The organism is Burkholderia sp. E168m22 (genome assembly GCF_001319805.1).
Lineage (GTDB): Bacteria > Pseudomonadota > Gammaproteobacteria > Burkholderiales > Burkholderiaceae > Burkholderia > Burkholderia orbicola.
Genome location: NZ_BBSK01000123.1, coordinates 1 through 56,271 on the forward strand (window position 1 = coordinate 1; position 56,271 = coordinate 56,271).

The 56,271-nt window shown below is 67.4% G+C and carries 53 protein-coding genes (1 of these 53 only partly in view); 34 read left to right on the forward strand and 19 right to left on the reverse strand.

What is annotated here, in order from left to right; translation table 11 throughout:
- A partial coding sequence (locus tag AP428_RS28780) for an aminotransferase class I/II-fold pyridoxal phosphate-dependent enzyme (protein ID WP_156349357.1) occupies positions 1-540 on the forward strand: 540 nt, incomplete at its 5' end.
- Between the two features lie 274 nt (positions 541-814).
- Here AP428_RS28780 and AP428_RS28785 read toward each other — a convergent pair.
- A complete protein-coding gene (locus AP428_RS28785; RefSeq protein WP_054928439.1) occupies positions 815-1,651 on the reverse strand; it encodes a DMT family transporter in 837 nt (278 codons plus the stop codon).
- Between the two features lie 112 nt (positions 1,652-1,763).
- Between AP428_RS28785 and selD the strand changes: the two genes are divergently transcribed.
- From selD to AP428_RS28805, 3 genes are all read left to right on the forward strand, one after another.
- The gene (gene selD / locus AP428_RS28790) at positions 1,764-2,828 is read left to right on the forward strand and encodes a selenide, water dikinase SelD (protein ID WP_082409442.1); all 1,065 of its coding nucleotides are present in this window, start codon (positions 1,764-1,766) and stop codon (positions 2,826-2,828) included.
- Positions 2,829-2,900: 72 nt separating this feature from the next.
- Complete coding sequence (locus AP428_RS28795) at positions 2,901-3,494, forward strand: LysE family translocator (RefSeq protein WP_011546847.1); 594 nt, start codon at positions 2,901-2,903, stop codon at positions 3,492-3,494.
- A gap of 227 nt (positions 3,495-3,721) precedes the next feature.
- Positions 3,722-4,801 (forward strand): purine nucleoside permease, encoded by a 1,080-nt coding sequence (locus AP428_RS28805; protein WP_011546848.1) that lies wholly within the window; start codon positions 3,722-3,724, stop codon positions 4,799-4,801.
- Between the two features lie 227 nt (positions 4,802-5,028).
- Here the strand turns inward: AP428_RS28805 and AP428_RS28810 are convergent, their stop codons facing one another.
- Together AP428_RS28810 and ceoR are read right to left on the reverse strand one after the other, a co-directional pair.
- On the reverse strand, positions 5,029-5,322 hold the full coding sequence (locus AP428_RS28810) for a DUF4148 domain-containing protein (protein WP_006480444.1): 294 nt from the start codon (positions 5,320-5,322) through the stop codon (positions 5,029-5,031).
- Positions 5,323-5,730: 408 nt separating this feature from the next.
- Positions 5,731-6,735, reverse strand: a complete 1,005-nt coding sequence (gene ceoR / locus AP428_RS28815) for a putative multidrug efflux transcriptional regulator CeoR (protein WP_011694866.1) — start codon at positions 6,733-6,735, stop codon at positions 5,731-5,733.
- A gap of 174 nt (positions 6,736-6,909) precedes the next feature.
- Between ceoR and AP428_RS28820 the strand changes: the two genes are divergently transcribed.
- The 5 genes from AP428_RS28820 (at position 6,910) to AP428_RS28840 (ending at position 14,609) form a co-directional block, all read left to right on the forward strand.
- The gene (locus AP428_RS28820; RefSeq protein ID WP_012339341.1) at positions 6,910-7,770 is read left to right on the forward strand and encodes an alpha/beta hydrolase; all 861 of its coding nucleotides are present in this window, start codon (positions 6,910-6,912) and stop codon (positions 7,768-7,770) included.
- A 38-nt stretch (positions 7,771-7,808) separates the two neighbouring features.
- Positions 7,809-9,026, forward strand: a complete 1,218-nt coding sequence (gene ceoA, locus AP428_RS28825) for a multidrug efflux RND transporter periplasmic adaptor subunit CeoA (RefSeq protein WP_006480447.1) — start codon at positions 7,809-7,811, stop codon at positions 9,024-9,026.
- A gap of 45 nt (positions 9,027-9,071) precedes the next feature.
- Complete coding sequence (gene ceoB, locus AP428_RS28830; RefSeq protein ID WP_011546851.1) at positions 9,072-12,257, forward strand: multidrug efflux RND transporter permease subunit CeoB; 3,186 nt, start codon at positions 9,072-9,074, stop codon at positions 12,255-12,257.
- Positions 12,258-12,267: 10 nt separating this feature from the next.
- Entirely contained in the window at positions 12,268-13,809 is a 1,542-nt protein-coding gene (gene opcM, locus AP428_RS28835; RefSeq protein ID WP_011546852.1) for a multidrug efflux transporter outer membrane subunit OpcM, read from the forward strand.
- A gap of 386 nt (positions 13,810-14,195) precedes the next feature.
- A complete protein-coding gene (locus AP428_RS28840) occupies positions 14,196-14,609 on the forward strand; it encodes a hypothetical protein (RefSeq protein WP_011546853.1) in 414 nt (137 codons plus the stop codon).
- A 192-nt stretch (positions 14,610-14,801) separates the two neighbouring features.
- Here the strand turns inward: AP428_RS28840 and AP428_RS28845 are convergent, their stop codons facing one another.
- Positions 14,802-15,692 (reverse strand): LysR family transcriptional regulator, encoded by an 891-nt coding sequence (locus tag AP428_RS28845; protein WP_011546854.1) that lies wholly within the window; start codon positions 15,690-15,692, stop codon positions 14,802-14,804.
- Between the two features lie 101 nt (positions 15,693-15,793).
- On the opposite strand from AP428_RS28845, the gene AP428_RS28850 reads away from it, so the two are divergent.
- Positions 15,794-16,234, forward strand: coding sequence for a PACE efflux transporter (locus AP428_RS28850; protein ID WP_006480451.1), 441 nt, complete (start codon positions 15,794-15,796; stop codon positions 16,232-16,234).
- A 102-nt stretch (positions 16,235-16,336) separates the two neighbouring features.
- Here the strand turns inward: AP428_RS28850 and AP428_RS28855 are convergent, their stop codons facing one another.
- Complete coding sequence (locus AP428_RS28855) at positions 16,337-17,188, reverse strand: alpha/beta fold hydrolase (RefSeq protein WP_011546855.1); 852 nt, start codon at positions 17,186-17,188, stop codon at positions 16,337-16,339.
- Positions 17,189-17,517: 329 nt separating this feature from the next.
- Here AP428_RS28855 and AP428_RS28860 point away from each other — a divergent pair, with 329 nt between their 5' ends.
- Together AP428_RS28860 and AP428_RS28865 are read left to right on the forward strand one after the other, a co-directional pair.
- Positions 17,518-18,654: an RpiR family transcriptional regulator gene (locus tag AP428_RS28860; RefSeq protein WP_011546856.1), complete on the forward strand. Its 1,137-nt coding sequence runs from the start codon at positions 17,518-17,520 to the stop codon at positions 18,652-18,654.
- The gene (locus AP428_RS28865) at positions 18,651-19,496 is read left to right on the forward strand and encodes a GSU2403 family nucleotidyltransferase fold protein (RefSeq protein ID WP_011694865.1); all 846 of its coding nucleotides are present in this window, start codon (positions 18,651-18,653) and stop codon (positions 19,494-19,496) included. The genes AP428_RS28860 and AP428_RS28865 overlap by 4 nt, the downstream gene beginning before the upstream one ends.
- Positions 19,497-19,518: 22 nt before the next feature.
- Here the strand turns inward: AP428_RS28865 and AP428_RS28870 are convergent, their stop codons facing one another.
- The 4 genes from AP428_RS28870 to AP428_RS28885 form a co-directional block, all read right to left on the reverse strand.
- Positions 19,519-19,848, reverse strand: a complete 330-nt coding sequence (locus AP428_RS28870) for a DUF3579 domain-containing protein (RefSeq protein WP_011546858.1) — start codon at positions 19,846-19,848, stop codon at positions 19,519-19,521.
- 25 nt (positions 19,849-19,873) lie between these two features.
- A complete protein-coding gene (locus tag AP428_RS28875; protein ID WP_011546859.1) occupies positions 19,874-21,235 on the reverse strand; it encodes a sigma-54 dependent transcriptional regulator in 1,362 nt (453 codons plus the stop codon).
- Positions 21,225-23,129, reverse strand: coding sequence for an ATP-binding protein (locus tag AP428_RS28880; RefSeq protein WP_011546860.1), 1,905 nt, complete (start codon positions 23,127-23,129; stop codon positions 21,225-21,227). The genes AP428_RS28875 and AP428_RS28880 overlap by 11 nt, the downstream gene beginning before the upstream one ends.
- 149 nt (positions 23,130-23,278) lie before the next feature.
- The gene (locus AP428_RS28885) at positions 23,279-24,643 is read right to left on the reverse strand and encodes a 2-hydroxycarboxylate transporter family protein (RefSeq protein ID WP_012339349.1); all 1,365 of its coding nucleotides are present in this window, start codon (positions 24,641-24,643) and stop codon (positions 23,279-23,281) included.
- 435 nt (positions 24,644-25,078) lie between these two features.
- Here AP428_RS28885 and AP428_RS28890 point away from each other — a divergent pair, with 435 nt between their 5' ends.
- The 6 genes from AP428_RS28890 to AP428_RS28915 are packed head-to-tail and all read left to right on the forward strand — an operon-like array spanning position 25,079 to position 31,295.
- Entirely contained in the window at positions 25,079-25,918 is an 840-nt protein-coding gene (locus AP428_RS28890; RefSeq protein WP_011694864.1) for a MetQ/NlpA family ABC transporter substrate-binding protein, read from the forward strand.
- A gap of 10 nt (positions 25,919-25,928) precedes the next feature.
- On the forward strand, positions 25,929-27,341 hold the full coding sequence (locus tag AP428_RS28895) for an LLM class flavin-dependent oxidoreductase (protein ID WP_011546863.1): 1,413 nt from the start codon (positions 25,929-25,931) through the stop codon (positions 27,339-27,341).
- An 18-nt stretch (positions 27,342-27,359) separates the two neighbouring features.
- On the forward strand, positions 27,360-28,544 hold the full coding sequence (locus tag AP428_RS28900; RefSeq protein WP_011546864.1) for a methionine ABC transporter ATP-binding protein: 1,185 nt from the start codon (positions 27,360-27,362) through the stop codon (positions 28,542-28,544).
- Positions 28,537-29,193, forward strand: a complete 657-nt coding sequence (locus tag AP428_RS28905; protein WP_006491339.1) for a methionine ABC transporter permease — start codon at positions 28,537-28,539, stop codon at positions 29,191-29,193. Before AP428_RS28900 ends, AP428_RS28905 begins: the two co-directional genes overlap by 8 nt.
- Positions 29,194-29,244: 51 nt before the next feature.
- On the forward strand, positions 29,245-30,087 hold the full coding sequence (locus AP428_RS28910; RefSeq protein ID WP_011546865.1) for a hypothetical protein: 843 nt from the start codon (positions 29,245-29,247) through the stop codon (positions 30,085-30,087).
- The gene (locus AP428_RS28915) at positions 30,084-31,295 is read left to right on the forward strand and encodes an acyl-CoA dehydrogenase family protein (RefSeq protein WP_011546866.1); all 1,212 of its coding nucleotides are present in this window, start codon (positions 30,084-30,086) and stop codon (positions 31,293-31,295) included. Before AP428_RS28910 ends, AP428_RS28915 begins: the two co-directional genes overlap by 4 nt.
- 16 nt (positions 31,296-31,311) lie before the next feature.
- Here AP428_RS28915 and AP428_RS28920 read toward each other — a convergent pair whose 3' ends face one another.
- Positions 31,312-32,121 (reverse strand): hypothetical protein, encoded by an 810-nt coding sequence (locus tag AP428_RS28920; protein ID WP_011546867.1) that lies wholly within the window; start codon positions 32,119-32,121, stop codon positions 31,312-31,314.
- A 169-nt stretch (positions 32,122-32,290) separates the two neighbouring features.
- Between AP428_RS28920 and zigA the strand changes: the two genes are divergently transcribed.
- The 5 genes from zigA to AP428_RS28945 are packed head-to-tail and all read left to right on the forward strand — an operon-like array spanning position 32,291 to position 36,984.
- Entirely contained in the window at positions 32,291-33,499 is a 1,209-nt protein-coding gene (zigA, locus tag AP428_RS28925) for a zinc metallochaperone GTPase ZigA (protein WP_172593248.1), read from the forward strand.
- Positions 33,500-33,557: 58 nt separating this feature from the next.
- The gene (gene folE2 / locus AP428_RS28930) at positions 33,558-34,478 is read left to right on the forward strand and encodes a GTP cyclohydrolase FolE2 (protein ID WP_041489458.1); all 921 of its coding nucleotides are present in this window, start codon (positions 33,558-33,560) and stop codon (positions 34,476-34,478) included.
- Positions 34,472-35,050: a 6-carboxytetrahydropterin synthase gene (locus tag AP428_RS28935; protein WP_011546870.1), complete on the forward strand. Its 579-nt coding sequence runs from the start codon at positions 34,472-34,474 to the stop codon at positions 35,048-35,050. Before folE2 ends, AP428_RS28935 begins: the two co-directional genes overlap by 7 nt.
- Positions 35,050-35,610, forward strand: coding sequence for a carbonate dehydratase (locus tag AP428_RS28940; protein ID WP_011546871.1), 561 nt, complete (start codon positions 35,050-35,052; stop codon positions 35,608-35,610). Before AP428_RS28935 ends, AP428_RS28940 begins: the two co-directional genes overlap by 1 nt.
- Before the next feature lie 3 nt (positions 35,611-35,613).
- Positions 35,614-36,984, forward strand: coding sequence for a dihydroorotase (locus AP428_RS28945; protein ID WP_011546872.1), 1,371 nt, complete (start codon positions 35,614-35,616; stop codon positions 36,982-36,984).
- On the opposite strand, the gene AP428_RS28950 is transcribed toward AP428_RS28945, so the two are convergent.
- Positions 36,981-37,445: an Lrp/AsnC family transcriptional regulator gene (locus AP428_RS28950; protein ID WP_011546873.1), complete on the reverse strand. Its 465-nt coding sequence runs from the start codon at positions 37,443-37,445 to the stop codon at positions 36,981-36,983. The genes AP428_RS28945 and AP428_RS28950 overlap by 4 nt on opposite strands.
- Positions 37,446-37,613: 168 nt before the next feature.
- Here AP428_RS28950 and AP428_RS28955 point away from each other — a divergent pair, with 168 nt between their 5' ends.
- On the forward strand, positions 37,614-38,240 hold the full coding sequence (locus AP428_RS28955; protein ID WP_011546874.1) for a LysE family translocator: 627 nt from the start codon (positions 37,614-37,616) through the stop codon (positions 38,238-38,240).
- 32 nt (positions 38,241-38,272) lie between these two features.
- Here the strand turns inward: AP428_RS28955 and AP428_RS28960 are convergent, their stop codons facing one another.
- Positions 38,273-39,121, reverse strand: a complete 849-nt coding sequence (locus AP428_RS28960) for a helix-turn-helix domain-containing protein (protein WP_011546875.1) — start codon at positions 39,119-39,121, stop codon at positions 38,273-38,275.
- A 194-nt stretch (positions 39,122-39,315) separates the two neighbouring features.
- Here AP428_RS28960 and AP428_RS28965 point away from each other — a divergent pair, with 194 nt between their 5' ends.
- On the forward strand, positions 39,316-40,278 hold the full coding sequence (locus tag AP428_RS28965) for a DUF2167 domain-containing protein (protein ID WP_041489345.1): 963 nt from the start codon (positions 39,316-39,318) through the stop codon (positions 40,276-40,278).
- Positions 40,275-41,000 (forward strand): site-2 protease family protein, encoded by a 726-nt coding sequence (locus AP428_RS28970; protein WP_011546877.1) that lies wholly within the window; start codon positions 40,275-40,277, stop codon positions 40,998-41,000. The genes AP428_RS28965 and AP428_RS28970 overlap by 4 nt, the downstream gene beginning before the upstream one ends.
- A gap of 66 nt (positions 41,001-41,066) precedes the next feature.
- Here the strand turns inward: AP428_RS28970 and AP428_RS28975 are convergent, their stop codons facing one another.
- A complete protein-coding gene (locus AP428_RS28975) occupies positions 41,067-42,461 on the reverse strand; it encodes an MFS transporter (protein WP_011546878.1) in 1,395 nt (464 codons plus the stop codon).
- Positions 42,462-42,708: 247 nt separating this feature from the next.
- Here AP428_RS28975 and AP428_RS28980 point away from each other — a divergent pair, with 247 nt between their 5' ends.
- The gene (locus tag AP428_RS28980; RefSeq protein WP_011546879.1) at positions 42,709-44,286 is read left to right on the forward strand and encodes an aldehyde dehydrogenase (NADP(+)); all 1,578 of its coding nucleotides are present in this window, start codon (positions 42,709-42,711) and stop codon (positions 44,284-44,286) included.
- A 127-nt stretch (positions 44,287-44,413) separates the two neighbouring features.
- Here AP428_RS28980 and AP428_RS28985 read toward each other — a convergent pair whose 3' ends face one another.
- Together AP428_RS28985 and AP428_RS28990 are read right to left on the reverse strand one after the other, a co-directional pair.
- Positions 44,414-44,785 (reverse strand): type II toxin-antitoxin system VapC family toxin, encoded by a 372-nt coding sequence (locus AP428_RS28985; RefSeq protein ID WP_011546880.1) that lies wholly within the window; start codon positions 44,783-44,785, stop codon positions 44,414-44,416.
- On the reverse strand, positions 44,782-44,979 hold the full coding sequence (locus AP428_RS28990) for a type II toxin-antitoxin system VapB family antitoxin (protein ID WP_006752328.1): 198 nt from the start codon (positions 44,977-44,979) through the stop codon (positions 44,782-44,784). Before AP428_RS28990 ends, AP428_RS28985 begins: the two co-directional genes overlap by 4 nt.
- A 185-nt stretch (positions 44,980-45,164) precedes the next feature.
- Between AP428_RS28990 and AP428_RS28995 the strand changes: the two genes are divergently transcribed.
- The gene (locus AP428_RS28995) at positions 45,165-45,719 is read left to right on the forward strand and encodes a hypothetical protein (protein ID WP_006480480.1); all 555 of its coding nucleotides are present in this window, start codon (positions 45,165-45,167) and stop codon (positions 45,717-45,719) included.
- A 114-nt stretch (positions 45,720-45,833) separates the two neighbouring features.
- On the opposite strand, the gene kdgD is transcribed toward AP428_RS28995, so the two are convergent.
- Positions 45,834-46,748, reverse strand: coding sequence for a 5-dehydro-4-deoxyglucarate dehydratase (kdgD, locus tag AP428_RS29000; protein WP_011546881.1), 915 nt, complete (start codon positions 46,746-46,748; stop codon positions 45,834-45,836).
- A 229-nt stretch (positions 46,749-46,977) separates the two neighbouring features.
- Between kdgD and garD the strand changes: the two genes are divergently transcribed.
- Positions 46,978-48,531 carry a galactarate dehydratase gene (garD, locus tag AP428_RS29005; RefSeq protein ID WP_011546882.1) on the forward strand — a complete coding sequence of 518 codons (1,554 nt, stop codon included), beginning with the start codon at positions 46,978-46,980 and terminating at the stop codon, positions 48,529-48,531.
- 85 nt (positions 48,532-48,616) lie between these two features.
- On the opposite strand, the gene AP428_RS29010 is transcribed toward garD, so the two are convergent.
- A complete protein-coding gene (locus tag AP428_RS29010; RefSeq protein WP_011546883.1) occupies positions 48,617-49,099 on the reverse strand; it encodes an Lrp/AsnC family transcriptional regulator in 483 nt (160 codons plus the stop codon).
- Between the two features lie 9 nt (positions 49,100-49,108).
- Between AP428_RS29010 and AP428_RS29015 the strand changes: the two genes are divergently transcribed.
- The 5 genes from AP428_RS29015 (at position 49,109) to AP428_RS29035 (ending at position 53,529) form a co-directional block, all read left to right on the forward strand.
- A complete protein-coding gene (locus AP428_RS29015; RefSeq protein WP_231691713.1) occupies positions 49,109-50,356 on the forward strand; it encodes a branched-chain amino acid ABC transporter substrate-binding protein in 1,248 nt (415 codons plus the stop codon).
- Positions 50,353-51,843 (forward strand): aminotransferase class IV, encoded by a 1,491-nt coding sequence (locus AP428_RS36150; RefSeq protein WP_011546885.1) that lies wholly within the window; start codon positions 50,353-50,355, stop codon positions 51,841-51,843. Before AP428_RS29015 ends, AP428_RS36150 begins: the two co-directional genes overlap by 4 nt.
- A 134-nt stretch (positions 51,844-51,977) precedes the next feature.
- Positions 51,978-52,370: a nuclear transport factor 2 family protein gene (locus AP428_RS29025; protein ID WP_011546886.1), complete on the forward strand. Its 393-nt coding sequence runs from the start codon at positions 51,978-51,980 to the stop codon at positions 52,368-52,370.
- Between the two features lie 78 nt (positions 52,371-52,448).
- Positions 52,449-52,904, forward strand: coding sequence for an RbsD/FucU family protein (locus AP428_RS29030; protein WP_041489346.1), 456 nt, complete (start codon positions 52,449-52,451; stop codon positions 52,902-52,904).
- 187 nt (positions 52,905-53,091) lie between these two features.
- Positions 53,092-53,529 carry a DoxX family protein gene (locus tag AP428_RS29035; RefSeq protein ID WP_011546888.1) on the forward strand — a complete coding sequence of 146 codons (438 nt, stop codon included), beginning with the start codon at positions 53,092-53,094 and terminating at the stop codon, positions 53,527-53,529.
- A 103-nt stretch (positions 53,530-53,632) separates the two neighbouring features.
- On the opposite strand, the gene AP428_RS29040 is transcribed toward AP428_RS29035, so the two are convergent.
- Positions 53,633-54,943: an MFS transporter gene (locus tag AP428_RS29040; protein ID WP_041489347.1), complete on the reverse strand. Its 1,311-nt coding sequence runs from the start codon at positions 54,941-54,943 to the stop codon at positions 53,633-53,635.
- A 321-nt stretch (positions 54,944-55,264) separates the two neighbouring features.
- Positions 55,265-56,271, reverse strand: partial view of a branched-chain amino acid ABC transporter substrate-binding protein gene (locus tag AP428_RS29045; RefSeq protein ID WP_011546890.1) — the 3' portion only. Its footprint extends 172 nt past the window's final position; the window shows 1,007 of its 1,179 coding nt (coding positions 173-1,179); the start codon falls outside the window, past its right edge; the stop codon is at positions 55,265-55,267.

Sequence of the window (56,271 nt, forward strand, 5' to 3'; positions counted from 1 at the left end):
ACGGCCGGGCAGGTGATCTACGTCGGCAGTTTCGGCAAGACGCTGTTCCCGGGGCTGCGGGTCGGCTATCTGGTCGCGCCGGAGCCGCTCGCGGAAAGCTTCGCGACCGCGAGCGCCGAGCTGTATCGCGAAGGGCAGTTGCTGCAGCAGGCCGTGCTCGCCGAATTCATCGCGGAAGGGCATTTCGTGTCGCATATCCGCAAGATGCGCACGCTGTACGGGCAACGCCGCGAGGTGCTGCTCGAGGCGGTCGCGCGGCGCTACGGCGATACGCTGCACGCGCTCGGCAGCGACGCCGGGCTGCATCTCGTCACGCAATTGCCGGCGGGCGTCGACGATCGCGCGGTCGCGCAGGCCGCGCTGGCGCGCAACATCGTCGTGCGGCCGCTGTCCGGGTATTACGCGGACCGCTCGCGGGCTGCCTCGGGGTTGCTGCTCGGCTATGCGTGCGTGCCGGAAGACGAGATCGCGACCGCGTTCGCGACGCTTGCCGAGGCGATCGACGAGCGGGCGTTCGGCGGGGTTGTTGCGGCGGCTTGACGTGCGAGCACGGCAATATCGGCTCGTCGTGATGCCGTCAAAGGCCGATCGAGGCTCGATACGCTTCGCGACGGCTTCGCGACGACGAGAGAATTTTTTGTGCGCGACTGGCCAGCCCATTTTCGCGTCGTCGAACGGGAATCGCCAACTGATTCATGCCTCTTCCTGATACGGCAAGAGTGGCGGGCGGTATTGCAAAACTCAGCGGTGCGGACGGAGCCCTCCGCCGAATCAGTCGTGAACACCGGCACTGACCAGGCGCCCGGTTCGGGCATTACAGCCGGATCAACGCCGCGCCCGCGACCACCAGCGCACACGCCGCAAGCCGCTGCGCGCCGGGCCGCTCGCGCATCACGAACCAGCCGATCGCGACCGCGAAGATCGAGCTCGTTTCGCGCAGCGCCGACACGGTCGCGACCGGCAGGTGCCGGTACGCGAGGATCACGATCCCGTAAGCGGCGAGCGAGATCGTGCCGGCGATCGCGCCTTGCGTGAGGGCGGAGCGCGAGCCGAGCACCGCGCGCGGGCCGCCGCGTACCGCGCAGACGAGCACGAGCTGCGGCACGCTCCACAGCAGGTACACCCATGCGATATAGCCGAGCGCGCTGCCGGACACGCGCGAGCCGATCCCGTCGCAGATCGAATACGCGGCGATGAACACGCCCGTGAGCAATGCATACGGCACGCCTTCGCCGGAAAACCGGAAGCCGCGCCGCAGCGCGAGCGACATGATCCCGAACGACACGAGCGCGATGCCCGCGAAGCCGAACGGCGTCGGCCGCTCGTGCAGCATCGCGAGCGCCAGCACCGATACGAGCAGCGGCGAGATCCCGCGCGCGATCGGATAGATCTGCCCGAACTCGCCGTTGCGGTACGCGCGCGCCAGCGTGAAGCAGTACGCGACCTCGAGCACGGCGGACGCGGCGACGTACGGCCACGCGGCGGGCGCCGGCGCGGGCAGCAGCACGGCGCCGGCGATGCCGAACGCGAGATACGGCAGCGACATCGTGCCGAGCTGGACCAGCCGGTCTTCGCTGACGTGGAGAAACGCGTTCCAGATGGCGTGCAGCAGCGCGGAGCACAGCACGAGGCCGATGAACAGGTGATCCATGAACGAAGGGCGGACGGGAGGGGCGGAAGTGGGGCCGTCAATTATGTGGGTATCGGGCGCGTTCGCGCGGAATTGTCGATAATGGAACGTTGTTATTCACCGGATGCCGACGATGACCGAAGCCACCCAAGCCCAGCCTGCCGTTCCGCGCCTCACGAGCCTGTCGCACGGGGGCGGCTGCGGCTGCAAGATCGCGCCGGGCGTGCTGTCCGAGCTGCTCAAGCGCGCGACGCCGCCCGCGCTGTTCCCGGATCTGCTGGTCGGCACCGAGACGTCCGACGACGCGGCCGTCTACCGGCTCAACGACGAGCAGGCGATCGTCGCGACCACCGATTTCTTCATGCCGATCGTCGACGATCCGTTCGACTTCGGCCGCATCGCGGCCACCAACGCGCTGTCCGACGTCTATGCGATGGGCGGCAAGCCGATCCTCGCGCTCGCGCTGGTCGGCATGCCGATCAACGTGCTGCCGCACGAGACGATCGCGGCCGTGCTGCGCGGCGGCGAATCGGTGTGCGCGGAGGCCGGCATTCCGGTCGCGGGCGGCCATTCGATCGATTCGGTCGAGCCGATCTACGGGCTCGCGGCGATCGGCGTCGTGCATCCGTCGCGCGTGAAGCGCAACGCGGCCGCGCGCGCGGGCGACGTGCTCGTGCTCGGCAAGCCGCTCGGCGTCGGCGTACTGTCGGCCGCGCTGAAGAAGAACCAGCTCGATGCCGACGGTTACGCGCAGATGGTCGCGATGACCACCAAGCTGAACCGGCCGGGCGCCGAGCTTGCCGCGCTGCCGGGCGTGCATGCGCTGACCGACGTCACGGGCTTCGGGCTGCTCGGCCATACGCTCGAACTGGCGCGCGGTGCGCAACTCACCGCGCGCGTGCACTATGCGTCGCTGCCGTGGCTGGCGGGCGTCGAGACGTTCGTGGCCGACGGCGTGTTCACCGGTGCGTCGGGCCGCAACTGGGCCGCGTACGGCACCGATGTCCGGCTCGCCGATGGCCTGCCGCCCGTCGCGCAGGCGCTGCTGACCGATCCGCAGACGTCGGGCGGGCTGCTGGTCGCGTGTGCGCCCGAGACCGTCGATGACGTGCTCGCGTGCTTCCGCGCCGACGGTTTCGACCGCGCGGCCGTGATCGGCGAGATGGTGGACGGGCCCGCACGCGTCGACGTCGCCTGACGTATTTTTTCTCAAGCTGGAGCGCCGTCGGTCGATAGAATCGATGCCTTCCGTTGAAGGCATCGACGACCGATGAACGACTTCCTGTTCGGGCTGATGATCGCGCTGTCGGTCGGGCCCGTCGCGCTGATGATCGCGAACTACGGCATGCGCGCCGGCACGGCGACCGGCGTGCGCGCGGCGATCGGCGTGGCCGCGGCCGACGGCTGTCATGCGGTCGTCGCGTTCACGATCGGCGCGATGCTCGCGGGCACGTTGGCGTCGCATCTGTCGCTGTTCCGCATGGTCGGTGCGCTCGTGCTGCTCGCGATGGGCGCGCGGATGCTGTGGCAGGCGCTGCGCGACCGGCGCCGCACGCTCGATGGCGACGTAGTGCCGCCGCCGGGCAATCGCCCGTTCATGGCGATGTTCTTCGTCACGCTCGCGAATCCGCTGACCATCCTGCTGTTCTACGGCTATGCGACGGCTGCCGCCGGTGCGCATCGACACTGGCTGCTCGGTGCCGCATGCGTGTTTGCCGGCAGCCTCATCGGGCAACTCGTGTTCGCGTTCGGCGGCGGCGCAATCGGGCGCTTCGTGAAATCGCCGGGGTGGCTGGCCGCGAGCCATGTGGTCGCCGCACTCGTCGTGCTCGGTTACGGCGTCGCGGGGCTGATGCGCGTGTAGCGCGGCGCAAAGCGGCCGATATCGCGCACGGCGACGAACCCGATAGCATTCCTGATGTTTGCAAGGCCGTGGCGAATACGCGATTTCCGTTGCGCACCACGCAGCCGTTCGCACGCAACACCGCCGGCCGTTTCGTAGTCGGGTTCCGCATCGCGCACGCTCGTTCTATACTCGTCGCGCAGTCTCCGACAGCCGTTCTCACCCAATCACCGAAACAAGGAACGCCGATGCTGACTCGCTCCATCCTTTCCGCCGCTGCATTCTCGCTTGCCGCCTGTGCGACCGCGCCGTCGATCGCGCAGGACAACCAGGGCAACGATGCCGGCAACGCAGCATTCGCCGAGACCGGCTCGCATGGCCGCCCGGTCAAGGTCATGATCATCACGATGTTCGGGCCGGAAGGCCAGGCGTGGCTCGACCGGCTCGGCCCGTGGCGTGACGTCACCGTGCCCGGCCTGTCGCCCGACTATCCGGCGGTCCACTGCAACAAGCAGGACGTGTGCGTGGTCACGACCGGCATGGGTTATGCGAACGCATCGGCGACGATCATGGCGCTCACGTTCTCGCAACGCTTCGATCTGCGCCGCACGTATTTCCTGGTCTCGGGCATCGCGGGCGTCGACCCGGCACAGGGCACGGTCGGATCGGCCGCGTGGTCGAAATACCTCGTCGATTTCAGCTTGCAGTGGGAGCTCGATGCGCGCGAGATTCCGGCCGGCTGGAACACCGGCTATCTCGGCATCAACACGAAGAGCCCGAACGACAAGCCGCCGCTCGACTATCGCACCGAAGTGTTCCAGCTCAACCCGCAGTTGACCGATGCCGCGTATGCGCTGTCGCGCAACGTCGTGCTCGCCGACAGCGCACAGGCGCAGGCCGCGCGCGCGAAGTTCACGTATGCGCCGGCGAACCGGCCGCCGACGGTGATCCAGTGCGATACGTCATCGGGCAACACGTGGTTCTCGGGCACGCTGATCGGCGAGCGCGCGCGCCAGTGGACCAAGATCCTGACGGACGGCAAGGGCACCTACTGCATGACCGCTCAGGAAGACAACGCGACGTATGAAGCGCTCAAGCGCGCGGCGAGCGTGAAGCGGGTCGACCTGTCGCGCGTGGCCGTGCTGCGCACGGGGTCCGATTTCGATCGGCCGTACGCCGGGCAGACGAGCGCCGACAACCTGCTGAACTACGCCGATCAAGGCGGCTTCGCGCCGGCGACCGAGAACCTGTACCGCGCGGGCAATCCGCTCGTGCAGGACATCGTCACGCACTGGGGCGAATGGCGCGACGGGGTGCCGCGGCGTTGAAGGCCGGACGGCGACTCAGTCGGCGGTCAAGGCAGTGAATGCGGTCAATGCGATTGCTGGGTCGAACGGAACGGCGTCCATACCGGCGTGGTGTCGTCCCAGTGATCGAGCGGCGAAGGAAGTTGGTCGTTCATCATGTGCTCCTGCAACTAATTGACTCAGCGAGTCGTCGACAAGATAGTTCGAGACGCCGCGCATCGGGCAATCCGCTGCGCGGCGTCGCGCGTTTACCGGCCCCCGCCGGCGAGCTGGTTGCCTTCCGGCAGCGGACGATACGGGCCCTGGGCTAGCTCGAGCCCCTGCGGATACGAAGTCGCCTTGCGCAGGTACGCGAGCGTGCCGTCCTTGCGTGCCTGCTCGACTTCCGCACGCACTTCGGCGCGCGTACGCGGGCCGTTGTGCTGCGAGTACCACGACGTGTTGGCGTAGTCGCCGGCGTGCGGCGTACCCGAATCGGCGAAGGCCGGTGCGGACACGGCGAGGGTGAGAGCAAGGGCCGAGAGAAGATGGCGGCGGTTCATGGCGTCACTCCTAGAGATGTCGGAGCTGGCGCCTGGGCGCTGACTCCGGTCCCGCCAGGCGGGATCTGTTCGATGCGCAACGAGGTTGCGCGACAGGGTTTACTCTAGGTATCTGTTCCGGTGCGATAAATGCGGCAGACGCGAATTGAATTGTCGTGTCAGTGGAACAATCGTCATCCGCACCGCCGGCAGGGTTATGCGGAAATGGCCGGGAGCCCCGCGGCGCGGGCTTCGCCGGGACGCGCGGCGGCACCGCGCAACGACACGGTGGCCGATTGCCGCGGGTCGTGCAAAGGTTTACTGCGGATTCGGGAAGGATCGGGGGCGCCGCGCTTGAAAGGCGTGCCCAGGCGGCGCTGAGGCGGGACGACGCGCGGGCGGCGAGGCCCGCGCGTGGAGGTCAGACGATTACGCGACCCACTCGTTGATGACCGGCGTATCGAGCACCGGCGCGCGCTCGGCCTCCTCGAACGTGCGCTTGCTGCACGTCGCGTCGAGGCTGCCCTTGCCGCTCAGCAGCGGGCAGCGGTCGAACACCTCGGCGATCCAGTCGACGAACACGCGCACCTTCGGCGACAGATGGCGGCTATGCGGATACACGACCGAGATCGGCATCGGCAGCGGCTTGACCCCGGGCAGCACTTCCTTGAGCCGGCCTTCGCGCAGGTGCGGCAGCACCATGAACAGCGGCGGCTGGATCAGGCCGAAGCCCTCGATCCCGCACGTCACGTACGCATCCGCATCGTTCACCGACACGATGCCCTCCATCTTCATCTCGACTTCCTTGCCGTCGATCAGGAAGGTCCAGTCGATCGTGCGGCCCGTGCGGCTGGAGAAGTAGTTGACGGCCTTGTGCTGGCCGAGGTCGTCGATCGTCTGCGGCTCGCCGTGGCGCTCGAGATAGTCGGGCGACGCGACCGTCACGCATTCGAACAGGCCGACGCGGCGGGCGACGAGCGACGAGTCCTGCAGCGCACCGACGCGGATCACGCAGTCGACGCCTTCCTGCAGCAGGTCGACGGGCCGGTCGGACAGGCCGAGCTGCAGGTCGATGTCCGGATAGCGCGTGTGGAATTCGCACAGCGACGGAATCACGAGCAGCCGCCCGATCGAGCCCGGCATGTCGATACGCAACTTTCCGTGCGGCTTCCGGTTGTTGGCCTGGAAGCTCGCTTCGGTTTCCTCGACGTCCGCGAGGATGCGCACGCATCGTTCGTAGTACGCGGCGCCGTCCGGCGTGAGCGACAGCCGGCGCGTGGTCCGGTGCATTAGCCGCACGCCGAGGAAGGCTTCGAGATTCTGGATGATCGTCGTGACGGACGCGCGCGGCAAACCGAGCGTTTCTGCTGCCTTGGTGAAGCTGCTTGTATCGACGACGCGAGTAAATACCTGCATGGCCTGAAGCCGGTCCATCACAACCTCCGCAATTTAATTTGCCGCCGGAACAAGAAGGCTGCGCTACCTCGTGGGTAAACGCAGCCTCGGATTGTTCGGGGGCGTTGAATTGTGTTGCCGGATTATAGGCATTTATCCCAATGTCTGCCGGACCCAGAATTCGTTCCATCTCGAAATGGATGCTGCATCGTCATGGACGCCTCTGAATTCAGCAAATTCCTGAAAGCCGCGCTGCCCGCTCAAGCCTTGACGGGCGCGGCGCTGACGGTTGCCGAAGTGGAAATTCCCGGCTACGCACAGGACATCGTGCTGCGCCTCTACCGCCGCCCGGACAAGACCGGGCTGCCAGTAGTGCTTTATTTCCACGGCGGCGGCTTCGTCCGCGGGTCGCTCGAGGACGCCGATTTCGCCGCGCGTTTTTTAGCAGAACGCTTACCAGCGCTCGTAGTGTCGGTCGATTATTCGCTCGCGCCGGCCTTTCCTTTTCCCGCCGCGCCGGAGGATGCGTATCGCGCCGCCGTGTGGGCGGCGACGCGTGCCCGCGCGTTCGGCGGCAACCCGAAGAAGATCGGGGTCGCCGGGCACGACGCGGGCGGCCAGCTCGCGAACTGCCTCGCCTTCATCGCCCGCGACCGCGGCGAAGTGTCGATCGCCGCGCAGGCGCTGTTCGGACCGATGCTCGACCCGAGCATGACGCGCATCGGCGACGCCGAGCGTCTCGCGTCCGACATCACCGCGCGCGAATGCGCGGCCTGTTATCGCGCGTATCTGCCGCAGGCGGCGCAGCGCATGCACCCGTACGCGGCGCCGATCGAATCGGTGCGCCTCGCGGGGCTGCCGCCGACGCTCGTCGTCACCGCGCAGAACGACGTGCTGCACGTCGAAGCGGAGAAATATGCGGGCTGCCTGATCTCGTCCGGCGTGCTCACGCAGGTGATCCGCTATCCGGACATCACGCACGCCGCGCTCGCCACGCACGAAGCCGCATTCGAGGAAGCCGTGCGCTTCTTCCAGTGCCGCTTCCAGGCGCGCCAGCCGAACCGTCCCGAATAACCCATAACCAGACCAATCCACGTTTCCTGGAGATCCACATGGCCATCCTACGCACCTCCCGTTCACGAATCGCGACCGCGGCGATCGTCACGCTCGCCGTCGTCGGCCTCGGCACGTTCGGCGCGATGCGCGTCAACGCGAACGCCCCCGAGAAAGCGGCGGCGCCGCTGCCCGAAGTCGACGTCGCGACCGTCGTGCCGCAGACCGTGACCGACTGGCAAAGCTATTCGGGCCGCCTCGAGGCGGTCGAGAAAGTCGACGTGCGCCCGCAGGTGTCGGGCACGATCGTCGCGGTGAATTTCAAGGACGGCGCGCTCGTGAAGAAGGGCGACGTGCTGTTCGTGATCGACCCGCGCCCGTACCAGGCGGAAGTCGACCGCGCCGCCGCGCAGCTCGCGGCCGCGCAGGCGCGCAACGGCTATGCGCAGACCGACTGGCAGCGCGCGCAGCGGCTGATCGGCGACAACGCGATCGCGAAGCGCGACTACGACGAGAAGCAGAACGCGGCGCGCGAAGCGAACGCAAACCTGAAGGCCGCCGAAGCCGCGCTGGAAACGGCCCGCATCAACCTCGGCTATACGCGCATCACCGCACCGGTATCGGGCCGCGTGTCGCGCGCGGAAATCACGCTCGGCAACGTCGTGTCGGCCGGCGCATCGGCCGCGCCGCTGACGACGCTGGTGTCGGTGTCGCCGATCTACGCATCGTTCGACGCGGACGAGCAGACCTACCTGCAATACATCAACGGCGCGCGCAGCGGCCGCAAGGTGCCGGTCGAGCTCGGCCTCGCGAACGAAACCGGCTACTCGCGCAGCGGCGAGATCGATTCGGTCGACAACCGGCTCGACACGTCGTCCGGCACGATCCGCGTGCGCGCGCGCTTCGACAACGCGGACGGCACGCTCGTCCCGGGCCTGTACGCACGGGTGAAGGTGGGCGGCAGCGCGCCGCACGAGGCGCTGCTCGTCGACGACGCGGCGATCAACACCGACCAGGACAAGAAGTTCGTGTTCGTCGTCGATCAGCAGGGCCGCGTGTCGTATCGCGAAGTGCAGCCGGGGATGCAGCACGGCAACCGGCGCGTGATCGTGAGCGGCCTTGCCGCCGGCGACCGCGTGGTCGTGAACGGCACGCAGCGCGTGCGTCCCGGCGCGCAGGTGAAGCCGCACATGGTCCCGATGACGGGCGGCGACGAGCCGTCCGCGCCGCTCGCGAGCACCGCGAAGCCGGCCGCACCGGCGAAGGCGGATTCGTAAGCGGCGCGCCGCTTCGCATCCGCGTTCAACCAGACAGAGCCACACATGAACATTTCCAAATTCTTTATCGACCGGCCGATCTTTGCAGGAGTCCTATCGGTGATCATCCTGCTCGGCGGGGTGATCGCGATGTTCCTGCTGCCGATTTCGGAATATCCGGAAGTCGTGCCGCCTTCCGTGATCGTGAAGGCGCAGTACCCGGGCGCGAACCCGAAAGTGATCGCCGAGACGGTCGCGTCGCCGCTTGAAGAGCAGATCAACGGCGTTGAGGACATGCTCTACATGCAGTCGCAGGCGAACAGCGACGGCAACATGACGATCACCGTCACGTTCAAGCTCGGCACCGATCCGGACAAGGCCACGCAGCTCGTGCAGAACCGCGTGAACCAGGCGCTGCCTCGCTTGCCGGAAGACGTGCAGCGGCTCGGCATCACCACGGTGAAGAGCTCGCCGACGCTGACGATGGTGGTCCACCTGATCTCGCCGGACAACCGCTACGACATGACCTACCTGCGCAACTACGCGCTGATCAACGTGAAGGATCGCCTGTCGCGAATCCAGGGCGTCGGTCAGGTGCAGCTGTGGGGTTCGGGCGACTACGCGATGCGCGTGTGGCTCGATCCGCAGAAGGTCGCGCAGCGCGGGCTGTCGGCCGAGGACGTCGTGCAGTCGATCCGCGAGCAGAACGTACAGGTCGCGGCCGGCGTGATCGGCGCATCGCCGTCGCTGCCCGGCACGCCGCTGCAGCTGTCGGTGAACGCGCGCGGCCGCCTGCAGACGGAAGACGAATTCGGCGACATCGTCGTGAAGACGACGCCGGACGGCGGCGTCACGCACCTGCGCGACATCGCGCGGATCGAGCTCGACGCATCCGAATACGGGTTGCGCTCGCTGCTCGACAACAAGCCGGCCGTCGCGATGGCGATCAACCAGTCGCCCGGCGCGAACTCGCTGCAGATCTCGGACGAAGTGCGCAAGACGATGGCCGAGCTGAAGCAGGACATGCCGGCGGGCGTCGACTACAAGATCGTCTATGACCCGACGCAGTTCGTGCGCTCGTCGATCAAGGCCGTCGTGCACACGCTGCTCGAAGCGATCGCGCTGGTCGTGATCGTCGTGATCGTGTTCCTGCAGACCTGGCGCGCGTCGCTGATTCCGCTGATCGCGGTGCCGGTGTCGATCATCGGCACGTTCTCGCTGCTGCTGGCGTTCGGGTATTCGATCAACGCGTTGTCGCTGTTCGGGATGGTGCTCGCGATCGGGATCGTGGTCGACGATGCGATCGTCGTCGTCGAGAACGTCGAGCGCAACATCGAGGGCGGGATGAACGCGCGGCAGGCGACCTACAAGGCGATGCAGGAAGTGAGCGGGCCGATCATCGCGATCGCGCTGACGCTCGTCGCCGTGTTCGTGCCGCTCGCGTTCATGTCGGGCCTGACCGGCCAGTTCTACAAGCAGTTCGCGATGACCATCGCGATCTCGACGGTGATCTCGGCGTTCAACTCGCTGACGCTGTCGCCGGCGCTGTCGGCGATCCTGCTGAAGGGTCACGGCGACAAGGAGGACTGGCTCACGCGCGTGATGAACCGCGTGCTCGGCGGCTTCTTCCGCGGCTTCAACAAGGTGTTCCATCGCGGCGCGGAGAACTACGGCCGCGGCGTGCGCGGCGTGCTGTCGCGCAAGACGCTGATGCTGGGCGTGTACCTCGTGCTGGTGGGCGCGACCGTGCTCGTGTCGAAGGTCGTGCCGGGCGGCTTCGTGCCCGCGCAGGACAAGGAATACCTGATCGCGTTCGCGCAGCTGCCGAACGGCGCCTCGCTCGACCGCACCGAGAAGGTGATCCGCGACATGGGTTCGATCGCGCTGAAGCAGCCGGGCGTCGAGAGCGCGGTCGCGTTCCCGGGGCTGTCGGTGAACGGCTTCACCAACAGCTCGAGCGCGGGCATCGTGTTCGTCACGCTCAAGCCGTTCTCGGAACGGCACGGCAAGGCGCTGTCGGCCGGCGCGATCGCGGGTGCGCTGAACCAGAAGTACAGCGCGATGAAGGATTCGTTCGTCGCGGTGTTCCCGCCGCCGCCGGTGCTCGGCCTCGGTACGCTCGGCGGGTTCAAGATGCAGATCGAGGATCGCGGCGCGGTCGGCTACGCGAAGCTGTCGGATGCGACCAACGACTTCATCAAGCGCGCGCAGCAGGCGCCTGAACTCGGCCCGCTGTTCACGAGCTACCAGATCAACGTGCCGCAGCTCAACGTCGATCTCGACCGCGTGAAGGCGAAGCAGCTCGGCGTGCCGGTGACCGACGTGTTCAACACGATGCAGGTGTATCTCGGTTCGCTGTACGTGAACGATTTCAACCGCTTCGGGCGCGTGTACCAGGTGCGCGTGCAGGCCGATGCGCCGTTCCGTCAGCGCGCGGACGACATCCTGCAGTTGAAGACCCGCAACGACAAGGGCGAGATGGTGCCGCTGTCGTCGCTGGTGACGGTGACGCCGACGTTCGGCCCGGAAATGGTCGTGCGCTACAACGGCTACACGGCGGCCGACATCAACGGCGGCCCGGCGCCCGGCTTCTCGTCGGGGCAGGCGCAGGCCGCGGTCGAGCGCATCGCGCACGAGACGCTGCCGCGCGGCGTGCGGTTCGAATGGACCGACCTCACGTACCAGCAGATCCTCGCGGGCGATTCGGCGATGTATGTGTTCCCGATCAGCGTGCTGCTCGTGTTCCTCGTGCTCGCCGCGCTGTATGAAAGCCTGACGCTGCCGCTCGCGGTGATCCTGATCGTGCCGATGAGCATTCTGTCGGCGCTGACGGGCGTGTGGCTCACACAGGGCGACAACAACATCTTCACGCAGATCGGCCTGATGGTGCTGGTGGGGCTGTCGGCGAAGAACGCGATCCTGATCGTCGAATTCGCGCGCGAGCTCGAACACGACGGCAGGACGCCGCTCGAGGCCGCGATCGAGGCGAGCCGGCTGCGGCTGCGCCCGATCCTGATGACGTCGATCGCCTTCATCATGGGCGTGGTGCCGCTCGTCACGTCGACCGGCGCCGGATCGGAAATGCGCCATGCGATGGGTGTCGCGGTGTTCTTCGGGATGCTCGGCGTGACGCTGTTCGGGCTGATGCTGACGCCGGTGTTCTACGTCGTGCTGCGTACGCTCGCGGGCGGCAAGATCCACGTCGCCGGCAAGGATTCGACGGGGTACGGCGTGCCGGCGCCCGATGCTTGAGGACCAGAAAATGAATAACTTGCACAACACGAACGGCCTGATGCGCTTCGCGAAGGTGGCGGCCGCGAGCACCCTGCTCGCGACGCTGCTCGCCGCGTGCGCGGTCGGCCCCGATTACAAGCGTCCGGACGCGGCGGCGCCCGCCGCGTTCAAGGAAGCGCCGACCCTCGCCGCCGGCGAGCAGGCCGGCACGTGGAAGACGGCCGAGCCGGCGGACGGCGAACATCGCGGCGAATGGTGGAAGGTGTTCGGCGACCCGGTGCTCGATTCGCTCGAGACGCAGGCGCTCGCCGCGAACCAGAACCTGAAGGCCGCGGCCGCGCGGGTCGAGGAAGCGCGTGCGGCGACCCGGTCGGCACGCTCGCAATGGTTCCCGCAGGTCGGCGCTGGTTTCGGGCCGACGCGCGAGGGGCTGTCGTCGGCGTCGCAGTTCCAGCCGCAGGGCACCGGCCCGACCAACGCGACGCTGTGGCGCGCGCAGGGCACGGTGTCGTACGAAGCCGACCTGTTCGGCCGCGTCGGCCGCAACGTCGAGGCGTCGCGCGCCGACCAGGCGCAGAGCGAAGCGCTGTTCCGCTCGGTGCAGCTCGCGTTGCAGGCCGACGTCGCGCAGAACTACTTCGAATTGCGTCAGCTCGATTCGGATCAGGACCTGTACCGCCGCACGGTGGAGTTGCGCGAGCAGGCGCTGAAGCTCGTGCAGCGCCGCTTCAACGAAGGCGACATCAGCGAGCTCGACGTGTCGCGCGCGAAGAACGAACTGGCGAGCGCGCAGGCCGATGCGGTCGGCGTCGCGCGCCGGCGCGCGGCGTCCGAGCATGCGCTGGCCATTCTGCTCGGCAAGGCGCCTGCGGATTTCGCGTTCAAGGAAACGCCGATCGTGCCGGTCGCGGTGAAGATTCCGCCGGGCCTGCCGTCCGCGCTGCTCGAACGCCGCCCGGACGTGTCGGCGGCCGAGCGCGCGATGGCGGCCGCGAACGCGCGGATCGGGCTCGCGAAGTCGGCGTACTTCCCGAAGCTCGATATCACCGGGTCGTTCGGGTATGAAGCGTCGACGCTCGGCAACCTGTTCCTGTGGTCGAGCCGCACGTTCCTGCTCGGGCCGTTCGCCGGCACCGCGCTGACGCTGCCGCTGTTCGACGGCGGGCGGCGGGCTGCTGGTGTGCAGCAGGCGCGCGCGCAGTACGACGAGCAGGTCGCGAACTACCGGCAGCAGGTGCTCGTCGCGTTCCGCGAGGTCGAGGACAATCTTGCTGATCTGCGTTTGCTCGATGATCAGATCCGCGCGCAGGATGCGGCCGTCAACGCGTCGCGTCGGGCGGCGACGTTGTCGCGCACGCAATATCAGGAAGGTGAGGTCGCGTATCTCGACGTGATCGACAGTGAGCGGTCGGTGTTGCAGTCGCAGTTGCAGGCGAACCAGTTGACGGGGGCGCAGGCGGTGTCGACCGTCAACCTGATCCGCGCGCTGGGCGGCGGGTGGGGGAATGCGCCGGCGCCGACGGCGGTGGGTGATGCGGCGTCTGGCAAGGCTGACGTAGCTGCGCGGTAAGCGCGAACGGCGGGCGATTCGTCGCTTGCCGACCGTGAAGCGAAGAACCCCGGCATGCAGGCTCAGGTCTGCATGCCGGGGTTCTTTTATGGGTCGTCGCGCTTCAGGGCGCCCGTCGTCGACTTCGCGTGCAAGGGCATCGTTCGATGCGCGTCGCGGACGGGGCCGTGCCGATAGAAGCAAGTGTCGAATTCCGGTCTCGGTCGACACAGCGGCCATTTGATCGTGGAGTAGTATTTCCCCATGTCCAGGTGATTGCCGGGTCTCTTCGGCGGACGGCCGACCATCCCGTGACGACGGCGGCAGGCTCGTCAAGCGTTGGGAAACTGCTTCAACGATACGTGTGGCGGCGCCGGCCGTGGCGACGGCATTGATGGGAACGCATCATGTCAACCGAGTGGAAGCACCGCGTCAGGCTGTTCGTCCAGCGTTTCTGGCAGCCAACCACTGCGTGCATGACCTGCATGCCGGGGAGCTGGGGAAACATCACGAGCCTCCCCCACTGGACCATCGCATTTCATACGGGTCTGCTGACCGGACTCCTGGCGGTACTTCTGACTTTCACGCCGGTGGGGAAACTCTACGCGCATCGATACGGCAATGCGCTGGTCGTTGGCGTCCTGACGACGCTGGGCGACGCCTACTCGCACACGAGTCATTACCGTATTCCCTATGTCGAGCACATCGTGACCGGGGTAATTTCAGGTCTCTTGGCGCTGGCGGCTTCCTATCTCCTCGAAGACCGCGCGCGACGCCTTCGGGCAGCGTGGGCGCGGGTTTTCGGACAGCTTATCCGCTGACTTTCCGGGCAACGTGCCGATAAGCGACCACGCCGGAACGGAAGGCGACGTCCACGGAAATCGATGAAGCACCTTCTTCATTGCACCGTGTTTCGCAACTAACGGTCGGTTTCACCCAGCGCCTTCCGGCGGTGCGGCGGCGTCCCGCCGCGCGCCCCGCTAGTTGACGCATGCTGTCATCAGTGGCGGCGCTCAGGTGTCGGCGCGTTCAGCCCGCAGAGCCCGTACCAGCTCGCTCGCCGCCTTGCCGAGCCCCGTATGCTTCGGCCGCCGCAAATACACCGGCAGCGGCAACCCGTTGCGAATGTTCGCGAACACGAGCGGCGCGAGTTCGCCGTCGGCCACATACCGGCCGATGACCGATTCCGGCAAATTCGCCCAGCCATGACCGGCCTTCACGAGCGCGATCGCGGTGCCCATGTCGGTGACCTTCCACGTGCGATTGCCGATCAGCGGCCGCACGTCGGTCAACGGCCGCTCCGGATCGGCGATCACGATCTGCCGAAACCCCGACAATCGCTCGATCGCTTCCGGATGTGCGGCTTCGGCAATCGCCGGATGGCCGGGCGCGGCGACCGCGATCAATGTCTCGGTCCACAGCGCGTGAATCTGTTCCTGCGGATGAAGATCGAGCCCGCCGTACGCGACGCAAAGATCGACGGTGCCGCGATGCAGCGCGTCGACGATCGCATCCTGCGGCGCCGTGACGACGCTGACCGCGAGCGCCGGATATTTCGTGGCCACGGCGGTCAGTGCGCGCGCAATCGGCACGCCGTCGATTTCGGCCGCGAGCCCGAGCCGCAGCGTGTCCTCGACGCCTTCCGACAAGTGCTGCGCATGCGCACGCAGCGCATGCAGCCGTTCGGCGATCGCGCGCGCATCGGGCAGCAGCGCGGCCATCGCGGCGGTCGGCGTGGGCTCGCGCGTGCCGCGGTCGAACAGCACGAGGTCGAGCTCGGCCTCGAGGTTCGCGATCGCCATGCTGACCGCCGACGGCGTACGGCCGAGCGCACGCGCGGCGGCCGAGAACGAGCCTTTGTCGATGACGGTCAGCAGCATGTCGATGTGATCGCTGGTCAGCATGGTCGGCCGCCTCCTGTCAGAAAAATTGAAAGGACCTGACTTTGGCGGATGCAGTGCCCGCTGTAGTCTCGCCACATTGTTCGATATGAGGGTGGTCGGTCATGCAAGGATGGAAGAGACGCATAGTCTACGTCGTGATGTTCGAGGTGCTCGGCATCCTCGTCGCGTCGTCGGTGCTCGGGATGCTGAGCGGCGCGAGCGCGGCGACGAGCGGGCTGCTCGGCGTGATGATCTCGACGACGGGCGTCACCGTCAATTTTCTGTACAACCTCGGGTTCGAGGCGTGGGAGCGGCGACGGGCGGAAACGACGCGCACCGTCGGGCGGCGTGTCGTGCATGCGATCGGGTTCCAGGTCGCGCTCGTGACGTTCCTGATTCCGCTGATCGCGTGGTGGCTCGACGTGTCGCTATGGCAGGCGTTCCTGTACGACGCGGTGCTGATCGTGTTCTTCCCGATCTTCACGTTCACGTACAACTGGGCGTTCGACAGCGTGTTCGGGTTGCCGGATGCGGTGACGCGCAAGGCGGCGCCGGTGGCGTAATGTAGACGGATGCAGAGGGATGCGAAACGATGCGGGCACCCGCGACGTTTCGCTTCTGCAAGAAAGAGGAAGGCCGGGCGGCGCGCATGCCGCCCGCTCGCGTTACGCGGCGACGAACTCGTGCACGTAACGGTTGAACACCGCCGGACTCGCCGCATTCATCCCGTGCGACGCACCGGCGACGGTCTGCCGTTGCGCATGGCCGATCCACTGCGACAACGTGTCGACGTTGTGGCGGAACATCTTCGGGCTGCGCTGGCCGTCGATCAGCAGCGTGCGGCATGCGATGTCGCCAGCCGTGTGCTGCGAATACGCGGGCAGCGGGTCGCGCAGTTGCTTCGGCAGCGTGCTCGCGTTGTCGATCGCCATCGTGCGAAAGCGCGCCGTGCTCTTCTTCCATGCGCCGGGCAGGCTCACGGAATCGACGAACATCTCGAGGCCGGCTTCGACGTCGCCTTGATCGATCAGGTTCACGGCCTTCGTGCGCAGCGCGAGGGCGGCGGCCGGCAGCGCGGCTTCGCGCACGCCCGGCTGCTGGAGCGGGCCGCCCGGATCGGCGAGCGTCAGCGACTCGACGAGGTGCGGATGCTGGCGCGCGACGTTGAACGCGACGCTGCCGCCGCGCGAATGGCCGACCAGGTGCACGGGGCCGAGATCGAGCGCGTCGATGAATTCGGCGAGCTCGTCGACGTGGTTCTGCCAGCTGAACTCGTCCTGGATGCCCGCTTCGACGGCCGGCCAGTAGTGGCTGAGGCTCGGCGCGATGCAGCGGTAGTGGGCCGACAGCGCCGCCAGTTGCGGATCCCAGTAGCGGTAGTCGCACAGCGAGCCGTGCACGAACACCATCGGCGCACCGCTGCCCCGCTCGACATACGGCAGGCTGATGCCTGACGAAAGCGTCGCAAATTGCAGGTCGGGGTTCGCGAGCACGGACGGCTCGATTCGCATGTTCATGACTGAAAGACTCAAAGGTGCGTCAACACGACGCAACTATGCATCACGGCGACCTGCAAGGAAAACGCATAATTTTCATCGTCACGATCAATTTTATTGATGGCTCGGCTGGAAACACTTGTCGGGCTGAGGGGACTGACGATTCGCATACGACTCGGCTGCATCCGTGTGGGGTTCCTACATAGAGGATCTCGGTGGCCGAGCATCAACAATGACGGTGTGAAAGCGATGTCGGAGCGAGGGACACTTGCGGCGTGGTCGAGATGGTCATAACATGGCCATGTCATTTAACGCGCCCAAGTGATATCACTTGGCCAAGTGAGTGTGATATGAGATCGCTGCCGAACCCTATGCCGGCGCGCGTTGCGCTTGACGCTTTCCGGACGTTGTTCGAGAAAGCAGAGGGGTGGCGCGTGGTCGAGGAGATTGCTCAGGATCATGTCGGAGACCTCATCCTGAGCAATGACAAGGGCCAAACGTACGTCGCGAACCTCAAGACGTTCAACGAGGGGCGTGCTGATCGCGTTACCGCGCTCTTTGCTCAGGCGCTCCTCGAGGCACGTGCATACGCGAAACGGCAGAAGATGCGGCCCGCGATTCTGATTTGGGTCGGCAGTGCTCCGCCGTCGCTCATCCAGCGATTGGCCGATTTTCACGCTGAGTTCGCCGACCGTGAGCCCTTCGCCGTACTCTCGGCCGACGGAACGCGATATGTCCGGTTTCCGGGGCTGGATATTTCCGAGCATCCGGGGCAGTCGACTCGCTCCTACAGCCGTAGTCGCAGTGTCCAGCCGGGGCTGGCATTCTCGGATCTGAACCAGTGGATGCTCAAGCTCCTGCTCGCGATCGATATCAAGAGAGAGAACCTTATCGGTGCGGAGGGCCGGCGATACACCACGGCCACCGACCTCGCGCGTGCCGCCGATGTCTCGGTAATGACGGCGACGCGACTGATCCATGCGCTCAAACAGGAGGGTTTCATCGAGACGAAGCCGTTCCTGAAGGTCGTGCAACGGCGAAAACTCGCTCAACGCTGGAAGGCTGAATACCTGAGGCAGGCAGCGGCGGTGCCGATGAAGTTTCTTGTGCCGGCCGCGCCGGACGTCCAGTTGCGCAAGGTGCTCAAGAATGAGGGCGGCACGCTCGGCCTTTTTGCCGCGGCCGATGCACTCGGTGTCGGCCATGTCAGCGGCGTCCCGCCAACGGTCTGGGTCCCTAGCCTGATGGAAGCCGAAAACTGGCGACCACTGCGTCGGGCCAAAGAGGGCGAGCGCCCCGATCTCGTCTTGCAACAGCCTGGCTTTCCCCAATCACTGGGGCGGGGTGTTGTCTACCGCGATGGTTTGCCGGTCACGGACATCATCCAGACCTGGCTCGACGTTTCCGCTCACCCGGCGCGCGGGGCGGAGCAGGCGGCTGAACTGGAGCACGGCGTGCTCGTGAACGTGACTGGAGAAGGTGCGTGAGCGAATTGGCCGATTTCAGCAATCTCGCGATGACGTTGGCGCCGTGGCGAGCCAGGATCGTTTTCATCGGAGGCTGGGCTTTTCGGCTCTATTCGTATGAGCCGCGTGCCTGGAAGCCCGACCACAAGCCGATCTTCACGCAGGATGCCGACGTCGCGTACGCAGAACGCGAGGTACTCGAAGGAGATATCAAGAAGGCGCTCGAAAGCGCGGGTTTCAAGGAGGAACCGAATTTCGCCGGCGGGTTCAAACCGCCGGCGATGCGTTACACCCTCGGCAAGCAAGCCAACGGGTTTTACGCAGAATTTCTTACGCCGCTGACAGGTAGCCTCTTGCGGCGCAACAAGGTCACGAGGCGGATGGAGCAAGACGCAACGGAGGCGAATGCCGGCGTTGTTTCACAGAAGCTGCGCCATCTGGAGATACTGCTGCACGAACCTTGGCTCGTGACGATTCCCGCCGAGGAGTCAGGGTGTGGCGATGCACTGGTCGACCTACGTATCCCCAATCCGGTGAGCTTCATGGTCCAGAAGCTGCTGATTCGTGACGACAGGATTCCGGAAAAGCGCGCTCAGGATGTGCTTTACATCCACGATGCGATGCTCCTTTTTGGCGGCGCGATCGAGGACGAGCTTGTCCCGGTCTGGAAGCGCCTCGAACCCACGTTGTCGGATGCTCAGCGCAGGTCCCTCGATGCGGGCGTCGGCGCATTTTTCGCTGAAGTGAACGACACCATTCGTGCAGCGGCGGACATTCCGCGGCCCGACCGGCAGATCGAGCCCGAGGATTTACTCAGGCTGTGCAAGAACGGTTTCGAAGCGCTGTTCGGCGAAGTGCCCTAGGGCGCCGGCCGCAGCCCACGCGTCAGCGCACCGTCAACGCGGGCACGCCCTGGAGCTCGACCGGCAGATCATTGTCGGCCGCGAACTGCATCGCGAACTCGAACGCATCGGCGCACACGGCGCGCAATTCGTCGGACACGAACAGGCATTTGACGCCGCCGTCGACGACCGGCATCGCGAGCCGCGACAGCGCGCACGGATAGCCGGGCCGCCGCTCGCCGACGAACAGCGTGATGACGCCCGCGAGGCGCTCGGGCCAGTCGCTCGGGCGGAAGGTTTTCTGCGCGCGCGTGACGCCGCGGATCAAATGGCCGGCGATGCGGCCGTGGTCGGTGATGTCGATGCGATCCATGCTGGGGTGCGTGTCCTCGTGCGCGTCATTCGCCGCCGTCGGCCGCCGCGTCGCCGCGCGCGGGAATCCGCAGGTTGCGCAGCTTGTGATAGAGCGTTTTCTTCGGCATGCCGAGCGCCTCGCTCGCGTCCGCGACGTTGCCGTTGTGACGCCGCAGCATGTCCTCGATCAGCATCCGCTCGAAATACGCGAGCTGTTCCGCGAGCGTGCTGCCGGCCGTCGGTGCGCCGCCGGACGACAGCAGGCTGTCGCCGGTCAGCCCGAGCACGAAGCGGTCGGCCACGTTCTGCAGTTCGCGCACGTTGCCGGGCCACGCGTGCATCATCAGTTCGGACACCTGCGCGGCGGTGACGACCGGCGCCGGCTGCCCGAAGCGCCGCGCGGCCGCGAGCACGAAATGCTCGAACAGCAGCGGCACGTCCTCGCGCCGTTCGCGCAGCGGCGGCAACTCGATCTGCGCGACGTTGAGGCGATACAGCAGATCCGCGCGAAAGCGCCCGTCGGCGGCGAGTTCGGCGAGATCGGCCTTCGATGCGGCCACCACGCGGCAGTCGACCGGAATCAGGTCGTTCGCGCCGAGCCGCTCGACCACGCGCTCCTGCAGCACGCGCAGCATCTTGATCTGCAGCGCGATCGGCATCGTCTCGATCTCGTCGAGGAACAGCGTGCCGCCGTCCGCCCATTCGATCTTGCCGATGCGCTTCTTGATCGCACCGGTGAACGCGCCGGCCTCATGGCCGAACAGCTCGCTCTCGAACACCTGCTCGGGCAGGCCGCCGCAGTTCAGCGCGACGAAATGCGCGTCGCGCCGACCGCCGAAGTCGTGCAGGCTGCGCGCGATCAGTTCCTTGCCGGTGCCCGTCTCGCCGGTGATCAGCACCGACACCGACGTATCGGCGAGGCGCAGGATCTTCTTGCGCACGTCGGCCATCGCGGGCGACTTGCCGAGCACGAACGCCTCGATGCCCTGCCAGTTGTTCAGCGCCGCGCGCAGCCCCTGCACCTCGAGCGTCAGGCGACGCTTCTCGACCGCGCGCGCGACGCGGCCGGCGATCAGGTCCGACGAGAACGGTTTCTCGATGAAGTCGTACGCGCCGACCTGCATCGCGCCGACGGCCGTCGAGATGTCCGCGTGGCCGCTGATTAGTACGACCGGGATCTGCGCATCGATGGCCATCACGCGGTCGAGCAACTGCAGCCCGTCGATGCCCGGCATCCGCACGTCCGACACGATCACCACCGGCGCGCCGGGCGCGACGTGCGCGAGCGCGTCGGCGGCCGACGCGAACGCGTCGACCGGGAACCCGGCGAGCGCGACGGCCTGCTCGACGCCGATCCGGACGTTTTCATCATCCTCGACGACCAGCACCCGAATCTCATCTTCCATGCTCTGTCCTCTGTTGCGGCGTTGCCGCCGCGAATTCGATGGTGAACTGCGCGCCGCCTTCGTCGCGGTTCGTCGCGGTGATCCTCGCGCCGAACGCCTCGACGATGCGCGACGTGATCGCGAGCCCGAGCCCGAGGCCCTGGCCGCGCGGCTTGGTGGTCACGAACGGCTCGAACAGGTGCGGCAGCACGTCGGGCGCGATGCCGGCGCCGCTGTCGGCCACCGCCAGGCGCACGCGGCCGGCGTTGGTCGCATCGTCCGCATCGCCGGTTTCGGCCGCCTCGATGACGATACGGCGCACCGGTGCGTCGTGCACCGCGTCGAGCGCGTTGCCGAGCAGGTTCACGATCACCTGCTGCAACTGGCTCGATTCGGCCGAGACCGTCGTGCCGGGTGCGATGTTCACGTCGAGCCGCACGCCTTCGTCGCGAATCCGCGCATCGTAGATCAGCCGCGCATGCGCGACGGCCTCGTTCAGCGACACCGCGACGCGCTCGACGTCGGGCTTGCGCGCGAAGGTCTTCAACTCGCCGGTGAGCACGGCCATGCCGTCGACCAGCTTGCCGACTCGTTCGAGGTTCGCGAGCGCCGGCGCCGGCTGGCCGCGCTCGAAGAAGGTGCGCGCGTTGTCGCACAGCGTGCGGATCGCGACGAGCGGCTGGTTCAGTTCGTGCGTGAGGCCGGCGGCCATCTGCCCGAGCACCGCGAGCTTGCCTGCGTGCACGACTTCCTGCTGCGACGCGCGCAGCCGCTGCTCGGTGCGTTCGCGTTCGTCGATCTCGCGCTGCATCCGCTCGTTCGCGGCCGTCAGCGCGGCCGTGCGCTGCGCGACGGTCAGTTCGAGCCGGTCGTTCGCGCGGCGCAGCGCGTCCTGCGCGCTCAGCCGCGCGAGGATCGCCCGGCGGCGCTGGATCGCATAGCCGGCCAGCAGCGCGGCGATCAGGAACGCGCCGGTGACGAACACGAACGCCGTCTGCTGCTGGCGCCGCGCGCCCGCAATGTCGAGCAGCACCATCAGCGAATCGCCGGCTTGCGGCGCGGGGCGCGACATCACGAGATAGCGCGTGGTGCGGCCGGCGTGGCGCGGATCGGGGAAGGTGCCGAACCACGCGGCCGAGCTGCGGTCGCCGATGTGGCGGTAGGGCAGCGCGTCGACGGTGCGGCCCGCGTACTGGCGCGACGCCTGGATGTCGCGCTGTTGCTGCGCGGTGATCGGGCGCAGCGCGGTGAATTTCCATGCGGGTTCGGTCGAGATCACGACCACGCCGTTGCTGTCGACGACCAGCGCGGCGACGCCCGGCGCGCGCCATGCCGATTCGAGCGGGTCGACGCTGATCTTCACGGCGGCCACGCCGATCGGCACGCCGTCGCTGCGCACCGCGCTCGCGAAGTAGACGCCGGGCACGCCGGTGTTGGTGCCGATGCCGAAGAAGCGGCCGCTGCCGCGCGCGAGCGCGTCCTTGAAGTACGGCCGGTACGACACGTTGGTGCCGACGAAGCTGATCGTCTCGTTCCAGTTGCTCGCGGCGATCACGTCGCCTTGCAGATCGATCACGTCGACCGCGCCGCTGCCCGCGTCGCGGTTCACGGCTTCGAGGTAGGTGTTCACCGCATGCACGAGCTCGGGCGCATCGTTCGGCGCGGCTTTCAGCATCGCGCGCACGCCGTCCTGCCGCGCGACGAGGCCGGGCAGGATCTCGAAGCGGCCGAGCTCGCTTTTCAGGCTCGACGCATACAGGTCGAGCCGGTGCGCGCCGGCCTCCTCGAGCGCGTCGATCGCGCGTTCCCACGCGAAATCGACGGCCGCGCCGGCCACGCCGACATACAGCACCGCGGCCGAGGCCCAGCCCCACCACGGGATTCCCTTGAAGCTCTTCTGCACGTTCGCCCTCATCGAAGCCCGCAACGTCGGCCGTTCGCAACCGTCGGCCGCCGCCGGCCGGTTGCCCCCGCCGGTCGCCCGCAACGACGCGCGCCGCGCACCGGCAGAGCCGGCGGCGGCGCGTCTGAAGCGGCCGGCGCGACGGTGCGCGCGGCCGCGCGTTATCCGAAGTGCGCGACCAGGATCAGCGTCACCGTGACGACGATCGCGCCGCCGATACGGGTGGCGATCTGCGCGAACGGCATCAGCTGCATCCGGTTCGCGGCGGTCAGGATCGCGACGTCGCCGGTGCCGCCTTGCCCGCTGTGGCAGGCGTTCACGATTGCGGTGTCGATAGGGTACATCTTCAGCAGGCGTCCGACCACGAAACCGGTGCCCATCAGCGTCGCGACGGTCGACACGATCGTGACCACGTTGACGATCGTGAACGCGGCGGTCAGCTTGTCCCACGGCGTCATCGCGACACCGATCGCGAACAGCAGCGGATACGTGACGGCGGTCGAGAAGAACTTGTAGACGACGAACGCGCCTTCCTGCAGCGGCGGCGACACCGCACGCGCGAGCTTCACCAGCACCGCGAGGAACAGCATCGCGACCGGCGCGGGCAGGCCGAACAGCTTGTGCGCCATCAGGCCGACGAGGTACAGCGTGATCGCGGTGATGCCGGCGCCCGCGATGTGCGTGACGTCGACGTGACCGCGGATCTCTTCGTTCTCCGGCATCATGTCGCCGCTTTCGCCGACCTGCAGGCGGCCATTGCCGGTCAGGTGCGGCAGGCGCTTGCCGAGCATGTCGAGCGCGCCCGACAGGATGATCGCGGTCAGGCTGCCGAGCATCACCGGCGGGAGCACCATCGCGAACATCTCGCCCTGCGGCAGGTGCATCAGTTCCGAATAGCCGATCGACAGCGGAATCGCGCCTTCGCCGACGCCGCCCGCCATGATCGGCACGACGATGTACAGCAGCGTGTGGCGCGCGCCGAGGCCGAGCGCGGTGCCGACCGCCGTGCCGACGATCGCCGCGGCGACCGAGCCGGCCGCGAGCGGAATGAAGATCTTCACGAAGCCCTGGATCAGCACGCGGCGATCCATGCTCAGGATGCTGCCGACGATGATCGACGCGATGAACAGATACAGGAAGTTGGTCGATTTCGTGAATTCGACCGTCAGGTTCAGCACCGGCTTCGGCAGCACGTGGTAGTACGTGAGCGCCGACGGCACGAAGGTCGCGAAGATCGCGGCCGCGCCGATGTTGCGCAGGAGCGGCAGGCGCTTGCCGAGTTCCGCGCAGGTGAAGCCGAAGAACGCGAGGACGGCGATCGCCATCGAGATTTCGCCGGGCACCTTGCCCGTCACCGCGAAGCCGACGATCAGTCCGAACAGGATCACGTAGACCGGCAGCGGGATGATGCCGATGCGGATTTCCATCAGCTTCCACCAGCCTTCCGGCCAGAAGCGTTCGCGCGTGGCGGGGCCGGCTTCGGCAATCGGCTCGGGATGGGACGGGGTATGGATAGAGGTCTGCAAGACGTGTCTCCTGATGTTTGGAATGCCTGCATCGCTTCGCGGCATCGTGTGCCGTCTATTACGCAACCCCCATGCCAGAATGCCGACGCGCCGGAATATTTTTAATCCATTGATTCATAAGGGATTTATTTCGTCTGCGGAAAGGGTTTTTCACGCGAAGTGGCCGAGATTTCGGAATCGGCGCGGCCGTCAGGCCGAGATTTCGGCCTGACGGCGGCCCGGGCGCCCCGGTCATGCCCGGCGCCCGCCGTCCCGCCCGCCATATCGCCGCGCGCGATTTTCTTCGCACAATCGCTTCGTAGACCGCCCTCTCGCCGCTCTCTATCATCGGCTGATCCTTTTCCGATGGGACGACGACCGTCCGGAGAACGCCCGCGCGTTCGCCGCGGCGTCGCTCATCCATCGATACCGTCTTTGGACAGGAGAGTGGTTCCCATGCTGCATCCCGTGTTTTCCTCCCGCTTTTCCGCCGGCCGCGTGGCTCGCCTGGCCCGCCTGCTGACGGCCGCGCTGCTCGGCGTCGTGCTGCTGAACGGCGCGCGCGCCGACACCGCGCCGCTGAAGGTCGGCATCTCGACCAGCCCGCAGATCGAGGCGCTGAAGATCGCCGCGAAGGAGGCGAAGGAGCAGGGCCTCGACGTGAAGATCGTCGAATTCACCGACTGGAATACGCCGAACGCGGCGCTCGCGAACAAGGACATCGACGTCAATTACTTCCAGCACATCCCGTTTCTCGAGAACGCGAAGAAGCAGGGCGGCTACAACTTCATCTCGATCGCGCCCGGCACGATCATGAAGATCGGCCTCTATTCGAAGAAGGTGAAGAGCTTCGCCGAGCTGAAGGACGGCGCGCGCGTCGCGATCGCGAACGATCCGGTCAACGGCGGGCGCGGGCTGTTGCTGCTGCAGCGCGCGGGGCTCATCACGCTGAAGCCGGGCGCCGACTACCGCGCGACCACGCACGACATCGTCGCCAACCCGAAGCACCTGAAGATCATCCCGCTCGAAGCGTCGCAGCTCGCGCGCTCGCTCGACGACGTCGATCTCGCGCAGGGCTACCCGAGCTTCATCAAGCTCGCCGGCACGACCGACCCGAACAGCGCGCTGCTGTTCGACGGCACCGAGAACAAGAACTTCGCGATTCAGTGGGTCGTGCGGCCCGAGAGCGCGAACGATCCGCGCATCCGCAAGTTCATCTCGATCTACCAGCACTCGCCGGCGGTGCGCCGTGCGCTCGACAACGCGTTCGGCTCGCTGTACGCGATCGCGTGGTGACGGAGGCGGCATGACGACGGCGAACCGCAAGAAGATCCTGCTCAACGCGTTCAACATGAACTGCGTCGGGCACATCAACCACGGGCTGTGGACGCATCCGCGCGACCGCTCCGCGCACTACACCGATCTCGACTACTGGGCCGATCTCGCGCGGACGCTCGAGCGCGGCAAGTTCGACGGAATCTTTCTCGCGGACATCGTCGGCGTGTACGACGTGTTCGGCGGCGGCCCGGACGCCGCGCTGCGCGAATCGGTGCAGGTGCCCGTCAACGATCCGCTGCTGCTCGTGCCGGCGATGGCGCAGGTCACGCGGCATCTCGGCTTCGGCGTGACCGCGAACCTGACCTACGAGCCGCCGTACCTGTTCGCGCGCCGCATGTCGACGCTCGATCATCTGACGAAAGGGCGCGTGGGCTGGAACATCGTCACCGGCTATCTCGACAGCGCCGCGCGCGGGATGGGCCTCGCGCAGCAGATCGGCCACGACGACCGCTACGAGCGCGCCGACGACTACATGGACGTCGTCTACAAGCTGTGGGAACAGAGCTGGGACGACGACGCGGTGATCCGCGACGCGCAGGCGCGCGTGTTCGCGCAGCCGGGCAAGGTGCGGCGCGTGAAGCACGACGGGCCGTTCTATTCGATCGATGCGATTCATCTGAGCGAACCGTCGCTGCAACGCACGCCGGTGTTGTACCAGGCCGGCTCGTCCGCGCGCGGCGTCGAGTTCGCAGGCCGTCACGCGGAATGCGTGTTCGTGAACGGGCAGAGCAAGGCCGCGGCGCGCGCGGCGACGCTCGACATCCGCGCGGCCGCCGCGCGGCAGGGGCGCGATCCGGCGTCGATCAAGATCTTTGCCGGCGTGAGCGTCGTGACGGCCGAGACCGAATTGCTCGCCCGCGAGAAATTCGACGAGTACCGGCGCTACGCAAGCCCGGAAGCCGGCCTCGCGCATTTCGCGAGTTCGACCGGCATCGACTTCGCGAAATACGGCCTCGACGAGCCGATCTCGTACGTGAAGACCGATTCGATCCAGTCGGCCGTCGACGCGATCTCGCGCAAGAGCACGACCGGCACCTGGACCGTGCGCCGCATGCTCGAACAGATGTCGCTGGGCGGCCGCTATGCGCCGATCGTCGGTTCGCCGTCGCAGGTCGCGGACGAGCTGCAGTCGTGGATCGACGAGACCGGCATCGACGGTTTCAACCTGACGCGCACCGTGATGCCCGAGTCGTTCGAGGATTTCGTCGACTGGGTCGTGCCCGAGCTGCAGAACCGCGGCGTCTACAAGGAAGACTACGATCCCGCGCCGACGCTGCGCGAGAAGCTGTTCGGCGTGGGCCCGCGCCTGCCCGCCTGGCATACCGGCGCGCAGCACCGGCCGGCCGCCGCAGCCGAACCCGCGCATCCCGCGCATGCCTGAACGTGACGGAGCGAAGCGATGACGCAATTGTTCGATACGCTGGGTTTCATCGAGGCATCGGCCGTGCGCGCCGGTGCCGGTGCCGATGCAGTGGCACATGAGGAAGCCGTGACGCCGGTCGGCGGCGCGGCCGTGTCGCTGGAGCAGGTCGGCAAGGTATTCGCGACGCCGCGCGGCCAGGCCGCCGCGCTGCGCGACGTGACGCTCGACGTGCGGCGCGGCGAGGTGTTCGGGATCATCGGCCGCAGCGGCGCGGGCAAGTCGACGTTGCTGCGCCTCCTGAACGGCCTCGAACGGCCGAGTTCGGGCCGTGTGCGCGTGCAGGGCGTCGACGTCGGCGCGCTCGACGAGGATGGCCTCGTCGCGTTGCGGCGCCGCACCGGCATGGTGTTCCAGCATTTCAACCTGCTGTCCGCGAAGACGGTGTTCGAGAACGTCGCGCTGCCGCTGAAGATCGCCGGCGTGCCGAAGGCCGAGCGCGTGCGCAAGGTCGAGGCGCTGCTCGAGCTCGTCGGGCTCGCCGCGAAGCGCGATGCGTATCCGGCGAGCCTGTCGGGCGGGCAGAAGCAACGCGTCGGCATCGCGCGGGCGCTCGTGCACGATCCCGAAGTGCTGCTGTGCGACGAAGCGACGTCGGCGCTCGATCCGGAAACCACGCAATCGATCCTCGCGCTGCTCGCCGACATCAACCGCCGTCTCGGGCTGACGATCGTGCTGATCACGCACGAGATGGAGGTGATCCGCGCGGTGTGCGACACGGTCGCGGTGATCGAACAGGGCGAAGTCGTCGAAACCGGCCCCGTGTGGCGCGTGTTCGGCGATCCGCGCCACGGCGCGACGCGCGCGCTGCTGAGCACGCTGCAGCACGACCTGCCGGCCGAACTGGCCGCGCGGGTGCGGCCGCTGCCCGAGCAGGCCGCGCTGCCCGACGGCGCACAGATCGTGCTCGACGTCCGCTATACGGGCGAGAGCGGCGGCGAGCCGGACGTCGGCGCGCTTGCGGCGGCGCTCGGCGGCTCCGTGCGGTTCCTGCACGGCGGCATCGAAAGCATCCAGGGGCATGCGCAAGGGCGGCTCGTGATCGCCGCGACGCCGCGTGCGGATGACGCCGGCCCGTCGACGGCGCGCGGCGGTGCGGTCGCCGCACTGCTCGAACGTGCGCGCCGTCATGCGAATCATGCGGAGGTGCTCGGCTATGTTTGACCTCTGGTGGCCCGAACTGCTCGACGCGATCCGCGACACGCTGTCGATGGTCGCCGCGTCGGCCGCGATCGCCGCGCTGATCGGCATCCCGCTCGCGGTGATCCTCGTGACCACCGCGCCCGGCGGCATCTACGCGCGGCGCGGCGTGAACGCGGTGCTCGGCGCGCTCGTCAACGTGTTCCGCTCGACGCCGTTCATCATCCTGCTGGTCGCGCTGCTGCCGTTCACGCGCGTGCTGATCGGCACGACGATCGGCGTATGGGCGGCCGTCGTGCCGCTGTCGATCGCCGCGATCCCGTTCTTCGCGCGGATCGCCGAAGTGAGCCTGCGCGAAGTCGATCGCGGGCTGATCGAGGCCGCGCTCGCGATGGGCGCGAAACGCCGCCACATCGTGTGGCACGTGCTGCTGCCCGAAGCGCTGCCCGGCATGCTCGGCGGCTTCACGATCACCGTCGTCGCGCTGATCGGCTCGACCGCGATGGCGGGCGCCGTCGGCGCGGGCGGGCTCGGCGATCTCGCGATCCGCTACGGCTATCAACGTTTCGACACCACCGTCATGGCGACCGTGATCGTGATCCTGATCGCGCTCGTCTCGGCCGTGCAAATCACGGGCGACCGCCTGGTCCGACGCGTGACCCGGCGCACCTGAGCGACGCCACAAGCGTCCGCTCGTTTCATTCCTGATCCTGAGAGAACAACCATGACCTTGCCCATCGGCGCGCCGCGCGAATGGAACGGACAATTCGAGGAAGCGCTGTTTCTGGAGGTGGCGCGACGCCATCGTCCGGACTTCCCCGACAAAGTGGCGACGCCGCCGCGTGAGCCGTGCAACGGCGACGAGCTGGCGGCCGTCGCCGACTACTACACGAAGATGGCGTCGCACGACCTGTTCATCGTGCAGGTCGTCGCGAAGGCGATCGACACGCTGTTCCGCGACGATCCGCATTTCCAGCTGATCTTGTCGCGCCAGCTCGGCGACGACGGCGCGCACGCGGTGATCGGCCGTGAGCGCGTGACCGAACTCACGGGGCGCGATCCGCTGCCGGAAGTCGACCGGCTCGTTGCCGCGCACTGGGCGCGTATCGGCGACATCGCGGTGCGCGACGTCGCGGGCTTTCTCGCATTCGAATGGCATTACGAGCTGCACATCCTCGCGAAGCTGTGGATTCAGCGCAAGACCGGCCGCATCGGCGACAGCGCGATGCGCGAGCACGGCGAGAACCGGATTCGCCCGGACGAGGAATGGCATCGCGTGCAGATCGTCCAGTGGTGGTTCGACACGCTGCAGGCGCTGCCGGCCGCCGAGCGCGACGCGCTGATCGATCGCGTGATCGCGGCCGACGAGGAAACCCAGGCGCGGCTCGACGGCTATCTGCACGACGAGTACGCGCATACCGCACTGGTGTTCGGCGCGGATATCGCCGAATATCGTGCGATCTACGACGACTGGCGGCGCGAGATCCTGTCGCGGCTGACCGGCCGTCAGCTGGGCGCGCTCGTCCCGCTGTCGGGCGAAACCGTTGAACAGGAAGCTGTCGCATGAACGATCCCCGCGGCCCGGCGACGCTGGCGCCGGATACCGATGCACCGGCCGTCGACCGCGCGGCGCTGGCGCGCGCGATCGACGCGCTGCGCGTGAGCGCCGCCGAGCGCGACCGCGCGGGCGGTCATGCCGCCCGGGAGAAGCAGTGGCTCGCCGACGCGGGTTTGCTGACGCTCGCGGTGCCGCGCGCGTTCGGCGGGCAGGAAGCGGCGTGGCCCGAGATTTACGACGCGATCCGGCAGGTCGCGCGGGTCGACAGCGCGCTCGCGCATCTCGTCGGCTTCCAGTGCCTGCAGGTGGTGAGCGTCGACGTGTGGGGCAACGCCGCGCAGCGCGAACGCTACCTGCGCGGCACGGTCGACCGGCGCTGGTGGTGGGGCAACGCGGTCAATCCGCTCGACACGCGGCTCGTCGCCACGGCGACGCCCGACGGCGGCTACCGGCTCGACGGCGTGAAGGGCTTCTGTTCCGGCACGCGCGGCTCGCAGCGGATGACGGTATCCGCGCACGATCCGGCCATCGGCCGCACCGTGTTCGGCGTGGTGCCGACCGATCGGGCCGGGATCACCGTCAACGACGACTGGGACCCGGTCGGCCAGCGCCAGACCGACAGCGGTAGCGTGCGCTTCGACGGCGTGACGCTTGCGCCGGACGAGGTGCTGCACCGGTCGGAAGCGCCGCCGACGCCGCGCGCGACGCTGCGCACGCTGGTGTCGCAGCTCGTGCTGACGAACCTGTTCGTCGGCCTGGCGGAAGGCGCGCTGGCGGAGGCGCGCGACTACGTGCGGCAGCACGGCCGCCCGTGGATTCATTCGGACGTCGAGCGGGCCGAAGACGATCCGTACACGTTGCAGCGCTTCGGCGACATGCGCGTGCGCGCGATCGCCGCGGCGGCGCTGGCCGATCGCGCGGCCAACACGTTGCAGCACGCATGGGCGCGGCAGGACGCGCTGACGGCCGACGAACGCGCCGAAGTCGCGCTCGCGGTGTCGGAAGCGAAGATCGTCGCGCAGCGCGCGGCGCTGGATAACGGCGAAGCGCTGTTCGATGCGTGTGGCGCGCGCGCGACGGCCGCGTCGCTCGGCCTCGACCGTTTCTGGCGGAACGCGCGCACGCATACGCTGCACGATCCGCTCGACTATCGGCTGCGCGACGTGGGCCGATATGCGCTGACGGGTGAGTTGCCGCCGGCGTCGCTCTATACGTAAGCGAGCACGCACTCCGTCATTGATCGCCGGGCGGCGGGCCATCCGGCGCGACGGAGGCGGGCGCAGGGCCGCCGGCCAACGGCGCGCTGCCGTCCGCCCCGGCGCGCTTGTACGATGCGAGTTCGTCCGAATAGCGCGCCGTCCGCATGCCGTTCGTGTCGTAATACTCCTCGACCGACTTGACCCAGCGACCCACCGCCGGCACGTACCAGAACGCCTTGTAGGTCTTGCCGGTTCCTTCCGCCGTCCCGTTGTTGCGGCTTTGCACCACGATCGTCGAACCGCCCGCGTTGCGCGATACGCCGGACGTGATTGACTGCCCCGGTGCGGATTGCGCCTTCCACGAGCCTTCAGCCTCGATCTTGATCGCGTCGAACTTGCCGCCCGTCACAGTGACGGTCTCGTGGCCCACCACCTTGTAGTGCGTGTCGTACGCTTCCGACGCATGCTGCGGATTCGGGTGTGACTCGCTGTACTGGATCGTCCAGGTCTTGCCGATCGTCAGCGGAAACGCCAGCGGGCGGTTCACGACGGTTTCGGTGCCGTTGATGCTGCGTGCACGGCTCCAGTCCGCATCGACGATCATTTCGTGCGGCGCCTGCGTGGCGCCGCTTTGCCGGGACTCGACGTAGATGTGCCCGGGCGTCGTGCGCTGCACGGTAATCTCGTCGCGCGTCTGGCGCCAGCCGTTCGGGCCGATTTCGACCGTATCGACGTAGGTCCAGGTGTCGCCCGGTTTCAGCGCGGGCGCCGCGATCGATTGTGCGAGTGCGATGCCGGGAGCGGCAGCGCACAGTAACAGCGTGGCAAGCGTTTTGTTTTTCATGGTGTTTGAAAGGGGCGGTCTCGCCGGGCAGCCTATCAACCCCACCTTTCAAACCGCATGATGCGTGCATCGCCGCGCTACCGTCGTGCTGGACGTTTGAAATGATATGTTATATCGTAGCGATACAATATATCATTTCATCTCCAACGTCCTCTTCCGGAATCGCCCGATGAACCCCGCCCTTCATCCGTCCACGCGGCTTCCCGTGACCGTCCTGTCCGGCTTTCTCGGCGCCGGCAAGACGACGCTGCTCAACCACATCCTCAACAATCGCGAGGGCCGGCGCGTCGCGGTGATCGTCAACGACATGTCCGAGGTCAACATCGACGCCGCGCTCGTGCGAGACGGCGGCGCGGGGCTGTCCCGCACCGACGAGAAGCTGGTCGAGATGAGCAACGGCTGCATCTGCTGCACGCTGCGCGAGGATCTGTTGATCGAGGTCGACCGGCTCGCACGCGAAGGGCGCTTCGATCAGCTCGTGATCGAATCGACCGGCATTTCGGAGCCGCTGCCGGTGGCCGAGACGTTCACGTTCGAAGGCGAGGACGGTCGCAGCCTCGGCGAAGTCGCGCGGCTCGACACGATGGTGACGGTGGTCGACGCGTTCAATTTCCTGCGCGATTACGCATCGCGCGACAGCCTGCAAGCGCGCGGCGAATCGATGGGCGACGAGGACGCCCGCACGGTCGTCGATCTGCTGATCGACCAGATCGAGTTCTGCGACGTGCTCGTGATCAACAAGATCGACCTGATCGACGCCAGCGCGCGCGAGCGGCTGATCGCGCTGCTGCGCGGGCTGAACCCGCGCGCGCGGATCGAGATCGCCGAATTCGGCAAGGTGCCGCTGGAACGTGTGCTCGACACGGGCCTGTTCGATTTCGACGCGGCGTCGCGCGCGCCGGGCTGGTTGCAGGAGCTGCGCGGCACGCACACGCCGGAGACCGACGAGTACGGAATCCGCAGCTTCGTCTATCGCGCGCGGCGGCCCTTTCATCCGCAGCGCTTCTTCGATCTGGTGGAGAGCGAATGGCCGGGCGTCGTCCGCTCGAAGGGATTCTTCTGGCTGGCCACGCATCCGACCGTCGCCGGCTCGTGGTCGCAGGCCGGCGCGGTCGCGCGGCACGGGCCGGCCGGCCACTGGTGGGCGGCCGTGCCGCCCGAGCGCTGGCCGCGGGACGCCGAAGCCGTCGCGCAGATCCGCGCGCGCTGGGACGAGCATGTCGGCGATGCCCGGCAGGAGCTCGTGCTGATCGGCATGGACATGGACGAGCCGGCGCTGCGCGCGCGCTTCGACGCGTGTCTGCTGACCGACGCCGAGATGGCCGCCGGCCCCGAACACTGGACCACGTGGGACAACCCGTTTCGCGACTGGGCCTGACCTGAACGCGCTGCCTGCATCGATCCGGATGGAGAAGGCGCTCCACCGGATTTCAAGCATGAATGCAGCGCTTCCCGATATTTCCCTGACCGACGCCGCGCCGGGCCGCCGCCCGCTCGAATGGGTCGGCATGCAGGGCATCGACCTGCCCGTCGTCGTGGCGGAGCCCGGCTGCCGGCGCGACGTGCATGCGCGTGCCGACGTGCAGGTCGATCTGCCTGCGCCGCAGGTGAAAGGCATCCACATGTCGCGGCTGTACGGGCTGCTCGACGGGCTCGCCGACGGCGAAGCGCTGTCGCCGGCCGGCTTGCAGCGCATGCTGCGCGCGATGGTCGACAGCCACCGCGACTGCGAGACGCGCAGCGCGCGCGTGCGGCTGCGCTTCGACCTGCTGGCCCGCCGTACGGCGCTCGTGACCGAGGGGCTGGCCGGCTGGAAGGCCTATCCGGTGCGTCTCGATGCGACGCTGGCCGGCGATGCGTTCGCGCTGCGCGCGCAGGTGACGGTCGTCTATTCGTCGACGTGCCCGTGCTCGGCCGCGCTGTCGCGGCACTGGATCGAACAGGCATTCCTGACGGCATTCGGGCATGAGGCTCGCGTGGAGCCGACGGCGGTCGCCGCCTGGCTGAAACGGCATGCGATGGCCGCCACGCCGCACAGCCAGCGCAGCGAGGCCGTCGTCAGCGTGGCGCTGCCTGCCGATGGCACGACGCTGGGGCTGCTCGACCTGATCGATCGCGTCGAGCAGGCGCTCGGCACGCCGGTGCAGACAGCCGTCAAGCGCGCGGACGAGCAGGCGTTCGCGGTGCTGAACGGCGGCAACCTGATGTTCGTCGAGGATGCGGCGCGGCGCGTGCAGGCCGCGCTCGAAGATCGTCATGCGAGCCCGCGCGTGCGCGTGCGCCATCTCGAAAGCCTGCATCCGCACGATGCGGTGGCGTGGGCCGCTCCGCTGCGCGAAGGCGCCGACGCATGCTGATCCGCAAGCTGTTCCGGTTCGAGAATGCGCACGTCGTGCGCGGCTGCAGCACGCGGCGCTGCTCGCATTCGATTCACGGCCATTCATACCGTGTCGAGCTGCTGCTCGAAGCGCATGCGCTGGATCACGGCCAGATGATCTACGACTTCGGGCTGCTCAAGGGCGACGTGCGCGACCTGATCGACGCGTTCGACCATGCGGTGACGCTGTGGTCGGACGACGATCCGCGCTATGTCGAAAGCATGCGCCGGCATTCCGAGCGCTGGGTGCGGCTGCCGGTGTCGCCGAGCGCCGAGCAGTTCTCGCGCGTGTTCTTTCGCCTCGTCGATGCGGCGCTGTGCGGTACGCGCATGTCGAATGGCGAAGCCGACGTGCGGCTGCATTCGGTGATCGTTCACGAGACCGAGACCGGTTACGCGCAGTGCTTTCGCGACGATGCATTCAACCCGCGCATGGGCCGCATCGACCTCGACGCGATCGTGTTCGCGCCGGCCATCGTCGCGCAGTGGCGCGATCCCGGCCTGTTCGAGCGGCTCAAGCGTGGCCATACTCTTTCCAGGCAGAAATCCTGATGATCCGAAAGAACCCGCGCGGCGACCTGCCGCACATTCATCCGAACGCGTTCGTCGATCCGACCGCCATCCTGTGCGGGCGCGTGATCGTCGAGGAGAACGTGTTCATCGGCCCGTACGCGGTGATCCGCGCCGACGAAACCGATGCGGACGGCCAGATCGCGCCGATCGTGATCGGTGCGCATTCGAACATCCAGGACGGCGTCGTGATCCATTCGAAATCGGGCGCGAGCGTGACGATCGGCCGGCACACGTCGATCGCGCATCGCGCGATCGTCCACGGGCCGTGCATGGTCGGCGACGGCGTGTTCGTCGGCTTCAACAGCGTGCTGTTCAACTGCACGATCGACGACGGCTGCGTGGTGCGCTACAACGCGGTCGTCGACGGCTGCCACCTGCCGCCGGGTTTCCACGTGCGCTCGACCGAACGCATCGGGCCGGAAACCGATCTCGCCGCGCTGCCGCAGGTGACGGCCGATGCGAGCGAGTTCTCCGAGGACGTCGCGCGGACGAACAACGCGCTGGTGCTCGGTTACAAGCAGATCCAGAACGAGTTCTGACGCATGGGCGAGCGGCTGCGACAGGAAGCGGGCGACCGATCGACACGGCGGCACGCCGATCTGCTGGTGCATGGCGGCACGGTGATGACGCCCAACGGCGCCGAGCGGATCGACGTCGCGTGCATGGGCGGCCGCGTCGTCGCGCTGGGCGCGTTGCACGGTACGTGGAGCGCCGACGTGCTGCTCGATGCGCGCGGCTTGCACGTGTTGCCGGGCGTGGTCGACAGTCAGGTGCATTTCCGTGAACCGGGGCTCACGCACAAGGAGACCATCGAGGCCGGCACGCGCGGCGCGGTGCTCGGCGGCGTCACGACGATCTTCGAGATGCCCAATACGCATCCGCTGACGCTGGACGAGCAGGACCTGAGCGCCAAGCTCGATCTCGCGCGCGGCCGCGCGTGGTGCGACTACGCGTTCTACATCGGCGGTTCGGCCGTGAATGCCGAACGGCTGCCGGTGCTCGAACGATTGCCCGGCTGCGCGGGGGTGAAGGTCTTCATGGGCAGTTCGTTCGGCGATCTGCTGGCCGACGACGAAACCGTGTTGCGCCGGATACTGCGCCACGGCCGGCGGCGCATGGCCGTGCATGCGGAGGACGAGGCGCGGCTGCGCGAACGCAAGTCGATCGCGGAAGCAAGCGGCGACGTGCGCGACCATCCGCGCTGGCGCGACGCGGAAAGCGCGCTGGCCGCGACGCGGCGCATCGTCGGGCTGGCTGCCGAGACGGGCCGCCGGCTGCATGTGCTGCACGTATCCACGGCGGACGAAATGGCGTTGCTCGCACGGCACCGGCGGCGCGTGACGGTCGAGGTCACGCCGCATCACCTGAGTCTGCACGCGCCGGATTGCTACGAGCGGCTCGGCACGTTCGCGCAGATGAATCCGCCCGTGCGCGAACGGCATCATCGGGACGCGCTGTGGCAGGCCGTCAGCGACGGCGTGGTCGACGTGATCGGCAGCGATCATGCGCCGCATACGCGCGACGAAAAGCGCCGCCCGTATCCGCAGTCGCCGAGCGGGATGACCGGTGTGCAGACGCTGCTGCCGCTGATGCTCGATCACGTGCAGGCCGGCCGTTTGAGCGTCGAACGGCTGGTCGACCTGACCAGCGCCGGGCCGGCGCGCGTTTTCGGCATCGAAGGGAAGGGACGCATTGCGGCGGGCTACGACGCCGATTTCAGCATCGTCGACCTGCGCGCGCGGCGGATCATTCGCGACGAATGGATCGCGAGCGTGAGCGGGTGGACGCCGTACGACGGCCGTGCGGTCACGGGGTGGCCCGTGCATACGGTCGTGCGCGGGCAGGTCGTCGTGCGCGACGAGGCGCTGAACGGACAACCGGCCGGGGAGGCCGTGACGTTTCTCGACCCCTAGATCGGCAGCCGCACCGTCTGTTTGATGCGCTTCAGCGGGATCTCGGTTTCGATGTTGCGCACGCCTTCGATCTGCGTGAGCGTTTCCATCTGAAAGCGCTGATAGTTGTCGAGATCCTTCGCGATCACGCGCAGCAGATAGTCGTAGCTGCCGGCCATCAGATGGCATTCGAGCACTTCGGGCGCGTGTTCCATCTCGCGCGCGAAGCGTTCGACCGTCGTCTTGTCCTGGCGCTCCAGCGTGACGCGCACGAATGCCGTGAAGCGCAGCTCGACGGCTGCCGGGTTCAGCAACGCGACGTACGCGTCGATCACGCCCTGTTCCTCGAGCAGGTGAACGCGGCGCAGGCACGGCGTGGGCGACAGGCCGGCCTGTTGCGCGATGTCGGCGTTCGTCTGGTTCGAATTCTGCTGCAACGCACGCAGAATGCGTCGATCGATCGCATCCAGTTTGATTGGCATTTTTGGCTATAGATGAAGTTGATGTTGGAGAATAACTCCAAATCCAACTTCGGAAATAGCCGGGTTTGCATCCAATCTCCACGGGAAGTTGCCGATAATCTGACGACTGCCCGGCCCCTCGAAAACGCGCGATTCGCGCCCGCCGCGGCCCCTTTCAGGAGCTTCCCGATGTCGCACGTCGCCTGGCTGCCGTTCATGGCCACCTCCCTTCTGATCATTCTGACGCCCGGCCAGGACATGGTCCTCGTGATGTCGCGCACGCTGTCCGGCGGCACGCGCGCGGGCCTCGTGACCGCCGCGGGTGTCAGCGTCGGGCTGCTCGTGCATACGATGCTCGCGACGCTCGGGCTGGGCGCGCTGCTTCAGGCTTCCGAATGGCTGTTCACGGCGCTGAAGGTGGTGGGCGCGCTGTACCTGCTGTACCTCGGCATCACGCTGTTGCGTTCGTCGGGCGAGCTGACGCTCGCAGGCGACGGCACTGCGCCGGCATCGCGGCTGCGGACGTTCGCGCAAGGCGCGCTGTCCAATGTATCCAATCCGAAGGTCGCGCTTTTCTATCTGGCGTTTCTGCCGCAATTCGTTCCGGCCGGCGCCCCGCATCCGATGCTGTCGCTGTTCGTGCTGGGCGCGACGTTTGCCGGGCTGACGTTTCTCGTCAAGGGGCCGGTCGCGCTGTTCGCGGGCCTGCTGTCGGCATCGATCCGCCGCAACCCGCGCATCCTGACGCGCATGCATCGCGTCAGCGGGGTGGTCTTGCTCGCGCTGGGCGTGAAGCTGGCGCTCGAACGCCGCTGAGCGCGGCCACGGCCCCGCCACGCCTGCCGGCGTTACGCCACCGGCAACGCGTCCGCCAGCGCCCGCATCGCCTCCACCGTTTCCGGATTCGCCGGAAAGAACGCCTCGATCGCGAGTTCCGACAGCGTCACGTCGACCGGCGTGCCGAATACCGTCGTCGTACTGAAGAACGTCAGCTCGCCGCTCGCCGTGCGCAGCCGCAGCGGCACGGCGATGTCCGCGAAATCGGTGCGCGTGTGCGAATCGTCGGGCTGGCCGGCCGGCGCCGGATACGCGGCGAGCTCGTCGCGCAGCGCATGCAGCGTGCGGTCGCCGCTCGCATCGATCTGCCGCTGCAACCGATGCAGGATGTGTGCGCGCCACTCATGCCAGTTGACGATCTGCGACGCGAGACCGTCCGGATGCAGGCTCAGCCGCAGCACGTTGACGGGCGGCTGCAGCAGCGCCGGATCGGCCTGCGCGACCAGCGTGCCGAGCATCCGGTTCGCCGCGAGCAGCGTCCAGTGGCGGTCCACCGCGAGCGCCGGATAAGGCTCGTGCCCGCGCAGCACGGCTTCGACCGCATGACGCGCGGCATCCAGTTGCGGGTCCGAAAACGGCCGTTCGCGAAACAGCGGCGCGAAGCCGGCCGCGACGAGCAGCGCATTGCGTTCGCGCAGCGGCACGTCGAGGCGTTCGGCGAGATGCAGCACCATCTCGCGGCTCGGCTGCGCGCGGCCCGATTCGACGAAGCTCAGGTGGCGCGCGGACACATCCGCGTCGAGCGCGAGCGCCATCTGGCTCAGGCGCCGGCGTTGCCGCCACGTGCGCAGCAGCGGGCCGATGCCGGACGCGCGGCCGGCGGACGGGGAAGGCGCATGGAGGGCGGCGGTCGAGTTCATGGGGAGATGATAGGCAATCCCGCGCCGCTTCGGCATTACCTGCGAGGTAAGCGCCGCGCACCGCCCGGGCGTGCGCAGCCGCTGCGTTACCATAGCCCCCGTGCCACCTGAGAGGCGGCGCCGGACCCGCGGCCACGATGCCGGGGCCGGACGCCGCGCACATCGACAACAAGGCATTCCAGGGGAATCCAACAATGAAAAAACTTGCCGTCCGGCTCGCCTGCGTGGCGACGCTCGCACTCGCCGCGACCAGCGGCCACGCGCAGACCGAAGCTGCGCAGGTCGAAATGAGGGCCGCCGCCGCGGCCGCCAACGAAGCGGTCGTGAAAGGGCCGACCGACATCGACGTCAAACACGAAGCCGTGCTGAAGCTGAAGGCCGGCGAATCGTTCGTGCCGGCCGCCGAAGCCGGCCGCTACCTGCGCTCGATGGGTAACTCGATCGACGAAGCGAAGCTGGTCGGCCTCGTGCTGCCCGACGATCCCGACGCCGACTGGATCTCGGTCGTGTCGTTCGAGCCGAGCGGCTATATCCGCGACGACGACGCGAAGGACTGGAAGCCCGACGAACTGCTGAAAAGCCTGCAGGCCGGCACCGAGGAAAACAACCCGGCGCGCAAGGAGCGCGGCCTGCCCGAAACCGAGGTGGTCGGCTGGGCGAAGGCGCCCGCGTACGACGCGGCCACGCACCGGCTCGTGTGGTCGGCGATCATCCGCGACAAGGGCGCGGCGCCGAATGCCGCGAACGACGGCGTGAACTACCGGACGCTCGTGCTCGGCCGCGACGGCTACCTGTCGCTGACGATGGCGTCGACGCTCGCCGATTTGCCGAAGTACCAGCCCTCGGCCGACGCGCTGCTGTCGAACATCCGCTTCAACGACGGCAAGCGCTATGCCGACTTCAACCAGTCGACCGACCACGTCGCCGAGTATGGGCTCGCGGCGCTGATCGTCGGCGTCGGCGCGAAAAAGCTCGGTCTGCTCGCGCTGATCGGCGCGTTCGCGGTGAAGTTCTTCAAGATCGGCGCGGTTGCACTGCTGGCCGGCGGCGCGGCGCTCAAGCGTTTCTTCGGGCGCAAGCCGAAGGCGGCCGCGGCGCCGGCCGTCGCCGATGCAACCGCTGCATCCGACACAGCCGCCACGGAGCGCAAGGAATGACGAAGCTGTTGCTGCTGATCTTCGGCGGCCTGAAGCTCGGCAAGGTGCTCGTATCGGCCGGCACGATGCTCGCGTCGATCGCGGTCTATGCGCTGTTCTATGGCTGGCGCTTCGCGGCCGGTTTCGTCGCGTTGCTGCTGGTGCACGAAGCCGGCCACTACGTCGCCGCGCAGCGGCGCGGGCTCGACGTCGGGCTGCCGACCTTCATCCCGTTCGTCGGCGCGTGGATCCAGTTGAAGGAGATGCCGCACGACGCGGAAACGGAGGCCTACGTCGGCCTTGCCGGGCCGTTCGTCGGCACCCTCGGCGCGCTGGCCTGCTACGCGGCCGCGCGCCACACCGACAGCAACCTGCTGCTCGCGCTGTCGTATACGGGCTTCTTCCTGAATCTCTTCAACATGATTCCGCTGTCGCCGTTCGACGGCGGGCGGATCACCGCGGTGCTGTCGCCGCGCATCTGGCTCGTGGGCGTGCCGGTGCTGATCGCGCTGTTCGTGTATCGGCCGAGCCCGCTGCTGATCGTGATGGCGATCCTCGCGCTGCCGCAGCTGAAGCGCGCGTGGCGCTACGATCCCGACGCGCCGGAGAACCGCGTGTACTACGCGACGTCGATCGAGACGAAGACGACCTACGCGCTTTGCTACGTCGGTCTGCTCGCGTTCCTCGCGTTGATGACGTCCGGCGTGCACGACATGCTGCGCGCCGTGCACGCGTCGACCTGACGTCGCTCCGATGGAAAAAAACGGCGGCCGCGCATGAAGCGGCCGCCGTTTTTCAAAGGTCGAACGTCACGCGTCGCGATGACGCAGCTCGACGCGCTTGATGTCCTTCACGATCACGAGATAGCTGAACACGGTGACGAGCGCGTTCAGCCCGACGAACACCAGCGCGCCGTTGAACGAGCCGCTCGCGCCGACGAGGTAGCCGATCGCGATCGGCGCGACGATGCCCGCCGTGTTGCCGAACATGTTGAACAGGCTGCCCGACAGGCCGATCGCTTCCTTCGGCGCGGTATCCGCGACGACGGCCCAGCCGAGCGAGCCGATCCCCTTGCCGAAGAACGACACGGCCATCAGCATGATGACCAGCGCTTCGCTGTCGACGTAGTTGCAACCGATGATGACCATCGACAGCAGCATCCCGCCGACGATCGGGATCTTGCGTGCGAGCGTCAGCGAGACGCCGCGGCGGATCAGCGCGTCCGACAGCATCCCGCCGAGCACGCCGCCGAGGAATCCGCAGATCGCCGGCAGCGACGTCATGAAGCCGGCCTTCAGCAGCGACATTCCGCGCGCCTGCACGAGGTAGATCGGAAACCACGTGAGGAAGAAGTACGTGAGCACGTTCACGCAGTACTGGCCGAGGTACACGCCGATCAGCATGCGGTTCGACAGCAACTGGCGCACGTAGTACCAGCCCGCCACGCGGCTGCCTTCGGAAGCGCCACCGCCGCTACCGCGCGCGCCGGTCGCCCCGCCCGTCGACCGCACGAGGCCGCCACCCTGCTCGATATGGTCGAGCTCCGCGCGGTTCACGGCCGGATGGTCGGCCGGGTCCTTCACGACGCGCAGCCACAGGAACGCGAGCGCGATGCCGGCCAGGCCGAGCCACAGGTACACCTGATGCCAGCCGTACGCGTGCGTGAGCCAGGCCATCAGCGGCGAGAACACCACGGCCGCGAAGTACTGCGCGGCGTTGAAGATCGCCGACGCGGTGCCGCGCTCGGCGGTCGGGAACCAGCTCGCGACGACCTTCGCGTTCGCCGGAAACGCCGGCGCCTCCGCGATGCCGACCGCGAAGCGCATCGCGAACAGCGCGGCGACCGCGAACGCGGCGCTGCCGCCGAGGCCGATCGTGCTCTGCAGCAGCGTGAACGCCGACCACAGGAAGATGCTCGCCGCATACACGCGCCGCGCGCCGAAGCGGTCGAGCAGCCAGCCGCTCGGCAGTTGCGCGAGCACGTACGCCCAGCTGAACGCCGAGAAGATGTAACCCATCGTCACCGGGTCGATACCGAACGCCTTGCGGATCGGCGTGCCGGTGATCGACAGCGTGGCGCGGTCCGCATAGTTGAGCGTCGTGACGACGAACAGCATCGCCAGGATCCAGTAGCGCACGGCGGTTCGGCGCGCGGTGCGCGCCAGGTCGAGCGGAAGATCGCGAGGGGAGGTCTGATTGCTCACTTTAAATGTACGTCGTCGTATGACATGGAAGAAAGTTTATTGAGAATGCTCGAATTCAGAAACCTCGGGTTTTCCCTTTGGGATCGTCGTCACAGTGTGGGAAGGTCGCGATTTGCTGGCCCGGTAAGGCTTTCGGATGTATCGTCGGCGCCTTCGCAGGCGGCGAGAATATGCCGCCGACGTCGGCAGACATCGTATCTGTTGAGCTACAATGAGCAATCCATTCCCGAACCACGGAGCACACCCCATGCAACTGACAGGAGAGATGCTGATCGGCGCCGAAGCGGTGGCCGGCTCGGCCGGAACCTTGCACGCGTTCGACCCGACGAAGGGCGCGCCGATCGAGGCGCCGGCGTTCGGCGTCGCGACGCAGGCCGACGTCGACCGCGCGTGCGAACTCGCACGCGACGCGTTCGATGCGTACCGCACGCAGCCGCTCGCGGCCCGTGCGGCGTTTCTCGAAGCGATCGCCGATGAAATCGTCGCGCTCGGCGATGCGCTGATCGAGCGCGCGCATGCCGAAACGGGCCTGCCGGTCGCGCGGCTGCAAGGCGAGCGCGGCCGCACCGTCGGCCAGCTCCGGCTGTTCGCACGCGTCGTGCGCGACGGGCGTTTCCTCGCCGCGTCGATCGATCCCGCGCAGCCGGCACGCACGCCGCTGCCGCGCTCGGACCTGCGGCTGCAGAAAATCGCGCTCGGGCCCGTCGCCGTGTTCGGCGCGAGCAATTTCCCGCTCGCGTTCTCGGTGGCCGGCGGCGATACCGCGTCGGCGCTCGCGGCCGGCTGCCCGGTGATCGTGAAGGCCCATGAAGCGCACCTCGGCACGTCCGAGCTGGTCGGCCGCGCGATCCGCGCCGCCGTCGCGAAAACCGGCATGCCGGCCGGCGTGTTCTCGCTGCTGGTCGGCCCCGGCCGCGTGATCGGCGCCGCGCTGGTCAGCCATCCGGCGGTCCAGGCCGTCGGTTTCACCGGCTCGCGGCAGGGCGGGATGGCGCTCGTGCAGCTCGCGAACGCGCGCCCGCAGCCGATTCCCGTCTATGCGGAAATGAGCAGCATCAACCCGGTCGTGCTGTTCCCGGCCGCGCTGGCCGCGCGCGGCGACGCGATCGCGACGGGCTTCGTCGATTCGCTGACGCTCGGCGTCGGCCAGTTCTGTACCAATCCGGGCCTCGTGCTCGCGATCGACGGCCCCGATCTCGACCGCTTCGAGACGGTCGCCGCGCAGGCGCTCGCGAAGAAGCCGGCCGGCGTGATGCTCACGCGCGGCATCGCCGATGCGTACCGTAACGGTCGCGGCAAGCTGGCCGAACTGCCGGGCGTGCGCGAAATCGGCGCGGGCGAGGCGGCACAGACCGACTGCCAGGCGGGCGGCGCGCTATACGAAGTCGGTGCGCAGGCGTTCCTGGGCGAGCCGGCGTTCAGCCACGAAGTGTTCGGGCCGGCGTCGCTGATCGTGCGCTGCCGCGATCTCGACGAAGTCGCGCGCGTGCTCGACGCGCTCGAAGGCCAGTTGACGGCCACGCTGCAGATGGATGCCGACGACAAGCCGCTCGCGCGCCGGCTGCTGCCGATCCTCGAGCGCAAGGCCGGGCGCCTGCTGGTCAACGGTTACCCGACCGGCGTCGAGGTGTGCGATGCGATGGTGCACGGCGGGCCGTTCCCCGCGACGTCGAACCCGGCCGTCACGTCGGTCGGCGCGACCGCGATCGAGCGTTTCCTGCGGCCGGTGTGCTATCAGGACTTCCCGGACGACCTGCTGCCCGAAGGGCTGCGGGAAGGCAATCCGCTCGCGATTCCGCGGCTGCGGGACGGCAAGGCGGAGTGACGGGGCGTAACCGGTGAAGGCAGCGTCCCGGGAGGGATGCTTCCCGGCACGTTGGAATACGGCGGCGGGGCCCACGGGCCTCGCCGCTTTTTTATTCAGCGCGGGCTTTCGTGCCGGTTTCGCTCGGTCAGTGAGCGGGGCGGGCGACGAGTTGCAGGCGCTCCGCTGCCGCCAGCAGGCGCCGGTCGCGCGTCCATAGCCTGCTGTCGCTGGTCAGTCTGGCCGACGCAAGCAGGTGGGCATCGACGTACCCGATGCCCAGCCCGTGAAGCGGTACGGCATCGATCATGCGCTGGACTTCGTCGTCGGTGGCAAGGGTTGCAGCTGGAAGGTCGCGCAGCGCATCCAGCACGGTCTCGCGATGGCGCATGCTGCCGAGCGCAAGCTCGCCGACGATGAACGGATGGATCAATACTCGCTCCGCTTCCAGCAAGGCGGTGAGCGTCGCGTCGCCGGCTCGCAAGTGATCGATCCAGACGGATGTGTCGACAAGGATCATGCGGGCTCCGACGGGCGGCGTGGGACCGATTCAAGATCAGGCTCGGTGCCGCCGAGGCGGGCGAGTCGTCGCGCACTTTCGCGGGCGATCAATGCGCGCAGCGCTTCCCTCACGAGCGCCGATTTTTCGGTGACGCCGGTCAATTGCTGCGCTTTGGCGAGCAGTGCGTCGTCGAGGGACAAGGTGGTGCGCATGGGCGGCTCCCGGGAAAATCGATGCATCAATTATCGCATCAAACGGTGCTCATTTTGATGCGATGCCGTGGCGGGGTCACCTCGCCTTTCCTGTTGCCCCCGTTTCTCCTACAGTAGCGAAGCCTCGGACCGTCAGGTCCCCGGGCGAGCCTGAGAGACGCACAAGACCAACAAGGAACCATCCGATGAATATCAGCAAGCGTGGCGACCACCTGTTCGCGGCCGGGTTGTGGAAAGCGATCGGCGACGTCGCGAAATCGGTCCGTACCCAGATCGGTGAAACCAGCGAAGGGCGCGTGCTGGCCGATGCGCTGTTCGCGCTGCAGCGCGAGCTGGGCGGCAGCGAATTCGACGTGACGATCAACCAGGGGCGGCCCGTCGCGGGCTCCGATCCGCATTCGGTGATTTTCGGCAGGGCCGTCGAGCGCTTCAAGCAGGACATGGAGGCGGTGGTGTTCGCGCTGAAGCACCGCCGCAGCATCGACGGGCCGAACGGCGCGGAGCGCGCCGACGCGCTCACGCAGGCCAATACGCATCTCGCGACCGCGAAGCAATACGCGATGTTTACGGTCGGGCGCTTCTTCGATGCGGTCGTCGACCGCGACGTGCTGGAGCAGATCGTGGGCGCCGAGTCGCCGGCGCGCGGCCGGCCGCTCGCGGCACGCAAGGGGATCGACGAGACGCAGCGCACGCTCACCGGTGTGCGCCAGCGGATCATCGGCGCGATCGCACAGATGTAATGCGATGGCCGCACCGGCTCGTCGAGCCGCGCGGCCATCGCGTGAGTCGGATACGGAGAAATGGGCGAGCCGGCGCGCCGTGCCGATGAAGGCTCGCGCCGCCGGCGAACCCGCTTACTGCGGGCCCATCTTCTTGATCAGCACGTCGAGTTCGGCCGCTTCTTCGTCGGTCAGGTCGACGAGCGGTGCGCGCACCGGGCCCGCGTCGTGGCCGACGAGCTTCGCGCCCGCCTTCACGATGCTGACCGCGTAGCCCGCGCGGCGATTGCGGATCTTCAGGTACGGCAGGAAGAACTCGTCGATCAGGCGGCCGACGGTTGCGTGGTCGTCCTTCGCGATCGCTTCGTAGAATGCCATTGCCGTCTTCGGGATGAAGTTGAACACGGCCGACGAGTACACCGGCACGCCGAGCGCCTTGTACGCGGCTGCATAGACTTCGGCCGTCGGCAGGCCGCCGAGGTACGCGAAGCGATCGCCGAGGCGACGGCGGATCGTCACCATGCTCTCGATTTCACCGACGCCGTCCTTGAAACCGATCAGGTTCGGGCAACGGTCGGCAAGGCGCTCCAGCATGTCCGCATTCAGCTTCGAATTCGCGCGGTTGTACACCACGACGCCGATCTTCAGCGCGCGGCACACCTGCTCGACGTGGTCGGCGATCCCTTCCTGGCTCGCTTCGGTCAGGTAGTGCGGCATCAGCAGCACGCCGCTCGCGCCGAGGCGCTCGGCTTCCTGCGCATATTCGATCGCAACGCGCGTCGCGCCGCCCGCGCCGGCGAGGATCGGCACCTTGCCCTTGCAGGTTTCCGTCGCGACGCGGATCACGTCCGAGTACTCGCGCTGCGTGAGCGAGAAGAATTCGCCGGTGCCGCCGGCCGCGAACAGCGCGCTCGCGCCATACGGCGCCAGCCATTCCAGACGCTCGGCATAGGTGCTCGGGCGGAAGCTGCCGTCGGCGTCGAAATCCGTCAGCGGAAACGACAGCAGGCCGTGGGAGATGATCTGTTTGAGTTCTTGCGGTGAAGTCATGGTTGGGGTCGTCCGTCTAGCGCGAGTGCTGGTTCGTCGGGAACGGCATACGAGCCGAATTGGCGATGTCGTTGTATGTCATCGTACAACGCAAGAAAGAGTGGCGCAAGCGGTTTGCTGGCGGGTCAAGGGTAGGGTCTTTCCGGATAAGGGTTTACGCAGCATCATCAACTGAGGTTGAATGTCGTATGATGACTAACGATATCGCAGACAGCTTCCAGGAATTCCGATGACTGCTTCCCCTCTCTACATCCGCGTGCATCCGGACGACAACGTCGCGATCGTCGTCAACGACGGCGGCTTGCCCGCAGGCGCGACGTTCGCCGACGGGCTGACGCTGGGCGAAGGCGTGCCGCAGGGGCACAAGGTCGCGCTCGTCGACCTCGCGGCCGGCGACCCGGTCATTCGCTACAACGTGGTGATCGGCTATGCGCTCACCGACCTGCGGCGCGGCAGCTGGGTCAACGAGCGCACGATGCGCATGCCCGAGCCGCCGGGCCTCGACGACCTGCCGCTCGCCACGCGCGCCGCGCCGCCGCTCGAGCCGCTCGAAGGCTATACGTTCGAGGGTTTCCGCAATGCCGACGGCTCGGTCGGCACGCGCAACATTCTCGCGATCACGACGACCGTGCAGTGCGTGTCGGGCGTCGTCGAGCATGCGGTGAAGCGGATCAAGGACGAACTGCTGCCGCGCTACCCGAACGTCGACGACGTGGTCGGGCTCGAACATACGTACGGCTGCGGCGTCGCGATCGATGCGCCCGACGCCGACATCCCGATCCGCACGCTGCGCAACATCAGCCTGAATCCGAACTTCGGCGGCGAGGTGATGACCGTGAGCCTCGGCTGCGAGAAGTTGCAGCCCGAGCGCCTGCTGCCGCCGGGCGCGATTCCGGTGACCGCCGACGGCGCGACCGACAACGGTGGCGTCGTTTGCCTGCAGGACGCCGCGCATGTCGGCTTCAACTCGATGATCGACTCGATCATGACGATGGCCGAATCGCATCTCGAACGGCTGAACCGCCGCCGTCGCGAAACCTGCCCCGCATCGGATCTCGTCGTCGGCGTGCAGTGCGGCGGCAGCGACGCGTTCTCGGGGCTCACCGCGAACCCGGCCGTCGGCTTCGCGGCCGACCTGCTCGTGCGGGCGGGCGCGACGATCATGTTCTCCGAAGTGACCGAAGTGCGCGACGGCGTCGCGCAGCTCACGTCGCGCGCGGCGAATGAAGAAGTGGCCCGCGAGATCATCCGGGAGATGGACTGGTACGACCGCTACCTCGAGCGCGGCCGCGTCGACCGCAGCGCGAACACGACGCCGGGCAACAAGAAGGGCGGGTTGTCGAACATCGTCGAGAAGGCGATGGGGTCGATCGTGAAGTCGGGCAGCGCGCCGATCGCCGGCGTCGTGCGCCCCGGCGATCGGGCGCGGCAGAAGGGGCTGCTGTATGCGGCGACGCCCGCGAGCGATTTCATCTGCGGCACGCTGCAGCTCGCGGCGGGGATGAACCTGCATATTTTCACGACCGGCCGCGGTACGCCGTACGGCCTCGCGCAGGTGCCGGTAATCAAGGTCGCGACGCGCAGCGATCTCGCGCGCCGCTGGCACGACCTGATGGATCTCGACGCCGGGCAGATCGCGACCGGCGCGGCGACGATCGAGGACACGGGCTGGGCGCTGTTCCGGCTGATGCTCGACGTCGCGAGCGGCAAGCGCCGCACGTGGGCCGAGCAATGGAAGCTCGCGAATGCGTTGACGCTGTTCAATCCGGCGCCGGTGACCTGACGCGCAAGGTGGTGACGGCAAGACGATGCGGGCGCCTTCGGGCGCCCGTTTTCGTTGCGGAGCGCGTGCCGGCAACAGGCAACCGTCACTCGATGCCGATCGGCAGCGACAGCCCCACCTTCACGCGCGACATCACGACCATCGTTTCGAAGTGGCGGATGTTGTGGTGCTGGCGGAATACGCGCGTGGAAAATTCCTCGTAGTGGTCGATGTCGCGCATCGCGATCATCAGCACGAAATCGGCGCGGCCCGTCACCACGTAGCACTGCATGACTTCCGGCAGCGATTTCAGGAACCGCTTGAATTCGTCGAGCAGGTCGACCCGTTCGCGCTCGACCTGCACGAGCACGAGCATCGTCAACGGGAGGCCGACCTTGTTCGGATCGACGACGGCGACATCCTGCTGGATATAGCGCTCGTCGCGCAGCCGCTTGACGCGGCGCAGGCACGCGGGCGGGCTCAGGCCGATCTCGGCGGCGAGTGCCTGGTTGGTGATCTGGTTGTCGTGCTGGAGACGCGCGAGGATCCGCAGATCGAAGTCGTCGAGCGGTGCGGCGATGGAATTCATCGGATTTCCTTGTGGAGGAAAAAACGAAACAAATCCACGAATCGGGCGGCGCGATGTTTATCGGATTTCGCGACGGCTGCCGATAATCGTAGCATCCGTCAACCACGAAGCTGCGAGGAAATCATCATGCGTTCCCGACATCTGCTGCTGGCGCTTGCGCCGCTCGTGCTGGCCGTTTCCGCGTTCGGCGCGGACACGGTCGTCGTAGGTTTCGCCGGCGCGCTCACCGGCGCGCAGGCGCATTTCGGCGAGGACAGCGCGCGCGGCATCCGGCTCGCGATCGACGAAATCAATGCCGGCCATCCGAGCGTCGCCGGGCATCCGGTCACGTTCGCGCTCGACGCACAGGATGACCAGGCCGACCCGAAGGTCGCGACGACGGTCGCTCAGCGCTTCGTCGATACGCATGTCAGCGCCGTCATCGGTCACCAGAATTCGGGAACGTCGATCGCCGTCGCGCGGCTCTACGCGACGGCCAACATCGCGGAGCTGACACCGTCGGCGACCAATCCCGAGTTCACGCGCCTGGGCTATCGCACCACGTTCCGGTTGCTCGCGAATGACGACTTCCTCGGTCAGGCCGTCGCCCGCTATGCGGTCGAGCAGCTGCACGCGCGCCGTATCGGCGTCGTCGACGATCGCACGGCGTACGGGCAGGGCATCGCGGACGTGTTCGTCGGCGGGCTCGGGGCGTCGGGCGCGACCGTCGTCGCACGCGAATACACGACGGACAAGGCCTTCGACTTCGGCGCACCGCTGACGTTGCTCAAGGGCAAGGCGCCCGATGCGATCTTCTTCGGCGGCATGGACACGCAGGGCGGCCCGATGCTCAAGCAGATGAGGAAGTTGCGGATTGCCGCGCCGCTGCTGGGCGGTGACGGCCTGTGCACGCACGAAATCCTGAAGCTGGCCGGCGACGCGCTCGACGGCAATCTCGTGTGCGCGGACGGCGGCAGGAGCCTGGCGAAGATGCCGGGCGGTCCGGCGTTCGCTGCACGCTTCACGCAGAAATACGGCGCGCCCGTGCAGCTCTACGCGCCGTATGCGTACGACGCGATGATGGCCGTCTACCACGCGGTGATGCTCGCGCAGTCCACCGATCCCGCGAAGATTGTCGATGCGCTGCATCGCGTCGACTTCCAGGGCGTGACCGGCCGGATCGCATTCGACGCACGCGGCGAACTGCGCAATCCGGCGGCAACGATTTCGACGTTCAAAGGAGGCAACAAGGTGACTTTGTCGGAGGTGGTCAAATGAATACGCGGATTCTTCCCGTGGGCACGGCGTCGCTGCGCGACGTCGCTCGGCCGGTCGACGACGTGGGCACGCCCGCGGTACGCGAAGCGGCAAGCGCACTGCGCGCCGCGCTGCGCGCGTTTCGCGACGAACACGGCTTCGGACGCGCGGTCGCCGCGCCGCAGATCGGCATCGGGCAGCGGATGATCGCGCTCGCGCTGGACGGCTGGCCCGACGTGATCGTGAATCCCGAGATCGTGTGGCGCAGCGACGCGCGGATGACGCTGTGGGACGACTGCATGTGTTTTCCGGACCTGTTCGTGCGCGTCGAGCGCCATGCGTCGGTGAGCGTGCGCTACACGACGCTCGACGGCGAGCCGCATCAGCGCGACGCGTTGTCGCCCGACGTGTCGGAGCTGATGCAGCACGAGATCGATCACCTCGACGGCAAGCTGTCGTTCGATCGCGCGACGGGGCCGAACGCGGTCGTGCATCGCAGCGTGTTCGACGCCGACCGTGCGTCGTTCGCGGCGCAGGTCGACTACACGCCGAACGTGCCGCGGGAGACACGTTCGGCCCATCATGGCATTCCATCCGTCGAAGCGCCCGCGTTTCCGCAGGGCGCCGCCTACATGAACGGCCGCTTCATTCCGATCGCCGACGCGCGCGTATCGGTGCTCGACTGGGGCTTTCTGCACTCCGACGTCACGTACGACACCGTGCATGTTTGGAACGGCCGCTTCTTCCGCCTCGACAAGCATATCGAGCGATTCAGGCGCTCGCTTGCGCGGTTGCGGCTGAACGTGCCGTTGACCGACGATGCGCTGCGCGACATCCTCGTCGAATGCGTGCGCCGCTCGGGGCTGCGCCACGCCTACGTCGAGATGCTGTGTACGCGCGGCGTGTCGCCGACCTTCAGCCGCGACCCGCGCGATGCGGTGAACCAGTTCATCGCGTTCGCGGTGCCGTACGGATCGGTCGCGAACGAGCGGCAGTTGCGCGAAGGGCTGCACCTCCACGTGATCGACGACGTGCGGCGCATTCCGCCCGAATCGGTCGATCCGCAGATCAAGAACTATCACTGGCTGGACCTCGTCGCCGGGCTGCTGAAGGGCTATGACGCGGGCGCGGAGTCGGTCCTGCTGAAGTGCACGGACGGCAGCATCGCCGAAGGGCCCGGGTTCAACGTGTTCGTCGTGCGCGACGGCCGGCTGCGGACGCCCGAGCGCGGCGTGCTGCATGGCATCACGCGGCAGACGGTGTTCGAGCTGGCGACGGCGATGGGCATCGACGCCCAGGCTGCGCGCATCGACGATGCACAGTTGCGCGACGCGGACGAAGTGTTCATCACGTCGACGGCCGGCGGCATCATGCCGGTCACGCGGCTGAACGACGCGACGATCGGCGACGGCCGTCCGGGGCCGATGACGCGCCGGCTGTTCGACGCGTACTGGGCGAAGCACGGCGATCCGGCGTGGAGCCTGGCGGTCGACTACGCGGACGGCTGAGCACGGCCGGCGGCGGAGGCGCGATTTCCTTACCTCCCGCGTAATCGACCGCCCGCGCAGGCCCGGCGACGATAGCGGCACGCGGACCCGAAACGTTCGCGACATCGTCCGTCACCGACACAAGGAGCCTCGCCATGAACACCGCTCAAACCGCATCGTCCGTTCACGCCGACCTGATCGACCGCTACTTCGACGCGTGGAACGAACCCGACGCCGCGCGCCGCCGCGAACTGATCGACGCGACCTACGCGAGCGACGCGGCCTATCGCGATCCGCTGATGGCCGGCGACGGTCACGCCGGCATCGATACGATGATCGCGGCCGTGCAGCAACGCTTCCCCGCCTACCGCTTTCGCCGCACGACCGACGTCGACGCGTTCGGCCAGCACCTGCGGTTCTCGTGGGCGCTCGTGTCGCCCGACGGCGCGGCGATCGTGAAGGGCTCGGACTTCGGCACCGTCGACGCGTCGGGCCGCCTCGCGTCGGTCACGGGTTTCATCGACGAAATGCCGGCCGCCGCGTCGTGACGCGAACGATGCATGCACCACGGCCGCCGGGATCGGGTAACGTTATGCGATTCGTTCCTGATCCCGGAGACAACCGACATGCTGAAGAATCTCGACCCGCTGCTGCACGCCGACATCCTGCACACGCTGCGCGCGATGGGCCACGGTGACGAAATCGCGATCTGCGATGCGAATTTCCCGGCCGAATCCGTCGCGGAGCACACGGTGGTCGGGCGCGCGTTGCGGGTCGACGGCGCCGATTCGGCGCGCGTGGTGCGCGCGGTGCTGTCGGTGCTGCCGCTCGATACGTTCGTCGACACGCCCGCGTGGCGGATGGAAGTCGTCGGCGACGCGGCCGCGGTGCCGCCCGTGCAGCGCGAAGTGCAGGCCGAGATCGACCGCGCGGAAGGGCGTGCGGTGCCGCTGACCGGCGTCGAACGTTTCGCGTTCTACGAGCGTGCGCAGCAGGCGTATGCGGTGATCGTCACCGGCGAAACGCGCGGCTACGGCTGCTTCATCTTCAAGAAAGGCGTGCTGTTGAGCGACGCGGGCTAAACGCGTTTTTCATCGCGCCGGGCTGCCGGCGCGATCGCCGCGTTGTAAAGATTTGCTACAAGCCCTTGGACACCGCGGAAAGACCCTCTATGCTGGCCCATTTGCCGCGCGCCCTCCGGGGCCGCGCGGCGCCGAACCGCCGGGTGCGCCCGGCGCGGGCGGCCGAATTGCATACGAGGAGAAAGGCATGACGCGTACCGTCGATTCCGGCGTCATTTTTTTCGCACGCCTGGCGCTGGCGGCGTTGTTCTTGTGGGGCGGCATCATGAAGCTGCTCGGCTACAGCGACTTCATCGCGTATCTGCACGGGATGAACGTGCCCTATCAACAGGTCGTCGGGCCGATCGTCGTCGCGATCGAGGGGCTGGGCGGGCTGCTGCTGATCGTCGGCTACAAGGTCCGGCCGCTCGCGTTGCTGATGGCGGTCTACACGATCGCGACCGCGATGGTCGGGCACAATTTCTGGGACGCGACGAACGCCGCCGTCCAGCACGACATGGTGATTCACTTCTGGAAGAACGTCGCGATCGCCGGCGGGTTCCTGCTGCTGTTCGTCACCGGCGCCGGCGGCGCGAGCATCGACGCGCTGCGCCGGCCGAGTTCGTCGTACGGCGTGCTGCGCTGAACCACAGATTCGCGTAGCCGCCGCGAGGCCGCCGCAAGACAAAAGGGCCGAATCCCGCACGCCGCGGGATTCGGCCCTTCGTTCATGAAGCGGGCGCCGACGTTCAGTGGGTGCCCTTCACATCCTTCGCATCCTTCGAGAACTGCACGGCGATCGCGCCGAGCACGCAGATCGCCGCGACGTACACGACCGGCGCGAGCGGATTCGACTTCATCATCAGCGACACGATCACCGGCGTGAGGCCGCCGAAGATCGCATACGCGACGTTGTACGAGAACGAGATGCCCGAGAAGCGCACGACGGCCGGGAAGCTCTTCACCATCACGAACGGCACCGCGCCGATCGTGCCGACCATGAAGCCCGCGATCCCGTAGTAGAGCGGCAGCGTCGACGCATCGGCCGCGACCTGCACGAACAACAGGTAGTAGCATGCGGCCAGCCCGATGCCGCCGATGGCGAGCACGCGCTTCGCGCCGATCCAGCCCGCGAGCGAGCCGGCAGTGATGCAGCCGGCCGTCAGGCACAGCGTCGCGATGCTGTTCGCGAACAGCGTCGTCGCGGGCGTCAGGTGGAACTGCTTCTGCAGCAGCGCGGGCGTCATCAGGATCACGACGACGATCGCGGCCGACAGCATCCACGTGAGCAGCATCGACACGATTACCGCGCGGCCATGGTCGCGCAGCACCGCCTTCAGCGGAATCTCGGCCGCGAGCGCCTTCTTCGCCTTCATCTCGGCGAACACCGGCGTTTCATGCAGCCAGCGGCGCAGGTACACGGAGAACAGCCCGAGCACGCCGCCGAGCAGGAACGGAATGCGCCATGCGAATGCGCCGACTTCGGCCGCCGAGTAGCGGCTGTTGATGCCGGCCGCGACGAGCGAGCCGAGCAGGATGCCGGCCGTGAGGCCCGCGGTCAGCGTGCCGCATGCGTAGCCGATATGGCGCGACGGCACGTGCTCGGACACGAACACCCATGCTCCCGGCACTTCGCCGCCGACCGCCGCGCCCTGCAGCACGCGGAACAGCAGCAGCAACACCGGCGCGAGGATGCCGATCGTGTCGTAGGTCGGCAGGAGGCCCATCAGCAGCGTCGGCACCGACATCATCAGCACGCTCAGCGTGAACATCCGCTTGCGGCCGAACAGGTCGCCGAAGTGGGCCATGATCACGCCGCCGAGCGGGCGCGCGAGATAGCCGGCCGCGAAGATGCCGAACGTCTGCAACTGGCGAAGCCAGTCGGGAATGTCGTGCGGGAAGAACAGCTGCCCTATCGCCGGCGCGAAGAACACGAAGATGATGAAGTCGTAGAACTCGAGGGCGCCGCCGAGTGCGGCAAGGCCAAGGGTCTTGTAGTCGCTGCGCGTGAGCGCGCGTTCGGCGGCGCGAGGCACGCCGCTCAATTCGGAAGCTTGCATGGTCAGGACGATCGGTTTTCGAATGTAGTTGTTGGTGCTGCGTCTCCAGGGCCCGCTTTTCGGCATGGACTGACAAGGCGCGGCTTGCGTCGTCGAAGCGCGCTGCGTGCCGGGTGAGGCACGCAACACGCGCCGCCGCACCGGGATGGGGCACGGCGGAGACGAAGCGTCAAAGCGGGTGGGGGGATTCTACAGGAGCGCGAAATGCCTGCACGCGAGCGTGCCTGGGACGGCTTCGGACCATGCAGCCGAAAGCGCGCGCGGCGCGGGCGGCCGGTGAGCCGCTGGCGCGCCGCGCGGGGCAGGCGCGCGTATCGGTTGTCAGTTGCCGGCGATCGTATCGACCGGCTTGAACGCGCCGCGCTCGACCTTGTAGATCGTGACCGGTGCGTCCTTCAGGTCGCCCTTCGGGTCGTACGCGATGCTGGGCGCCGACACGCCCTTGATCGACACCTTGCCGAGATACGGCGTGTACACCTTCGGGTCGGTCGAGTTCGCGTCCTTCATCGCGGTGAGCAGCGCGATCGTGCCGTCGTACGAATACGGCGAGTACGTGATCACGTCTTCGTTGAAGCGCGCCTTGTAGCGTGCCGCGTAGCCGGAGAAGCCCGGCATCTTTTCCTTCGGCAGCCCGCCCATGTAGACGATCGCGCCTTCGGCCGCGTCGCCGCCGACCTTCAGGAACGTCGGCGAGCGCGACATTTCGCCCGTCACGAACGCCGACTTCATCCCGAGCTGGCGCATCTTGCGGATCATCGGCGACGATTGCGCGTCACCGCCGCCGTAGAAGACCGCGTCTGGATTCACGCCCTTCAGGTTGGTCAGGATCGCCGAGAAATCGAGCGCCTTGTCGTTCGTGAAGTCGCGCTTGACGATCGTGCCGCCGGCCGCTTCCACGGCCTTCGCGAATTCGTCGGCGATGCCCTGGCCGTAGGCGGTGCGGTCGTCGATGATCGCGATGCGCTTGAAGCGCAGCGTCTTGACCGCGTACGTGCCGACGATGCGGCCGGCCTGCGCGTCGCTCGTCAGCAGCCGGTAGGTCGTCTTGTAGCCGCGCGCGGTGTATTGCGGCGACGTCGCCATCGAGATCTGCGGCAGCCCCGCGCGATCGTACAGGTCGGACGCCGGAATGCTGGTGCCCGAGTTGAAGTGGCCGATGATCCCGCGGACGTTGTCGTCGATCAGCCGCTGCGCGACGGTCGTGCCGGTGCGCGGGTCGGCCTGGTCGTCCTGCGAGTCGAGCTGGAACGTGACGGGCTTGCCGCCGATCGTCGGATGCGTCGCGTTGAAATCGGCGATCGCGAGCTGCACGCCCTTCTGCATGTCCG

Bases quoted from the DNA above. Each gene is read 5' to 3' on its own strand.
- AP428_RS28785 (WP_054928439.1), bottom strand. From the start codon at position 1,651: ATGGATCACCTGTTCATCGGCCTCGTGCTGTGCTCCGCGCTGCTGCAC.
- selD (WP_082409442.1), top strand. From the start codon at position 1,764: ATGACCGAAGCCACCCAAGCCCAGCCTGCCGTTCCGCGCCTCACGAGC.
- AP428_RS28795 (WP_011546847.1), top strand. From the start codon at position 2,901: ATGAACGACTTCCTGTTCGGGCTGATGATCGCGCTGTCGGTCGGGCCC.
- AP428_RS28805 (WP_011546848.1), top strand. From the start codon at position 3,722: ATGCTGACTCGCTCCATCCTTTCCGCCGCTGCATTCTCGCTTGCCGCC.
- AP428_RS28810 (WP_006480444.1), bottom strand. From the start codon at position 5,322: ATGAACCGCCGCCATCTTCTCTCGGCCCTTGCTCTCACCCTCGCCGTG.
- ceoR (WP_011694866.1), bottom strand. From the start codon at position 6,735: ATGGACCGGCTTCAGGCCATGCAGGTATTTACTCGCGTCGTCGATACA.
- AP428_RS28820 (WP_012339341.1), top strand. From the start codon at position 6,910: ATGGACGCCTCTGAATTCAGCAAATTCCTGAAAGCCGCGCTGCCCGCT.
- ceoA (WP_006480447.1), top strand. From the start codon at position 7,809: ATGGCCATCCTACGCACCTCCCGTTCACGAATCGCGACCGCGGCGATC.
- ceoB (WP_011546851.1), top strand. From the start codon at position 9,072: ATGAACATTTCCAAATTCTTTATCGACCGGCCGATCTTTGCAGGAGTC.
- opcM (WP_011546852.1), top strand. From the start codon at position 12,268: ATGAATAACTTGCACAACACGAACGGCCTGATGCGCTTCGCGAAGGTG.
- AP428_RS28840 (WP_011546853.1), top strand. From the start codon at position 14,196: ATGTCAACCGAGTGGAAGCACCGCGTCAGGCTGTTCGTCCAGCGTTTC.
- AP428_RS28845 (WP_011546854.1), bottom strand. From the start codon at position 15,692: ATGCTGACCAGCGATCACATCGACATGCTGCTGACCGTCATCGACAAA.
- AP428_RS28850 (WP_006480451.1), top strand. From the start codon at position 15,794: ATGCAAGGATGGAAGAGACGCATAGTCTACGTCGTGATGTTCGAGGTG.
- AP428_RS28855 (WP_011546855.1), bottom strand. From the start codon at position 17,188: ATGAACATGCGAATCGAGCCGTCCGTGCTCGCGAACCCCGACCTGCAA.
- AP428_RS28860 (WP_011546856.1), top strand. From the start codon at position 17,518: ATGAGATCGCTGCCGAACCCTATGCCGGCGCGCGTTGCGCTTGACGCT.
- AP428_RS28870 (WP_011546858.1), bottom strand. From the start codon at position 19,848: ATGGATCGCATCGACATCACCGACCACGGCCGCATCGCCGGCCATTTG.
- AP428_RS28875 (WP_011546859.1), bottom strand. From the start codon at position 21,235: ATGGAAGATGAGATTCGGGTGCTGGTCGTCGAGGATGATGAAAACGTC.
- AP428_RS28880 (WP_011546860.1), bottom strand. From the start codon at position 23,129: ATGAGGGCGAACGTGCAGAAGAGCTTCAAGGGAATCCCGTGGTGGGGC.
- AP428_RS28890 (WP_011694864.1), top strand. From the start codon at position 25,079: ATGCTGCATCCCGTGTTTTCCTCCCGCTTTTCCGCCGGCCGCGTGGCT.
- AP428_RS28895 (WP_011546863.1), top strand. From the start codon at position 25,929: ATGACGACGGCGAACCGCAAGAAGATCCTGCTCAACGCGTTCAACATG.
- AP428_RS28900 (WP_011546864.1), top strand. From the start codon at position 27,360: ATGACGCAATTGTTCGATACGCTGGGTTTCATCGAGGCATCGGCCGTG.
- AP428_RS28905 (WP_006491339.1), top strand. From the start codon at position 28,537: ATGTTTGACCTCTGGTGGCCCGAACTGCTCGACGCGATCCGCGACACG.
- AP428_RS28910 (WP_011546865.1), top strand. From the start codon at position 29,245: ATGACCTTGCCCATCGGCGCGCCGCGCGAATGGAACGGACAATTCGAG.
- AP428_RS28915 (WP_011546866.1), top strand. From the start codon at position 30,084: ATGAACGATCCCCGCGGCCCGGCGACGCTGGCGCCGGATACCGATGCA.
- AP428_RS28920 (WP_011546867.1), bottom strand. From the start codon at position 32,121: ATGAAAAACAAAACGCTTGCCACGCTGTTACTGTGCGCTGCCGCTCCC.
- zigA (WP_172593248.1), top strand. From the start codon at position 32,291: ATGAACCCCGCCCTTCATCCGTCCACGCGGCTTCCCGTGACCGTCCTG.
- folE2 (WP_041489458.1), top strand. From the start codon at position 33,558: ATGAATGCAGCGCTTCCCGATATTTCCCTGACCGACGCCGCGCCGGGC.
- AP428_RS28935 (WP_011546870.1), top strand. From the start codon at position 34,472: ATGCTGATCCGCAAGCTGTTCCGGTTCGAGAATGCGCACGTCGTGCGC.
- AP428_RS28940 (WP_011546871.1), top strand. From the start codon at position 35,050: ATGATCCGAAAGAACCCGCGCGGCGACCTGCCGCACATTCATCCGAAC.
- AP428_RS28945 (WP_011546872.1), top strand. From the start codon at position 35,614: ATGGGCGAGCGGCTGCGACAGGAAGCGGGCGACCGATCGACACGGCGG.
- AP428_RS28950 (WP_011546873.1), bottom strand. From the start codon at position 37,445: ATGCCAATCAAACTGGATGCGATCGATCGACGCATTCTGCGTGCGTTG.
- AP428_RS28955 (WP_011546874.1), top strand. From the start codon at position 37,614: ATGTCGCACGTCGCCTGGCTGCCGTTCATGGCCACCTCCCTTCTGATC.
- AP428_RS28960 (WP_011546875.1), bottom strand. From the start codon at position 39,121: ATGAACTCGACCGCCGCCCTCCATGCGCCTTCCCCGTCCGCCGGCCGC.
- AP428_RS28965 (WP_041489345.1), top strand. From the start codon at position 39,316: ATGAAAAAACTTGCCGTCCGGCTCGCCTGCGTGGCGACGCTCGCACTC.
- AP428_RS28970 (WP_011546877.1), top strand. From the start codon at position 40,275: ATGACGAAGCTGTTGCTGCTGATCTTCGGCGGCCTGAAGCTCGGCAAG.
- AP428_RS28980 (WP_011546879.1), top strand. From the start codon at position 42,709: ATGCAACTGACAGGAGAGATGCTGATCGGCGCCGAAGCGGTGGCCGGC.
- AP428_RS28985 (WP_011546880.1), bottom strand. From the start codon at position 44,785: ATGATCCTTGTCGACACATCCGTCTGGATCGATCACTTGCGAGCCGGC.
- AP428_RS28990 (WP_006752328.1), bottom strand. From the start codon at position 44,979: ATGCGCACCACCTTGTCCCTCGACGACGCACTGCTCGCCAAAGCGCAG.
- AP428_RS28995 (WP_006480480.1), top strand. From the start codon at position 45,165: ATGAATATCAGCAAGCGTGGCGACCACCTGTTCGCGGCCGGGTTGTGG.
- kdgD (WP_011546881.1), bottom strand. From the start codon at position 46,748: ATGACTTCACCGCAAGAACTCAAACAGATCATCTCCCACGGCCTGCTG.
- garD (WP_011546882.1), top strand. From the start codon at position 46,978: ATGACTGCTTCCCCTCTCTACATCCGCGTGCATCCGGACGACAACGTC.
- AP428_RS29010 (WP_011546883.1), bottom strand. From the start codon at position 49,099: ATGAATTCCATCGCCGCACCGCTCGACGACTTCGATCTGCGGATCCTC.
- AP428_RS36150 (WP_011546885.1), top strand. From the start codon at position 50,353: ATGAATACGCGGATTCTTCCCGTGGGCACGGCGTCGCTGCGCGACGTC.
- AP428_RS29025 (WP_011546886.1), top strand. From the start codon at position 51,978: ATGAACACCGCTCAAACCGCATCGTCCGTTCACGCCGACCTGATCGAC.
- AP428_RS29030 (WP_041489346.1), top strand. From the start codon at position 52,449: ATGCTGAAGAATCTCGACCCGCTGCTGCACGCCGACATCCTGCACACG.
- AP428_RS29035 (WP_011546888.1), top strand. From the start codon at position 53,092: ATGACGCGTACCGTCGATTCCGGCGTCATTTTTTTCGCACGCCTGGCG.
- AP428_RS29040 (WP_041489347.1), bottom strand. From the start codon at position 54,943: ATGCAAGCTTCCGAATTGAGCGGCGTGCCTCGCGCCGCCGAACGCGCG.